At 44.6% G+C, this 57,671-nt stretch carries 52 protein-coding genes, 4 tRNA genes and 1 pseudogene (1 of these 57 running past the window's edge); 35 read left to right on the forward strand and 22 right to left on the reverse strand.

Features of this window, described 5'->3' with window-relative positions:
• Positions 1-128: 128 nt before the first annotated feature.
• Positions 129-326, forward strand: a pseudogene (locus tag AEA42_RS11485) (hypothetical protein); the annotation flags it as partial.
• An 893-nt stretch (positions 327-1,219) separates the two neighbouring features.
• Here the strand turns inward: AEA42_RS11485 and raiA (AEA42_RS11490) are convergent.
• On the reverse strand, positions 1,220-1,576 hold the full coding sequence (raiA, locus tag AEA42_RS11490; protein WP_037420938.1) for a ribosome-associated translation inhibitor RaiA: 357 nt from the start codon (positions 1,574-1,576) through the stop codon (positions 1,220-1,222).
• A gap of 297 nt (positions 1,577-1,873) precedes the next feature.
• Here raiA (AEA42_RS11490) and AEA42_RS11495 point away from each other — a divergent pair, with 297 nt between their 5' ends.
• On the forward strand, positions 1,874-2,563 hold the full coding sequence (locus tag AEA42_RS11495) for a cytochrome b/b6 domain-containing protein (protein WP_055647788.1): 690 nt from the start codon (positions 1,874-1,876) through the stop codon (positions 2,561-2,563).
• A gap of 61 nt (positions 2,564-2,624) precedes the next feature.
• On the opposite strand, the gene AEA42_RS11500 is transcribed toward AEA42_RS11495, so the two are convergent.
• A complete protein-coding gene (locus AEA42_RS11500) occupies positions 2,625-3,074 on the reverse strand; it encodes a cytochrome c (protein ID WP_055647789.1) in 450 nt (149 codons plus the stop codon).
• Between the two features lie 189 nt (positions 3,075-3,263).
• On the opposite strand from AEA42_RS11500, the gene trpR reads away from it, so the two are divergent.
• Positions 3,264-3,539 (forward strand): trp operon repressor, encoded by a 276-nt coding sequence (trpR, locus tag AEA42_RS11505; RefSeq protein ID WP_055647790.1) that lies wholly within the window; start codon positions 3,264-3,266, stop codon positions 3,537-3,539.
• A gap of 31 nt (positions 3,540-3,570) precedes the next feature.
• Here the strand turns inward: trpR and AEA42_RS11510 are convergent, their stop codons facing one another.
• Positions 3,571-3,948 carry a hypothetical protein gene (locus tag AEA42_RS11510; RefSeq protein ID WP_055647791.1) on the reverse strand — a complete coding sequence of 126 codons (378 nt, stop codon included), beginning with the start codon at positions 3,946-3,948 and terminating at the stop codon, positions 3,571-3,573.
• Between the two features lie 192 nt (positions 3,949-4,140).
• Complete coding sequence (slyD, locus tag AEA42_RS11515; RefSeq protein ID WP_037420923.1) at positions 4,141-4,803, reverse strand: peptidylprolyl isomerase; 663 nt, start codon at positions 4,801-4,803, stop codon at positions 4,141-4,143.
• A gap of 643 nt (positions 4,804-5,446) precedes the next feature.
• Here slyD and thrA point away from each other — a divergent pair.
• From thrA to AEA42_RS11540, 5 genes are all read left to right on the forward strand, one after another.
• Complete coding sequence (gene thrA, locus AEA42_RS11520; protein ID WP_055647792.1) at positions 5,447-7,915, forward strand: bifunctional aspartate kinase/homoserine dehydrogenase I; 2,469 nt, start codon at positions 5,447-5,449, stop codon at positions 7,913-7,915.
• On the forward strand, positions 7,912-8,850 hold the full coding sequence (gene thrB / locus AEA42_RS11525; protein WP_055647793.1) for a homoserine kinase: 939 nt from the start codon (positions 7,912-7,914) through the stop codon (positions 8,848-8,850). Before thrA ends, thrB begins: the two co-directional genes overlap by 4 nt.
• A gap of 66 nt (positions 8,851-8,916) precedes the next feature.
• Positions 8,917-10,200: a threonine synthase gene (gene thrC / locus AEA42_RS11530; RefSeq protein ID WP_055647794.1), complete on the forward strand. Its 1,284-nt coding sequence runs from the start codon at positions 8,917-8,919 to the stop codon at positions 10,198-10,200.
• 526 nt (positions 10,201-10,726) lie between these two features.
• Positions 10,727-11,611 (forward strand): transporter substrate-binding domain-containing protein, encoded by an 885-nt coding sequence (locus AEA42_RS11535; RefSeq protein WP_055647795.1) that lies wholly within the window; start codon positions 10,727-10,729, stop codon positions 11,609-11,611.
• 195 nt (positions 11,612-11,806) lie between these two features.
• Positions 11,807-15,091 carry a S41 family peptidase gene (locus tag AEA42_RS11540; protein ID WP_055647796.1) on the forward strand — a complete coding sequence of 1,095 codons (3,285 nt, stop codon included), beginning with the start codon at positions 11,807-11,809 and terminating at the stop codon, positions 15,089-15,091.
• A 205-nt stretch (positions 15,092-15,296) separates the two neighbouring features.
• Here the strand turns inward: AEA42_RS11540 and AEA42_RS11545 are convergent, their stop codons facing one another.
• The 4 genes from AEA42_RS11545 to AEA42_RS11560 all read right to left on the reverse strand — a co-directional run bounded on the left by AEA42_RS11545 (position 15,297) and on the right by AEA42_RS11560 (position 18,230).
• Entirely contained in the window at positions 15,297-15,734 is a 438-nt protein-coding gene (locus AEA42_RS11545) for an OsmC family protein (RefSeq protein ID WP_055647797.1), read from the reverse strand.
• A 99-nt stretch (positions 15,735-15,833) separates the two neighbouring features.
• Positions 15,834-16,184, reverse strand: a complete 351-nt coding sequence (locus tag AEA42_RS11550) for a DUF3325 domain-containing protein (RefSeq protein WP_037428781.1) — start codon at positions 16,182-16,184, stop codon at positions 15,834-15,836.
• Complete coding sequence (locus AEA42_RS11555) at positions 16,181-17,860, reverse strand: PepSY-associated TM helix domain-containing protein (RefSeq protein ID WP_055647798.1); 1,680 nt, start codon at positions 17,858-17,860, stop codon at positions 16,181-16,183. Before AEA42_RS11555 ends, AEA42_RS11550 begins: the two co-directional genes overlap by 4 nt.
• A 1-nt stretch (position 17,861) precedes the next feature.
• Positions 17,862-18,230, reverse strand: coding sequence for a DUF3649 domain-containing protein (locus AEA42_RS11560; protein ID WP_037420902.1), 369 nt, complete (start codon positions 18,228-18,230; stop codon positions 17,862-17,864).
• Between the two features lie 381 nt (positions 18,231-18,611).
• On the opposite strand from AEA42_RS11560, the gene AEA42_RS11565 reads away from it, so the two are divergent.
• Both AEA42_RS11565 and raiA (AEA42_RS11570) read left to right on the forward strand, forming a co-directional pair.
• Complete coding sequence (locus tag AEA42_RS11565) at positions 18,612-20,180, forward strand: PAS domain-containing methyl-accepting chemotaxis protein (protein ID WP_037420899.1); 1,569 nt, start codon at positions 18,612-18,614, stop codon at positions 20,178-20,180.
• A 228-nt stretch (positions 20,181-20,408) separates the two neighbouring features.
• On the forward strand, positions 20,409-20,765 hold the full coding sequence (raiA, locus tag AEA42_RS11570; RefSeq protein WP_023266557.1) for a ribosome-associated translation inhibitor RaiA: 357 nt from the start codon (positions 20,409-20,411) through the stop codon (positions 20,763-20,765).
• Between the two features lie 64 nt (positions 20,766-20,829).
• Here raiA (AEA42_RS11570) and AEA42_RS11575 read toward each other — a convergent pair whose 3' ends face one another.
• From AEA42_RS11575 to AEA42_RS11585, 3 genes are all read right to left on the reverse strand, one after another.
• Positions 20,830-21,525 (reverse strand): response regulator transcription factor, encoded by a 696-nt coding sequence (locus tag AEA42_RS11575; protein ID WP_055647799.1) that lies wholly within the window; start codon positions 21,523-21,525, stop codon positions 20,830-20,832.
• Positions 21,526-21,569: 44 nt separating this feature from the next.
• A complete protein-coding gene (locus AEA42_RS11580; protein ID WP_088586889.1) occupies positions 21,570-22,712 on the reverse strand; it encodes a histidine kinase in 1,143 nt (380 codons plus the stop codon).
• A 608-nt stretch (positions 22,713-23,320) separates the two neighbouring features.
• Positions 23,321-24,043 carry a YebC/PmpR family DNA-binding transcriptional regulator gene (locus AEA42_RS11585; RefSeq protein ID WP_055647800.1) on the reverse strand — a complete coding sequence of 241 codons (723 nt, stop codon included), beginning with the start codon at positions 24,041-24,043 and terminating at the stop codon, positions 23,321-23,323.
• Between the two features lie 383 nt (positions 24,044-24,426).
• Between AEA42_RS11585 and AEA42_RS11590 the strand changes: the two genes are divergently transcribed.
• A complete protein-coding gene (locus AEA42_RS11590; RefSeq protein WP_055647801.1) occupies positions 24,427-25,995 on the forward strand; it encodes a methyl-accepting chemotaxis protein in 1,569 nt (522 codons plus the stop codon).
• Positions 25,996-26,318: 323 nt separating this feature from the next.
• On the forward strand, positions 26,319-26,543 hold the full coding sequence (locus tag AEA42_RS11595; RefSeq protein WP_037420886.1) for a TIGR02922 family protein: 225 nt from the start codon (positions 26,319-26,321) through the stop codon (positions 26,541-26,543).
• 100 nt (positions 26,544-26,643) lie between these two features.
• Here AEA42_RS11595 and AEA42_RS11600 read toward each other — a convergent pair whose 3' ends face one another.
• Positions 26,644-27,225 carry a TetR/AcrR family transcriptional regulator gene (locus AEA42_RS11600; protein WP_055647802.1) on the reverse strand — a complete coding sequence of 194 codons (582 nt, stop codon included), beginning with the start codon at positions 27,223-27,225 and terminating at the stop codon, positions 26,644-26,646.
• A gap of 129 nt (positions 27,226-27,354) precedes the next feature.
• On the opposite strand from AEA42_RS11600, the gene AEA42_RS11605 reads away from it, so the two are divergent.
• Positions 27,355-28,422, forward strand: a complete 1,068-nt coding sequence (locus AEA42_RS11605) for an alkene reductase (protein ID WP_037428790.1) — start codon at positions 27,355-27,357, stop codon at positions 28,420-28,422.
• A 79-nt stretch (positions 28,423-28,501) separates the two neighbouring features.
• On the opposite strand, the gene AEA42_RS11610 is transcribed toward AEA42_RS11605, so the two are convergent.
• Positions 28,502-30,922, reverse strand: a complete 2,421-nt coding sequence (locus tag AEA42_RS11610) for an ATP-binding protein (RefSeq protein ID WP_055647803.1) — start codon at positions 30,920-30,922, stop codon at positions 28,502-28,504.
• A gap of 536 nt (positions 30,923-31,458) precedes the next feature.
• Between AEA42_RS11610 and AEA42_RS11615 the strand changes: the two genes are divergently transcribed.
• Both AEA42_RS11615 and AEA42_RS11620 read left to right on the forward strand, forming a co-directional pair.
• Positions 31,459-34,116: a bifunctional diguanylate cyclase/phosphodiesterase gene (locus tag AEA42_RS11615; protein WP_055647804.1), complete on the forward strand. Its 2,658-nt coding sequence runs from the start codon at positions 31,459-31,461 to the stop codon at positions 34,114-34,116.
• 107 nt (positions 34,117-34,223) lie between these two features.
• Positions 34,224-35,453, forward strand: a complete 1,230-nt coding sequence (locus AEA42_RS11620; RefSeq protein ID WP_055647805.1) for a DEAD/DEAH box helicase — start codon at positions 34,224-34,226, stop codon at positions 35,451-35,453.
• A 122-nt stretch (positions 35,454-35,575) separates the two neighbouring features.
• Here AEA42_RS11620 and AEA42_RS11625 read toward each other — a convergent pair whose 3' ends face one another.
• Positions 35,576-36,085 (reverse strand): hypothetical protein, encoded by a 510-nt coding sequence (locus AEA42_RS11625; protein ID WP_055647806.1) that lies wholly within the window; start codon positions 36,083-36,085, stop codon positions 35,576-35,578.
• A 201-nt stretch (positions 36,086-36,286) separates the two neighbouring features.
• Between AEA42_RS11625 and AEA42_RS11630 the strand changes: the two genes are divergently transcribed.
• The 12 genes from AEA42_RS11630 to AEA42_RS11685 all read left to right on the forward strand — a co-directional run bounded on the left by AEA42_RS11630 (position 36,287) and on the right by AEA42_RS11685 (position 46,516).
• A complete protein-coding gene (locus tag AEA42_RS11630) occupies positions 36,287-37,240 on the forward strand; it encodes a DUF523 and DUF1722 domain-containing protein (RefSeq protein WP_055647807.1) in 954 nt (317 codons plus the stop codon).
• Positions 37,241-37,360: 120 nt separating this feature from the next.
• Positions 37,361-38,398: a MerR family transcriptional regulator gene (locus tag AEA42_RS11635; RefSeq protein WP_055647808.1), complete on the forward strand. Its 1,038-nt coding sequence runs from the start codon at positions 37,361-37,363 to the stop codon at positions 38,396-38,398.
• Positions 38,388-39,926, forward strand: coding sequence for a deoxyribodipyrimidine photo-lyase (phrB, locus tag AEA42_RS11640; RefSeq protein ID WP_055647809.1), 1,539 nt, complete (start codon positions 38,388-38,390; stop codon positions 39,924-39,926). The genes AEA42_RS11635 and phrB overlap by 11 nt, the downstream gene beginning before the upstream one ends.
• A 44-nt stretch (positions 39,927-39,970) precedes the next feature.
• Positions 39,971-40,417 carry a nuclear transport factor 2 family protein gene (locus AEA42_RS11645; protein WP_037428819.1) on the forward strand — a complete coding sequence of 149 codons (447 nt, stop codon included), beginning with the start codon at positions 39,971-39,973 and terminating at the stop codon, positions 40,415-40,417.
• Positions 40,417-41,217, forward strand: a complete 801-nt coding sequence (locus tag AEA42_RS11650; RefSeq protein ID WP_055647810.1) for an SDR family NAD(P)-dependent oxidoreductase — start codon at positions 40,417-40,419, stop codon at positions 41,215-41,217. The genes AEA42_RS11645 and AEA42_RS11650 overlap by 1 nt, the downstream gene beginning before the upstream one ends.
• A complete protein-coding gene (locus tag AEA42_RS11655; RefSeq protein ID WP_055647811.1) occupies positions 41,214-42,464 on the forward strand; it encodes an FAD-dependent oxidoreductase in 1,251 nt (416 codons plus the stop codon). Before AEA42_RS11650 ends, AEA42_RS11655 begins: the two co-directional genes overlap by 4 nt.
• Positions 42,461-43,252 carry a DUF1365 domain-containing protein gene (locus tag AEA42_RS11660; RefSeq protein ID WP_037420853.1) on the forward strand — a complete coding sequence of 264 codons (792 nt, stop codon included), beginning with the start codon at positions 42,461-42,463 and terminating at the stop codon, positions 43,250-43,252. Before AEA42_RS11655 ends, AEA42_RS11660 begins: the two co-directional genes overlap by 4 nt.
• Position 43,253: 1 nt before the next feature.
• The gene (locus tag AEA42_RS11665) at positions 43,254-44,510 is read left to right on the forward strand and encodes a cyclopropane-fatty-acyl-phospholipid synthase family protein (protein ID WP_037420850.1); all 1,257 of its coding nucleotides are present in this window, start codon (positions 43,254-43,256) and stop codon (positions 44,508-44,510) included.
• 42 nt (positions 44,511-44,552) lie between these two features.
• Positions 44,553-45,104 (forward strand): DUF2878 domain-containing protein, encoded by a 552-nt coding sequence (locus tag AEA42_RS11670; protein WP_239000508.1) that lies wholly within the window; start codon positions 44,553-44,555, stop codon positions 45,102-45,104.
• A gap of 20 nt (positions 45,105-45,124) precedes the next feature.
• Positions 45,125-45,673, forward strand: a complete 549-nt coding sequence (locus AEA42_RS11675) for a chalcone isomerase family protein (protein WP_055647813.1) — start codon at positions 45,125-45,127, stop codon at positions 45,671-45,673.
• Positions 45,661-46,212 (forward strand): DUF3833 domain-containing protein, encoded by a 552-nt coding sequence (locus AEA42_RS11680; RefSeq protein ID WP_037420845.1) that lies wholly within the window; start codon positions 45,661-45,663, stop codon positions 46,210-46,212. Before AEA42_RS11675 ends, AEA42_RS11680 begins: the two co-directional genes overlap by 13 nt.
• A gap of 91 nt (positions 46,213-46,303) precedes the next feature.
• The gene (locus tag AEA42_RS11685) at positions 46,304-46,516 is read left to right on the forward strand and encodes a hypothetical protein (RefSeq protein ID WP_055647829.1); all 213 of its coding nucleotides are present in this window, start codon (positions 46,304-46,306) and stop codon (positions 46,514-46,516) included.
• A gap of 75 nt (positions 46,517-46,591) precedes the next feature.
• On the opposite strand, the gene AEA42_RS11690 is transcribed toward AEA42_RS11685, so the two are convergent.
• A complete protein-coding gene (locus AEA42_RS11690; protein ID WP_037420843.1) occupies positions 46,592-46,936 on the reverse strand; it encodes a DUF3634 family protein in 345 nt (114 codons plus the stop codon).
• A gap of 154 nt (positions 46,937-47,090) precedes the next feature.
• Between AEA42_RS11690 and AEA42_RS11695 the strand changes: the two genes are divergently transcribed.
• The gene (locus AEA42_RS11695) at positions 47,091-47,276 is read left to right on the forward strand and encodes a hypothetical protein (protein WP_037420841.1); all 186 of its coding nucleotides are present in this window, start codon (positions 47,091-47,093) and stop codon (positions 47,274-47,276) included.
• Positions 47,277-47,333: 57 nt separating this feature from the next.
• Here the strand turns inward: AEA42_RS11695 and AEA42_RS11700 are convergent.
• From AEA42_RS11700 to AEA42_RS11715, 4 genes are all read right to left on the reverse strand, one after another.
• Positions 47,334-47,409: transfer RNA gene (locus tag AEA42_RS11700), tRNA-Thr, on the reverse strand.
• Positions 47,410-47,430: 21 nt separating this feature from the next.
• Positions 47,431-47,506, reverse strand: a tRNA-Phe gene (locus tag AEA42_RS11705).
• A gap of 445 nt (positions 47,507-47,951) precedes the next feature.
• A tRNA-Thr gene (locus tag AEA42_RS11710) sits at positions 47,952-48,027 on the reverse strand.
• 21 nt (positions 48,028-48,048) lie between these two features.
• Positions 48,049-48,124: transfer RNA gene (locus AEA42_RS11715), tRNA-Phe, on the reverse strand.
• A 387-nt stretch (positions 48,125-48,511) separates the two neighbouring features.
• Between AEA42_RS11715 and AEA42_RS11720 the strand changes: the two genes are divergently transcribed.
• Positions 48,512-49,063, forward strand: coding sequence for a cytochrome b (locus tag AEA42_RS11720; RefSeq protein ID WP_055647814.1), 552 nt, complete (start codon positions 48,512-48,514; stop codon positions 49,061-49,063).
• Between the two features lie 4 nt (positions 49,064-49,067).
• Entirely contained in the window at positions 49,068-49,643 is a 576-nt protein-coding gene (locus tag AEA42_RS11725) for a YceI family protein (RefSeq protein ID WP_055647815.1), read from the forward strand.
• A gap of 72 nt (positions 49,644-49,715) precedes the next feature.
• On the opposite strand, the gene AEA42_RS11730 is transcribed toward AEA42_RS11725, so the two are convergent.
• Positions 49,716-49,994 (reverse strand): oxidative damage protection protein, encoded by a 279-nt coding sequence (locus tag AEA42_RS11730; protein WP_037420816.1) that lies wholly within the window; start codon positions 49,992-49,994, stop codon positions 49,716-49,718.
• A 9-nt stretch (positions 49,995-50,003) separates the two neighbouring features.
• Entirely contained in the window at positions 50,004-51,116 is a 1,113-nt protein-coding gene (mutY, locus tag AEA42_RS11735; RefSeq protein WP_055647816.1) for an A/G-specific adenine glycosylase, read from the reverse strand.
• Positions 51,117-51,295: 179 nt separating this feature from the next.
• On the opposite strand from mutY, the gene trmB reads away from it, so the two are divergent.
• From trmB to AEA42_RS11760, 5 genes are all read left to right on the forward strand, one after another.
• The gene (gene trmB, locus AEA42_RS11740) at positions 51,296-52,012 is read left to right on the forward strand and encodes a tRNA (guanosine(46)-N7)-methyltransferase TrmB (protein WP_055647817.1); all 717 of its coding nucleotides are present in this window, start codon (positions 51,296-51,298) and stop codon (positions 52,010-52,012) included.
• Between the two features lie 47 nt (positions 52,013-52,059).
• Positions 52,060-52,386, forward strand: a complete 327-nt coding sequence (locus AEA42_RS11745) for a YggL family protein (RefSeq protein WP_037420808.1) — start codon at positions 52,060-52,062, stop codon at positions 52,384-52,386.
• Positions 52,386-53,300 carry a glutaminase B gene (gene glsB / locus AEA42_RS11750; RefSeq protein ID WP_011621971.1) on the forward strand — a complete coding sequence of 305 codons (915 nt, stop codon included), beginning with the start codon at positions 52,386-52,388 and terminating at the stop codon, positions 53,298-53,300. The genes AEA42_RS11745 and glsB overlap by 1 nt, the downstream gene beginning before the upstream one ends.
• Before the next feature lie 178 nt (positions 53,301-53,478).
• Positions 53,479-54,300, forward strand: a complete 822-nt coding sequence (locus AEA42_RS11755) for a YggN family protein (RefSeq protein WP_055647818.1) — start codon at positions 53,479-53,481, stop codon at positions 54,298-54,300.
• Positions 54,301-54,704: 404 nt separating this feature from the next.
• A complete protein-coding gene (locus AEA42_RS11760; protein WP_011625622.1) occupies positions 54,705-55,646 on the forward strand; it encodes a LysR family transcriptional regulator in 942 nt (313 codons plus the stop codon).
• A gap of 626 nt (positions 55,647-56,272) precedes the next feature.
• Here AEA42_RS11760 and AEA42_RS11765 read toward each other — a convergent pair.
• Positions 56,273-57,671 carry the 3' portion of a DUF885 domain-containing protein gene (locus AEA42_RS11765; RefSeq protein ID WP_055647819.1) on the reverse strand. The gene runs 449 nt beyond the window's last position, so the window shows 1,399 of its 1,848 coding nt (coding positions 450-1,848); the start codon falls outside the window, past its right edge; its stop codon occupies positions 56,273-56,275.

Below are 57,671 nucleotides of genomic sequence, written 5' to 3' on the forward strand. Positions count from 1 at the left end.
TTGGAGGTACTCAGGCGGCCTGATTATCAAATCACGGAGAAAGAATTGCTGGCGGCCTGGGTATTATTCGCCAATCAGTTGCTCAAATATGGCTATGCTATGGCTGATTTATGAGGGGATCCTTCAGGGCTGTGCATCGCCAATTTAGAAAGCTCACCAAAACCAAAGGTGCTTTTCCTAATGAAAATAGCTTGTTGAAGCTACTTTACGCAGGCATATTAAACGCCTCAGATAAATGGACCATGCCAATCCACAATTGGAGCCTTTGTTTATCTCAGTTAGCGATTTATTTTGAAGGACGTTTAGATAGCGTGCTGGAAATTTAAAAATTAGCCTGACACAGAATTTTGAACGCCCTCGACGCTTTGTGAATAAACAAACAGATATTGCATTAGATTTGTTTATTCAGCATGTTAACTCACTTTTCAACTTACAACTTTAGCTTACATTTTCACTTACGATTACACTTTAGAACATAGATAAAGAAATCTGGCCGATATTAGTACTTAAAAAGGTACTGGGTATTTTGCTGTTAAGCAGCTCGCCTTGTTCCGTGTTATCTAAATTCTTTTTACTCACTATTTGTAATATGCCCAATTGCTCATATTACCGATAACGCTATTAACCTCCTCATATTGTTTGACTGTTAAGAAGCTAATTCACCTAAAGTGGCCTTTCATGGTACCTATGTGGCTCTATTGCTAACGTCCTCCTCTTGGTTGTTACATTTGTGCTTGAAGAGTGTGTAAGACTTAAACTGGCAATATGATGTAGTAGGTTACTCCTTAATGATCGACTCGTGAGTTAACACCCCTTAGTGTATTTGTCGTTAGTTTTTGGTCATCGGTTTGTACTTTTAGTAACCTCGCATCTCATTTGATAACCAGATGGGAAACGCATAAACATTACAGCTTGGCGTTACCGAATTTATGTGGCTGCTTTAATGCTTTATGTGACTACCTGTGTCACTGTTTTTGAGTGTGAGTTTTGTATGGCGGCGTACTCCTTCTTGTGGTGGTATTAAATGCTATTAAGCTGAAATTCACATCACTTCGATTCTGCTGTCACTTAGTAAAGTGTAGTAGTTCTTTAAAGGTTCACACTCTTTTTACTGGCCATTAGGATGGTCTATCAAACTTTTGCTAAAAAATGTGACCTATTAAACCTTATCTACTTTTATGCTCTCGAAGTGATGTGGTCTCGCACTACATTGAGTAACTTAAGCTGCATCTTCCTCCTCGTAATCATCCTCGACATTAATAGCCTCTTCGGGATGAGCAATGGATGTAAAACGTTGTGCTTCAGGTTTGTGGGTTAAACGATTGAGTTGCTTCTCTAATTTTTGACCCATAGCAGTGATAGCTGCATAAAGATTATCGTGTTTAGCTTGAGCAAAAAGTTCTCCATTTGGGATGCCAACCGACGCTTCAATTTTGAAACCAGGTTTCTCCTCGGTAATAATGACATGGGGATTAATCAACTGCACATCATGTCTAGAAAGTTTCTCCAAACGGCTTTCAATGCGTTCACGGATTGGGGCAGTTACTTCTAATTGCTTGCTCGTAATCTTTAGCATATGTCGAACCTTCTATTTATTTTCTTCAGTTTCAGATTACCAATCTACACCTTTAAAAACGAGATCTAAATCACATTTTTTGTCCGGTTAGATACTGTTCGTTGGATATTTGATCGCTTAGACAAATCTCGGTGATTCTTAGCCAAAAAGGCTTGTATTGGCTATCAGAACAGGCCATATTTGATGGGATAACTCTGCAGTCTTTCCTATCATTTACCTATCTTTACTTTAAGTTTTTCATTAGATCCCGATAAAATACCTTCACTTATTTCATTGTTTCGTCGAGTGGCAGGTATTATGGAAACCGAACATATCAAAGTTAAGGTCTGGGATTTACCCATACGCTTTTTTCACTGGGGCATGGTGGCCCTAATGGCCTTATTGTGGTGGAGCGCCGAAGTGGGCGAAATGCAATGGCACCAGATCTTTGCTTATAGTCTGTTGATCTTGATTGGCTTTCGTCTTTTGTGGGGCTTAATTGGCAGTGATACAGCCAGATTTAGCCACTTCGTGCACCACCCTAGGGTTGTGTTTGAGTATTTAAACGAAGTTCGATCAAAGGGCGTGTCTGTGGTATTAGGACATAATCCGATGGGCGGTTATATGGTGATTGTGTTGATTGCCATTATTAGCTTACAGCTAATTACTGGACTGTTTGCTACCGATGATGTGTTTACCGAAGGTCCGCTATACAGCTATGTGAGTGCTGATACGGGTTCGTTTCTCACTTGGTTACATAAGATGAATTTTAACCTGATCTTAGCCTTAACTGCCGTGCATGTGTTGGCAGTTATTGTGCACGCGCTTAAAGGTGACAAGTTAGTAGGTGCGATGGTTAGCGGTTACAAGCGTGTATCTAAGCTTGAGTACGCAAAGTTAGAGTCTCAGTTGGTTTTTAAATCACTGTGGCTGGCATTAATCCTGCTGTTAATCATCGCAGGCGTTGTATTTACTTATTTGATGTGGCCTGTAGTGCAAGTGCTTTAGCGGATGCTCAGGAGTAAAAAGCCTGTATATTGCAGGCTTTTTACAAGAGATTACGTGAACATTAATCTTTTTTGTAAACGTCATGGCAGCCTTTACAGCTCTTGCCAGTATCCATAAAGGCTTGCTTGATTTCAGCTTGGTCACCTTTCTGAGCAACAGTCGCTAAAATTGCAGCATTTTCTTGGAAGGTTTTCATCTTAGCCTCAAAGTCCGCCTTGTCTTGCCATACTTTGGCTAGGGCTTCGGTATCGCCTTTATCTGAACCTTCAATAAAACCTTCGAAAGGGATGTGTGAAAGCGCAGCGACATTTTTTGCGCGCATCGCAAAGGTTTCAGCATCGAAAGGCTTTTTACCTTTCATCATGGCGCCCATATCACCAAAGTTATAAGCAATTAAGCTGAATCCAGATTGGCGATATTGAATCGCATCTTTTGCATCTTCAAAATTGTGTGCTTGAGCAGTTGAAGCCAATAAGGTACCGGCAACGAGAGTTAGGAGTAATTTTTTCATCGTATTCTCACAAATTAGCGTCGAAGTGTGACATTGCTCTGCTATTGTACACAAATTAACTCAATGTACTAGAAGCAAATTTGTCAGTTTTTGTCTAGATAAGAGGGATAAACGTAACAAGTTATTTGCCGGTAGAGTAAATCTGCTAAACTGCCGTTGTAATGCTTAAACAATACTTATGGGGCGATTATGCGAGCCAATTGGGACTTAGTATTAGAAAAAATTTTGAGCCATGGGAATTATGAAGAGCTGTCGGTATTGTTTCATTTATTGCTGACCGAGGAAGAGCGCAGCGCTATTGCCGGTCGGCTAAAAGTCTTCCAGCTATTGCTAAATGGAGAAATGAGCCAGAGACAAATTGCTGCCGAGTATCAGGTGAGTATTGCGACTATTACCCGTTGTTCAAACTATTTAAAGAATATGGAACCCAGCCATAGGGATAAAATCCAACAGCTTATCAGTTAATTATTTGGGCTCCATTGGACTAGATATTTGATTAAAACCGGGGAGTTGTCGGTATTTTATGTCGGCGGTGGATGGAGCGTCTAACGAGAATATAAAAACTATAACTGAGTAACATAATGGCCAGCAAAGGATAAAGATTTTTAGGGAAAAATTTAAAAATAGCTAAGGCAGAAAAGAGATAAATAAAAGGCAATAAATCGTAAATTGTCTTAGGTAGATATCCAGATTTTCGGCGTTTTACAGGATCGGTTCGGCGATTTTGAGAACGTAAATTGTAAATTCTGGCGCCCAAAACAAACACAACAAGAGCAGCAATCAGCGCATAATCAGGTTCTAGCAGCATAAAGCTTAAACAGCCTAGTACCATATAGCCAAAGGGTAAAACTTCATATACTGGTTTTGCTAACATATGCACTCCGTTGCGTGATGTTTATATCGATTTGAAAATATTGTTTTTTCAGCTGAAAATGCTGTTTGATTTTAAACTTCCCTATTTACCTGCTGATTATAATCATTTGGCGATAAAAAAAGCACCTCCTTATTTAAGGAAGTGCTTTTTTATCAGCTCCTCTGGGAGGGCTATTAGGCTTGTGAACCTACATTAGCCGCGGCAGCCGCAGCCACCGTTGCCATCACATCCCGCTTTAGGTGTGTCACAAGCTTCGTGATCATGGTCATGGTGGTGATGCCCATGGTCATCAGAACCCCCGCAGCAGCCACCAACATCATGACCTGAGCCACCACAGCATCCGCCGCCATGGTCATGTTCATGGCTGTGTCCATGACTGCCACATCCGCCGTGTGCATGAATATGTCCATGGGCAATTTCTTCAGCTGTCGCTTCACGTACATCGATGACTTCAATGCTAAAGCTGAGTGCTTGGCCTGCTAATGGATGGTTGCCATCAACAATCACAACATCATCTTTAACTTCGATGACTTGAACTGGACGCTGGCCCATTTCAGTTTCTGCAATAAAGCGCATACCTGGCACGATGTCTTCGATATCACCAAATGCTTCTAATGGTACTGCCTGGCGAAGGCCATCATGGTACGGACCATAGGCCTCTTCGGCACTGATCGTCACGTCCAGTTTTTCGCCCTTAATTTTACCTTCTAATGCGGCTTCTAATCCTGGGATTAGGTTTTCTGTACCATGCAGATACAACATTGGTTCGGCATCAAAAGAGTCTTCTAAAAGTCTGCCTTCTTGATCTGATAAACGGTAATGAATGGTTACCGCGCTGTGTTGGGTGATCTTCATATCGCCTCCGGTTCGGAATGTGCGCGCATAATAACGCGCTTTTAGGGTGCTGGCGATAATTTGAAGTTGCTTATGTTAGATATCGCACAGCTTTTTGTGAGTTCGATTTACTGAGATTAATGACGATACAAAAGATGAATTGTGGTTTTTTATGAGTTGCCCTTTGTTATGTGTGGAAACAGACTGAAATGCTTTAATTTTCGAATGATGAAAAAATATCATTATAAATTATTTATTTTTTAATAGGTTAAATTGATTGTAATTGTCTAGCATTACGTTTACGTAAACAGTTTTGTATTGATGAAAACGTATTTTTAGCCTATGAAAACTTGATATTTATTAATCTTGAATCACTAATTTACTCAAGTGAAAGATTTGTGCATAAATAATCCAGTTTGGGGGTTGACAAGGTTAGGTGAAAAAGGCAATTCTGTTTAACATCACATTGACATAGATAAGTCTAAACGTATGCATAGCCTTGGTTTCGTAGTAATTACCATTATTACAACCACCACTACAACCAGAGTGGGGGCGGGCTGATACACCCTAAAGAATTTTAACGACGAGCCCGCTTCCCACAAAGAAGCGGGCTTTTTTGTTTTTAGCTTATGTTTCTTAGTCGGGCGCGGTACAGGAGATCAAGATGAAAGTGATGAAATTTGGTGGTACCTCGCTTGCAAATTGGCAGCGATTTTCAATGGCGGCGGATATTGTGGCCAAGGCAGCGAAAGCTGAGCCAGTCGCGACAGTGCTCTCTGCGCCTGCAACAGTGACAAACGCTCTGCTTGAAATGGTCGATGTGGCGGTGAAAGGGGAAGATTATTCACCAGTCATTCAACACGTTGAGCGGGTGTTTACCTCGCTCTATCAGGATGCGGTCAGTTCTGGACTCTCTAGTAGCCAGAGCGAAGTGCTGTTCGCCGGACTAAGCGCGCAGCTTGCACGTTGGCAGGACAGATTACGCGGTATTACGCTGTTGCAGGAATGCCCTGACGGGGTGCGCGCCGAGATCGTGGTTGCGGGTGAGCGTTTGTCTGCTGCGTTGATGGAGCAAGTCATGCTGGCAAAAGGCATTACTTCGGCGCAGCTAGACCCACGTGAACTATTTTTAGGCCGTGGTCGTCCGCTAGAATCCGTGGTCGATATTGCTGTCAGCAAACCGCGATTTAAAAATCTTGCCCTCGATGAGAAGCGGGTTTGGGTGATGCCCGGCTTTACCGCCGCCGATGAAGACGGCAAGGTTGTGACCTTAGGCCGTAACGGTTCTGATTACTCTGCTGCCGTGCTGGCCGCTTGTTTAGATGCTTCAAGCTGCGAGATTTGGACCGACGTTGACGGCGTATACAATACAGATCCTCGGGTTGTTACCGATGCTAAGTTGTTGTCACAGCTCAGTTATCAAGAGGCGATGGAGCTGTCTTACTTTGGGGCTAAGGTGCTGCATCCTAAAACCATTGCGCCTATCGCCCAGTTCCACATCCCCTGTTATATCAAAAACAGCTTTAATCCCGATGCGCCCGGCACTCTGGTATCGAATCAGGCCGATCAGAGCGGCTTGCAGGTTAAAGCCATTTCAAACCTCGATAATCAAACCATGTTTGATGTATCAGGCCCTGGTATGAAAGGCATGGTCGGTATGGCGAGCCGCACACTAGCAGCGATTTCCCGTAGCGGTGTTTCCGTGTCACTCATCACCCAGAGTTCTTGCGAATACAGCATCAGCTTTTGTGTGGCGACCAGTGAGTCCGCCAAGGTGAAATCGGCGCTTGAGCAAGAGTTTGAGTTAGAAATTAAAAGTGACTTGTTAGAACCGATTGCAATGCGCCATGACTTAGCCATTGTCTCGTTAATTGGCGATGGCATGCGTACCCATAAAGGTGTGGCGGCGCGGTTTTTCCAAGCATTAGCGCAGGCGAGTGTGAATATTATCGCGATTGCCCAAGGCTCTTCTGAACGTTCTATTTCAACTGTGATTGAGCAGCGAAAGACCAAACATGCGGTTGCCGCCTGTCATCAGGGCTTTTTCGATGTGCAGCAGTATCTAGATGTGTTTTTAGTGGGGTGTGGTAACGTTGGCGCAGGCTTACTCGAGCAGATCAAACAACAGGCGAGTGTGCTAAAAGAGCAGCACATTAGCATTCGTGTCTGCGGCATCGTGAATTCAAGCAAGATGTTACTCGATAGTGCGGGTATTGATTTAAACAATTGGCAAAACCTGCTTGCCGACAGTCAGCAGCCAAGCGATTTACCTGCGCTATTGGCGTGGGTGAAAGAACAACAATTATTAAACCCTGTGCTGGTGGATTGTACTTCAAGCGATCAAGTATCGAACCAGTATTTAGAGGTGATGAACGCGGGCATGCACGTGGTGACGCCGAATAAAAAGGCCAACACTCGTGATTACGCCTATTACCAAGCTTTGCGTCAAACAGCATTAAAACAACGTCGTCAGTTCCTGTATGAGACCAACGTGGGCGCCGGATTACCCGTTATCGATAACTTGAAGAAACTGTTATTTGCTGGCGATAAGTTACACAAGTTTAACGGTATTTTGTCAGGCTCCTTATCCTTTATCTTCGGTAAACTCGAGGAGTGTATGTCACTTTCTGAGGCGACTAAACTGGCGCGGGAAAAATGCTTTACTGAACCCGATCCTCGCGATGATTTAAGTGGCATGGATGTGGCGCGTAAGGTACTGATTTTGGCCCGTGAAGTGGGTTTGAAACTTGAGCTAAATGATATTGTTGTCGACTCAGTCTTACCCGCAGGTTTTGATGATTCAGGCGATGTGGAAAGTTTTATGGCGCGTTTACCCGAGGCTGATGCGGCGATTGCGGCGCGAGTGGCTGAGGCGAAAGCGCAGGGTAAAGTGCTGCGTTATGTGGGGCAGATTGAAGAAGGCGCGTGCTATGTGCGTATCACCGAAGTCGATGCTACCGATCCACTTTATAGCGTAAAAGGCGGTGAAAATGCCTTGGCATTCTACAGCCGTTATTATCAGCCGATTCCCTTTGTGCTACGTGGTTATGGTGCGGGCACAGAAGTGACTGCGGCAGGTGCCTTTGCCGATGTATTAAGAACCTTAAATTGGACTCGTGAGGTGAGTGTATGAGTTTGACCGTTTACGCTCCCGCCTCTATGGGTAATGTGGGTGTGGGCTTTGATTTATTGGGCGCAGCACTTGCGCCTATCGATGGCAGTTTACTCGGCGATAGAGTCAAGATTGCGGCGGCGGATGCGGGGGTGAGTCTCACTCAAGTGGGAGCTTGGGCGCATAAGTTACCCAGCAATCCCGAAGAGAATATCGTCCATCAATGCGCGGTGTTTTTCTTAAAAGCCCTTGGGAAAGAAAACCAAGGCGTGGCATTAACCCTAGAAAAAAACTTGCCCGTCGGCAGTGGCTTAGGCTCGAGCGCCAGTTCAGTGGTTGCAGCGCTTTACGCGCTTAACGAGCATTTTGAGCGTCCATACGATAAGCAAGCACTACTCGAACTCATGGGCGAATTTGAGGGCAAGATCAGCGGTAGCGTGCATTACGACAATGTCGCGCCCTGTTATTTGGGCGGTATGCAGCTAATGCTCAATGTGCCCGGCGCTATCTGCGAGCCGATCCCCAGTTTTAAACAATGGTATTGGGTGGTGGCGTATCCTGGGATTTCACTCTCTACGGCCATGATGCGTAAACTCATGCCAGAACAATACGATAAGTCAGTGGCCATCGATTTTGGGCGTTATTTGAGTGCCTTTGTGCACGCCTCTTATCAGCAAAACGCCAAGCTTGCGATTCAAGTATTAAAGGATGTATTGGCTGAACCTTACCGCGCAGCGGCGATTCCGGGTTATGACAATGCCAGAGCAGCGCTCGCCGAATTAGGCATGTTAACTACTGGCATCTCGGGCAGCGGGCCAACGCTGTTTTCTGTGACTGACGATCTCGCGATCGCTAACGCCGCTAAGGCGTGGTTAGAGGCTCATTATCTGACCGAAGCGGGGGGCTTTGCCCATGTTTGTCGCCTCGATGAGCAAGGCACGCGCCGAGTCGATTAATTTTCTTACTTTTAAAAGCATTAAGCCCAAGCCTTAAAGGTTTGGCACTGATAAGGTCGAGTGAGCATGGAACTATATAATTTAAAACACCCTTCGCAGAAAGTGAGCTTTAAAGAAGCGGTGCAATTAGGACTTGGTAAAGACAGAGGGTTGTTTTTTCCTACACAAATTCCAGTATTGCACGATATTGAGGCGCTGCTGGCGATGCCTTTTGTCGAGCGCAGTAAAAAAGTGCTCGGTGCTTGGCTCGCCTCTGAATTGGGTCAAGATAGGGTCGATCAACTGGTTGAGCGTGCCTTTAATTTCGATTTGCCCTTAGTGGCAGTCGATGACCAGCGCTCGTGCCTCGAACTTTTCCATGGGCCGACCTTAGCATTTAAGGATTTTGGCGCGCGCTTTATGGCGCAATGCATCAATGTTTTTGCTCAAGACTCGCGCTTAACCATTTTAACGGCGACATCAGGGGATACAGGGGCGGCAGTGGCCGATGCCTTTTATGGTCTAGATAAAGTCAATGTTGTGGTGCTTTATCCTAAGGGCAAAATCAGTGAGCTACAGGAAAAAATGTTCACTACTTTAGGCAAGAACATCCACACAGTCGCGGTTGAGTCAGATTTCGATGCCTGCCAGCACTTAGTCAAACAGGCATTTGAAGATAGCGATGTGCGTGATGGTTTGCATTTAAACTCAGCTAACTCTATCAACATCAGTCGCTTACTGGCACAGATTTGTTATTACTTCGAAGCGGTCGCCCAATCGAAACAGCGCCATGAGGCCGATCCTGTTATTGCCGTGCCCAGTGGTAATTTTGGTAATCTCACCGCGGGTTTGTTTGCTAAAGCCATGGGGTTACCCGTTAAACGTTTTATTGCTGCTACTAATGCGAATGACACAGTGCCACGCTATTTAGAGAGTGGCGATTGGCAGCCTAATCCCACTCAAGCCACTATGTCCAATGCGATGGATGTGAGTGAGCCAAGCAACTGGCCGCGCGTTGAAGCTATTTGCGAGAAACTCGGTTGGCCATTGGCTGACTTAGTGGGGATTCGCCTGTCAGAGGTGCAAACCTCGGAGGCGTTAGCAGATCTTTATGCTAAAGGTTATGTATCTGAGCCCCATGCAGCGATTGCGGCTAAAGCGTTAACCCTTAACTTAGTGCCTGATGAAGTAGGGATATTTTTAGGTACGGCCCATCCCGCTAAGTTTAAGGATGTGGTCGACAGGGAGCTTGCCCTTAACTTACCCCTTCCGCCTGAATTAAAAGTGGTAGAGCACAAAACAATATTATCGGCTGAATTACCAGCTGATTTTGCCCAGCTAAAAAACCATTTATTTGCGGTATTAAACTAGGGTGTGTTGACGTTTCGTGATTAAATTTTGTTCGTTCTGGCAAGCTCATGCTCACGAAGCGAGGAATGAAGTGTAGTTATTCTACTCAAATGACGAGTGACAAAGAGCAAGTGCTTGCCAGACGAACCCTTTGGGCAGCACTTGGCTGAAGTTTCTGCTGCGTTATCGTCCGTTTATGTAGAATGCTACACAGCACTGACTTTGCCTTGCATAAACATCAGCCAAATTGCTGCAAAAATAACCCTGAAACGTCAACACGCCCTAATCTTTTAAACGACGATAAACAGGAACTTGATGAAATACAAAGGGAGTCGTTTGACTCCTTTTGTATAGATGTTTTTATTATTGTTCACGCTAGTTCGACCAATGGACTGTACAGAGCAACTTGATGGCATCAAGTTGGGATGCCGACTAAGCTTAGATCGAGTCATAAATAAGCCGTAGTAGCTTACATAGCATTAAGCCGTAAAAACTGAGCATTAAGCCGTAAAATCATCGAAGAATAACTCGCGACGGGGCAACGATAATGCCAAAGTGCATTTTTCAGTTTAGCCATATCTTGCTGTTATATATTTTTATTTTCCCCGCTTGGAGTGTTCCATCCGAAGCGAATGCTTCCGCTTGTTCGAATCCCATTAAAGTCGGTTATAACGATTGGCCTCCCTATGCCTGGCAAGATATGCAGGGGGAGGCTCAAGGACTGGATGTTGAATTACTGCGCGCGTTTGCTGAGTTTTTGGGATGTGAGATTAACTTTATCAATGTCCCTGCGAAGCGTTCACATCAAATGCTGAAAAGTGGCTCACTAGATATAATGATGGGTGCTACAAAAACCGTCGAGCGTGAAGAATATTCATTTTTTTCAGATCCCTACCGTGATGAAGAAGTGCGCTTATTCGTATTAGATGAAAACAAAGACAATGTTAAGTTAGAACGATGGCAGGATATTTTTACTCAAAAGTTGCGGCTATTAGTGCCAATCAGTGGTTGGTATGGTGCCGATTATGAGAACACTCGAGAACGTTTAGCACTGGAAAACTTATTGATACTGAGTCCTGATGTCGACAAATCAGTGCAAATGCTCACTTATGACAGAGCGGATCTGATGATTGGGGATGCTATAGCGATGCCCTATATTGCAAGTCAACACCAAGGGATCAGGTTATCAGCACTTAAACCGATATTGGACCATAATCCGATACACTTAATGCTAAGTAAGCAGAGTATGTCTCCCCTGCAGTTAGCGCAATTTAATCGTGCCATTAAGGCGTTAACAATCAATGGTGAAATTGCGCGAATTGTCTATAAATGGCAGCAAATTTCGCTGGCACAGCAATCGAAAATCAGCAATCAACATGGTCCATTTTATCGCTTGTATGCTGGGTTATTAACGTTTGATATAGCAAGATAAGCGCTATTCTAATGAGTATGCAAAATGGTAAGTCTATGACACATTTGCTAAAACATCTCTTATTTTAAGTTACTGCTCTCTCTATCAATTTCTGCTAGCTTGTTGGGTTACTGGGTTAGACTTTGGGTCATTATTGGTGAATTTTGCCCACTTGAAAGTCCATTGCTAACAATAACAATAGGATAGAGATTACACATGAAACTTCGTCACTCCGTTGCCTGCTGCATGCTCGCCCTTGGCACTTTGTCTGCAGCGCAGGTATTTGCAGCACAATCGACTAGCAATCAAGGTTATTACCGCGCGCCAGCGTTGCATGACCAGACCTTAGTGTTTACCGCTGAAGGGGATCTGTGGACGCAAACCCTAGGCCAAAAGGCGGCGACGCGCTTGACTACCTTGCCAGCTGAAGAACTGGGCGCGGCAATGTCTGCCGATGGTAAATGGGTGGCCTATGTGGCCAATTATGAGGGCGCGAGTGAGGTTTATGTGATACCAGTGGCTGGTGGTGTGGCCAAACGCGTGAGTTTCGAAAACAGCCGAGTGCGCGTGCAAGGGTGGACCAGTAAAGGAGAGGTGCTTTATTCCACCGACACTGGCTTTGGCCCCGCGAATAATTGGATGCTGCGACTGGTGAACCCTGAAACCTTGGCGACGACCGACTTACCACTTGCCGATGCGGTGGAAGGGGTGATCGATGCCAATAATCAGTATGTCTATTTTACCCGTTTCGGCCTGCAGGTGACGGGCGATAATGCAAAAGTATATCGCGGCGGCGCTAAGGGCGAATTATGGCGCTTTAAACTGGGTGGTAAAGACGAGGCACAATTACTTAGCAAGCAGCACCAAGGCTCGGTCCGCCAACCTATGCTATGGCAAGACAGACTCTATTTTATTAGCGATAGCGATGGTAATGACAATCTCTGGTCAATGGCGCTTGATGGCAGTGATGCTAAACAGTTGACTCAGTATAAAGATTGGCAAATGCGCGCTGCCCGTATGGATCAAGGCAAAGTGGTGTTCCAGTTGGGCGCAGATATTCATGTTTTTGATATCGCCTCCGCTAAAGACTCATTATTAGATATTGAATTAACCTCCGATTTTGCCCAACGTCGCGAACATTGGGTAAAAGATCCGATGGATTATGCGACCTCCGCTAATCTTGCCCTTGCTGGCGATAAAGTGGTGATTACCGCCCGCAGTCATGTGGCGATTGCTGGGACTGATGGCTCGCGGTTAGTGCAAGTCGCGCTTCCTGGCACTTATCGGGTACGCAATGCCATTCTGAGTCAGGACGGCAAGTCGGTTTACGCCATCAGCGATATGAGCGGCCAACAGGAAATTTGGCAATTTCCTGCCGATGGCAGCAGTGGTGCTAAACAGCTTACTAAAGATGGTCATACTTTTAGAATGTCGCTGAGTCAGTCAAGCGATGGTCGTTATCTTGCCCATGACGATAACGACGGTAATGTGTGGCTATTGGATTTAAAGAAAAATACAAACCAAAAAATCATCAGCAACGGTGAGGGACTTGGTCCCTACGCTGATATTCGCTGGTCTAGTGACAGTCGTTTTATCGCGCTAACCAAAGCTGAAATCGGCAAGCAAAGGCCACAAATCGTACTCTATTCGGTGGATGAGAATAAGGCCCAAGCACTCACCAGTGACAAGTATGAATCCTATTCACCGACTTTTAGTAGTGATGGCCAGTGGTTATATTTCCTCTCCAATCGCCAGTTTACCGCAACGCCAAGTTCACCTTGGGGTGACCGCAATATGGGGCCAGTGTTTGATAAGCGCAGCCAGATTTTTGCGATCGCCTTAGTGAAGAATGCCAAGTTCCCCTTCAGTAAACCAACGGAATTAGTGGCAAAGGCGGCAGAAAAAGCTGACTCAAAAGATAAACCGACGCCTGTAAAAATTGATTGGGCGGGAATTAGTGAGCGTTTATGGCAAGTACCTGTTGATTCGGGTAATTACAGCCAGCTATCCGCCATTGATGGTCGTTTGTATGTACTCGACCAAGCGATTGGTGACGAAAGCCAACCTAATCTCATGACAGTTAAGTTCACTGAACAGCGCCCTAAAGTCGAAGTGTTTGCTGAAGATGTGGCTAACTACAGTGTCTCTGCTGATGGTCAAAAGTTGTTGCTGCGTAAACAAAGTGATGAAAAGTCGCTGATGATTGTTGATGTGGGCGATAAACTCGGCGATACCGACAATGCCAAGGTACAGACTGACCAATGGCAATTAGCGATTTCGCCAAGCTTAGAATGGCAACAAATGTTTGAAGATGCGTGGTTAATGCATAGAGATTCCTTCTTCGATAAAAAAATGCGCGGTCTCGATTGGCAGGCAACCAAGGCTAAGTACCAACCATTACTCGCACGTTTAACGGATCGTAATGAGCTAAACGATATCTTTATGCAGATGATGGGCGAGTTAGATTCGTTGCACTCGCAGGTGCGTGGTGGTGATTTGCCGAAGGACCCTGATGCAGCTAAGGGCGCGAGTTTAGGCGCTCGATTACAGCAAACTAGCGACGGGGTGAAAATTGCCCACATTTATCGAAATGATCCCGAACTGCCGAGCCAAGCATCACCTTTGAGCCGTATTGAAGTCGATGCGAAAGAAGGCGATGTGCTACTCGCCATCAATGGCACGCCGGTGGGCAATGTGGCTGATGTGACCCGCTTATTGCGTAATCAACAGGATAAGCAAGTGTTACTGGAGCTTAAACGTGGTAGCCAAAGCCATAAAACCGTGGTGATGCCTGTGAGCACTCTGGTCGATGGCCAATTACGTTATTTAGATTGGGTTAATCATAATGCTGAGGTCGTGACCAAGGCGAGCCAGGGCAAGATGGGTTATCTGCACTTATATGCCATGGGCGGCGGCGATATTGAGAGCTTCGCCCGTGAGTTTTACACCAATTATGATAAAGACGGTCTGATTATCGACGTTCGCCGTAACCGCGGTGGCAATATTGATAGTTGGATTATCGAAAAACTGTTACGCCGCGCCTGGGCATTTTGGCAGCCAACCCATGGCACGCCTAATACCAATATGCAGCAAACTTTCCGTGGGCATTTAGTGGTGTTAACCGACGAGCTGACTTACTCAGATGGTGAAACCTTCTCGGCGGGGATCAAGGCGCTGGGAATTGCTCCGCTCATCGGTAAGCAAACGGCGGGTGCTGGCGTGTGGTTATCGGGTCGTAACTCACTCACAGATAAAGGGATGGCGCGGGTCGCCGAATATCCGCAGTATGCGATGGATGGTCGCTGGGTACTCGAAGGTCATGGTGTAACACCGGATATCGAGGTGGATAACTTACCCTTTGCGACCTTTAACGGCCACGATGCACAGCTCGAAACCGCCATTAGCTATCTTAAGGATGAATTGATTAAGCAGCCTATTCCAGCATTGAAGGCGCAACCTATGCCAGCGAAAGGTATGGCGGAAGATATAAAGGCTAAGTAGTTGGCTTAACGTAAATTTTTAACCGAAATTTAAGCTAATTCAGCTAAGCTGAGTCTGTTCAATGTTAGGGCGTGGTCTTGTAGTTCCCAAGACCACGCCCATTTTTTTGCCTATAGATTTGGTGCTGGTTAACGGTTCATCGTTATTTTTGCGGCAAGGTAATTGGTCTATGGCAAGTCTATCTGCATGAACTTGCCTATAACCATCAAAACTTTATTTGAATATCCGTTGCTAAGCTATTAGCGATAAAGCAGTTTGCATGGGCTTTTTCGTGAATTTTCTCAAGTGTTTCCTGAGTGACTTCCACACCTTCAGCAAAAACGACCTTAGGATTTAAGATCATTTTAGTGACGGCAAGTTTACCAGCTTCATTTTTTCCTAGTTCCGCAGATGCTTCATCGACATAGGACACGACGGGGAGGCGTTTGAGGTGCGCAATAGCGAGGAAGGTCAGCATATGGCAGGAAGACAGCGCCGCGAGTAGGCTTTCCTCTGGATTGACAAAATGTGCATTGCCCTTGTATTCAGGGGCTGAGGATGCCTGAATCGTTTGACCGCTGCCAAAGGTAATACTGTGATCACGGCAAAATTCGCCTTCTTCTGCTGGCGAGGTTTGCCAATTCACTGTTAAGTTAAAGCCCATGTTTTTCTCCTTATTGCAGGACATCTGGGCACTATAGCTTAGCTAAAAAGACTTCTCCAGCATGGGGCGCACAGTTTAGTGCGCCATCTGTGAAACGGTTTAGATCCCACCACTTAACAGTAAGCTGCCAGTCAATACACTGCCAGTGACTATCCCTATGGGAAGGTGGCGTGGGCTATAGCTTAGGGTCAAAATCACTAACATGGCGGCTAGTGAGATGATCCCCATAAACAGAATACTGCCATAGGTCCAGCCTTGCCCGTGGGCGCAGGTGCTTAAGCTAATGATTAATAACAGCCAAGCAAACAGGGTTAACAGGCGGCTCTGCCATTGTGACGGTGGGCGTTTAAACACATCTTTAAAGTGGCCAAACTTAGCTAACGCAAACAGCGCAAGGGAGAGATAACTAAGCCCGAGAATGCCGAGCATAGGGATAAATTCTGGCATCATGACTTTGCTTCCTCCAAGGGCGATGAGGTAAGTTCGGTTGCGTAAGTGGTCTCAACGGGTTTTCGCATAGGTTTTTTATCTGAAATAGTATTTTTTCGATTCGGTTTTTGCAGTGTTTTTGCCACCACTGAGAGTTTGGTGCTGGCAAATAGCATTACTACACCGATTAAAACCGCTAACACATCAAAACCAACCAAAGCCCACTGTTGAGACTGGATATTATCAATAAAGTGGCTTGGCGATGTGAGTGCATTGAGTATGGGCAGCGCACAATAGAGTGTGCCAATCAGCACCAGAGCTATTTGCCAATCGCGTCTGCTGCGCCCGAAAAATGCCCACACGCCCATAGCACCTAAAGCAATAAAGAAGCTATGTACTTCCCAAGCAGAACGCGTTGCAAAATCGGCGGGTAATATGCGATTGGCATAGAAAAATGCAGCCGCACCCAAGGGCAAGCCTAAGATAAACATGAAGTTTAATCCCTCAACTAAGCGCAGGCCACGGCTCGGTTTCTCACCTTTATCGATTGTCTTTTGCTGTTTCTGGCGCAAACGAATTGCCCACATTAAGGTGCCAGTCGCTACCATGGCGCAGCCGAGTAAGCCGCAGAAGAAGAACAAAATACGCAGCAACGGCGCAGCAAAACGCGCGGTGTGCAGTGACATCATAGTGTCGTAGGTTGCCACCGTTCCTGACACTTCGTGTGGACTGGCGTATTTGAGTTCACCTGTCACGCCGTTAAACACGAGGAGTGTTGATTCATCGGTGACATCTTTGCCAGTATTTTGATAGAAGGTCACTTGGCTATTTTTATCTTGAGGATAGGAAACAATCACCTGCTTGATTGGCGCATTGCCCCATTCAGCCTGAACTTGGGGTAACAGTTGGCTTAAACGTACTTGCTCGGCATAAATGCCCGAGGCCTTCTCCGTTTGTCTTGCCGGATTGAGTTCTTTTAAAAAGGCTTGATTATCCTCAGGATAAGCTGTGCTTACCGTCCATGGGATATAGATCAGCATCAAGGTAATAAGGCCGGTATAGGTGATCATCAGATGATAAGGCAGCGCAATAACAGAACTGACATTATGTGCATCGAGCCAAGAGCGTGCGCCCTTGTTTTGACGAAAACTAAATAAATCCTTAAAGATACGCTTATGGATAACGATACCGCTGATAAGGGCAATCAGCATAAACATAGTGCAGACGCCCACAATGTAGCGCGCTGTAATGGCGGGCATATAGTGCAGGTCGAAATGTAAACGATAGAAGAAGTCACCCCCACGACTATCGCGGACGTCAGTGATGACGCCACTCCCATCAGCAAGTGCCGTATGTTGCTCGATTTTGCCGCGACGTTGCCCTTTTTCAGGCGGCAGTTGCCAAGCAAAGCTAAGCATAGGACTGCGCTGGGTCGGAAAGTTTATTAACCAGCGTTGTGTTTCCGCTGGCGAATGACTCTCGATATAGTGTTGGCCCTTATCAAGCTGGCTTATTAATTGATTTGCTTGATAGTCTTGAAATGTACCGCGGTGAAGTTCTGGCTCAGCCCATAGGCTGATTTCATGGCGGAAATAACTCAGGCTGCCTGCAAAGAAGATCAGCAATAATACCCAGCAAACGAGTAAACCCGCCCAAGTGTGTAGCCAAGATAAGGTTCTAAAAAAGGTTTCTTTCATCTTACTGTCCACACACCTTAAGCAGAGTAAAACACAGGAGGCTAAATAACATCAGATCCCGCCACGCATGCCAGGTTTTACGCACGCAAAAGGCATAAATAATGGCGATGGCATAAAACAAGAATGCCAGCATATTGGCCGTTAATGTGCTCTCAAATCGAGACATTGGCAGTATTTGAGTCAGTAAACAGGCCAGCGTTGCCGCTGCAATATAGCCAGCCAATAACGCAGCACTCGCGCGAACAAATACCTGCAAACCAAATTGAGTTTGCTCTTGTTTTAGCCACCGAATGGCGGCTTGAAAATAACCCGATACAGGACGTACAGCTATCGCTGAGAGGGGGGAATTTGATGTTGGGATATGTGACATAAGTGCTACTTATTTCAGTCAATATTAAACGGTTAATCCAAATGCCAATTCAGCCATAGCTGAATACAGCGGGCATTCTGATGAGCTATCAGGCTATTGTTTTGATGATTATAACGCAGTTGATTTAAATGATAAACAATATCATTTGCATTTATTGAGGCGGTGCACAAAATATCCTTAACGCATTTTGAGTGCTAGCTCGCGTTATGCGTAACCCTGTGCAATATGTCACAAATGTTTGGTTTTATTGATGAGATTGATCTTACTTGTTTAGCATTTGGTTAAATTTTCTGCTTTCAGTGTGAACTTAATCAAAGTAGGTGTTCTGTCATTTTGGCAAAATCCCCTGCAACTTTCACTTGGAGTCATTTTGATATCCCTATGCAAACACATTCAAAAAAAGGTGAAAAACACCTATCTGAAAACGCAATCCTACTCTCTACGACCGATTTGAAAGGAAACATTAAGTACGTTAATCAAACCTTTTCGCAGATAAGTGAATATAGCGTTACTGAGTTGCAAGGGAGTCCTCACAATATCGTTCGTCACGAGGATATGCCTGCCGCTGCGTTTAAAATGCTTTGGGATAGAATTAAAAGCGGCAAACCTTGGATGGGCATAGTCAAAAACAAGACCAAAACTGGCGGTTACTATTGGGTCAATGCCTATGTTGCACCTGTATATGAAGATGGCAAAATTCATGAATATCAATCAGTACGTCGCCAGGCGACACCTGAGCAAATCAGAGCAGCTGAAGATGTTTATCAAGGCATTAATCAAGGTAAACAACCTAAAGCATTAAAAAAAGATAGATTAGGATTTCGGGGGAAAATTCTATCCTCCATGTTTTTAGCTATTGCGGCGACGGCGTTTTTGGCATGTTACTCCCCTTTATTAGCCGCACTTGTGGGGGCTTTAGTTGCTTGGGTATTGTGGTACAAGCTTATGCAACCATTACAAGCATTAGTTAGCGTTGCTACTCATATTATTGATGATCCCGTCGCGATGGGGATTTATACCGGTAGACAGGATGAAATCGGGAAAATTGATCTGGCTCTGCGGTTTTTAATTACTGAAATCGGTGGGGTTGTTGGCCGGATGGCGGATTCTGCAAGTGAAATACAAGAGCAGAGCGTCAATCTCAAACAAACCATCACTAATACCTGGGAGCATGCCGATAGTCAGAGCGTGCAAACCACTCAGGCGGCAACGGCTATGGAACAAATGAGTGCCAGTTTTGCTGAGGTAACAGATAATATCCATCGCACGGCATCTGAAATGGTCTCCAGCCATGAGGCTGCACAGCGCGGCCATTCACGGCTTGAAACTGTTATCGAAGCTATCCATCAACTGAGTGTACAGGTGAGCCATTTTTCAGATGTCGTCCAAACCATAGAGCAGGATAGCCAAGCGATTTATCAAGTGTTAGAAGTTATTCGCTCTATTGCCGACCAAACTAATCTACTGGCGCTTAATGCGGCAATTGAAGCGGCACGGGCTGGGGAGACTGGCCGGGGATTTGCTGTCGTTGCCGATGAGGTGCGGCAATTGTCTAGCCGAACCAGTCAGTCAACTTCACAAATTGAGCAAATTGTGAGTCGCTTTAAAGACAGCACGCAAAAAGCGACATCGACGATGACGGCCGGACAGGAGCAGGTTAAGCGCTCAGTCTCTTTAGCGCAGGATGCCAGTGTGGCTTTTGGTGAGTTGTTATCCTCTATCGCTCGGATCAACTCTTTAAGTGATGACAATGCCGCAGCAATGACTCAACAGACATCTGTGGCGGCGGAAATTAGCCGTGCTATCCATGTGATCAGCGATTTGGCGCAGCAGAGTTTAGAGCAGACTCAAGATGCGGCGGCAAGGGGCGAGCAGGTTTCGCGCTTATCGACAAAAACTCATCACCTATCGCAGCAATTTTGGCAACAAAGCGTGCAGCGTAAGTATTAGCACTTGGCATTCAACTGGTTGGTTTATTTTTTGTCGGTTATAAATCAACCAGTTAATTTATTTTAACGTTTCCGTATTGTGCCATTTCTTTGATGAGCCTCACATTTAGCTGCTGCTAATACCTGTTTCATTCGAAATATTTGTCTAGGGGGCTTGTGTTTTATTTGCCATGCCCCAAGCTCTAATAGTGAAGCGAAAAAAAAGTAAAGACACTAAAAGGGACAACCTATGAAAATTAATCTTTCTGGTCACCATGTCGATGTTACTGATTCTGTCAAAGAACACGTTAACGAAAAGTTTTCAAAAATCGCCACTCATTTCCCCACTCTCATTGGGCTCGATATCATTATTGCTAAGGAGCATGGCGAGTTTCAGGTTGAAATTCGAACAAATTACGAAGGCAGTCGCATCTCCGCCTCAGGTACGGATGAAATCATGTACCCCGCGATTGCTGCAGCAGCTAAAAAATTGGATGCTGCACTAAAACACCGTAAAGGTCAGTTAAAGGCCGATTTACATGAAAAGCCGACCTGCACAACGCCACCTATTGCCCATGAAATTATCCAAGAGATGGATTTACGCTAGTTTTTTGCGGCAGTAATTACATTGAAAAGGGCCTTTAAGGCCCTTTTTCGTTGGTGTGTCCGTCCTAAATTAAGCCGATTTGTAAGCCTCTTAGTACTGCTTGAGTACGGTCTCGGCAATTGAGCTTAGCCAAAATGGTTGAAACGTGGTTTTTCACGGTTCCTTCGGCCAAAAATACTGCATAGGCGATTTCTTTATTGGAAAACCCTCCCGCCATATAGCGTAAAATCTCTTGCTCGCGAGCTGATAACAACGCTTGAGTTGCAATGTTGAGAGGCGCAGGAGATAGAGATGTAGGAGATCGGTGCTGCATCTGTTCAAGTACTGAAGGTTCTATCAGATACTCACCTTTGGCAACCGTTTCAATGGCATGCAGTAACTTATCCAGAGACACATCCTTCAATAAGAAGCCATTTGCGCCGGCATGTAAGCTATTTAAAAACAATTCGCTGTCATCAAAGGTGGTTAACATTATTACTGGTAAGGGATTTTGTACGGCGCGAAGCTGTTTTAGCAAACTAATACCATCGAGCACTGGCATGCGAATATCACTTAATAGCAAATCCACGGCTTCAGTTTCCAGCAGCCTAAGTGCTTCTTGACCATTCTCAGCCTGCCAAGTCACCTTGATATGCTGAGAAATGGCAATTAGGCTCGCGATCCCCTGACGAACTAACTGTTGGTCTTCCACTAATCCCACCTTGATAGTATGAGGTGCGGATGGGTTATCAGTTGTGATTGCCGATTGAAATTTTTCCATAAGTAGCGACTTATTCCTTGTAACCCGTTTTGTTGGGATGTCTTTTACATTGTTGTATTTTGTGGCAGCCGGATAATAAGGCTACAACCTTTAGCATCTTCATTGGGCTGCAAACACACCTTACCATTAAAGGCTGATAACCTTTCCTGCATGCTATTGAGCCCGATACCTGTTGAAGCGGTTTGGTTGATACCTTGACCATTATCGTTAAGTTGAATGATAAGTTCGGTTTGTTGCAGTTGCATCGACAGCGTGAACTGATTGGCCTTGCCATGGCGCACCCCATTACTGATCCCTTCCTGCAATACCAGTAATAAGGCTTGAGCCAGTTCAGTCGACTGTAGCGGCACTAATGATTTATACCGCAAGCTAACATTAGGTAAACGGCTTGCTATTGCATCAAGCGGAGGCTTTAAGTCGAGGCCAATATTAACCCGCTGCGCACGAACCACGGCGCGGATACTCTCTAATAATTCCTTGGCAAGTGATTTACTCTGATTGACTGTGGATTTGAGCTCCGTAGGTGCTTGATGACTTAATAGCTCAAGTTGCAATGATAACGCAGTGAGTTGGTGGCCGAGAATATCGTGCAAATCCCGTGAGATCCTCAACCTTTCTTGCTGCTCGCTGGTTTGACTCAGCAAGGCTCTCGTAGCGATAAGTTGTTGATTAAGATGTTCCTGTATCCGGCGAGACTCGCGCTCGGACAATCTCGCTTGACTACTGCTGTATGCAAATAGCTGGAATCCCATATAAATAAGGACATTAAAAATAATACTGTTTGAGGTGTGTAAGTGCAGAATGAAGTAATAGCTAAGATTGGCTAACAGGATTTGTCCTATCGCGGCATTGCGGCTAAAGAACTCGGGTAACAGTGACGCCCATATTACGAGCAAGATGGGTAACAAAGAATGCTCACTTAACAGCATTAAGCTGAGGGTACAGCAAACAAGTACTATGGTTAAAAGCCTATTTATCTTGAGACTTTTACGAGGATGTTCGAAGATTGTCAGCAATAAAAACAATAATATAAACAATGCATAAAGTGCTATATGGCAACTTTTGTTGAGCGTGGGTAGCTTGGCTTGAATATCTTGATTAAATCCCAGCCAAGCGACAAGTGCCCAAGTGAGGCTACCCGCACCAATTAGCATCGTTTCTGCTTTGGTTAATCGATTTCCTTGCACCTATTTGCTTCCTTCAATCACAATTTATCATCCATTCTAAGGCAAGTATTCCATAAGAGACTATGTCTATCACGCAGGCAAAGTCTTAATCCGCTAAGTTATTTGAATTATTTATTTAATTCAGTTTGTGAAGTTTTATCTGATATGTGGATTATTAACCACGCCTAATAACGCCAGCTATATGGTGATGTTATATATTTATTTTAAATCAATTGCTTAGTGAAGTGGCTCAATGTGATCAGCGTTTTTGATAAAACCAAGCTACGTTGTTTTTATTAAGCGGGAGTGGCGGTGTCGTTAGCCTATGAGGTAATGAGTTAGTGATAGTAGGAATGCAACCTTGGCATTGCGATACCAATTGCCGGATGCGGTAACGCTTTGTTACTCGCAGGTGTTAGTGGTCGGGGGTATTGTATGGATATGGCGCTGCTTTCGGCAGTGGCAACTATTTTCCATAATGATTATGGCCCATCGCGATGATGAGTCCCTCCATGAAGCGCGCTACGAGATCTCGCGCGTTTGGCCAAGTGTGCAGCGATTGAATTTCATGCATGATCGCAAATAAAAACGCAGCTCATTGGCTGCGTTTTTGTTAAGTAAGATTTTAATTAATCTTGAATTTCTGCATTGTGATAAACGTTTTGCACGTCATCACAATCTTCTAAAGCGGCGATAAATTTATCGAATACTGCCACATCTTCACCGGACACTGGGGTCATGGTTTGCGGCACGAAAGTGATGTTCTCAACTTCAAAGTTGATATCAGGCATTGCATCCGTCAGTGCAGTTTTAACTTTGAAAAACTCAGTGTGTGGCGCGATAACGCTGATCATGCCATTTTCTACTTCTACGTCGTTCACATCGACATCGGCCATCATTAGAATTTCGAGGATGGCATCTTCATCTTCACCGGGGAAAACGAACACGGCAGATTGGTCAAACATATGGCCTACTGTACCGGGTGTACCAAGTTTGGCATCGTTTTTTACGAAGGCTTGACGTACTTCAGTAAAAGTACGTTTTACGTTATCGGTTAAGCAGTCGACGATGACCATGCAGTTACCTGGGCCGAAACCTTCATAACGGGCAGTATCATAATCTTCACCGCCACCACCTTTGGCTTTATCAATAGCACGTTCAATAACGTGTGCTGGTACTTGATCTTTCTTCGCGCGTTCGATTAAACGACGGAGTGATAAGTTGCCGTCCGGCTCGACACCACCTTGTTTGGCGACTACGTAAATTTCTTTACCGTAGCGTGAGTAAAGGCGGGTTTTCTGGCCAGCTGTTTTCGCCATGGATTCTTTACGGTTTTGATATGCTCTGCCCATCTTGATCTCGTTAGCTCAAAAAAATTGCGCCGATAGTAGCAGTTTTCTTGCCGTATGTGCAGTCACTCTAGTTGGAATTCTTGTCAATAAAGCGATAAGCACCACATTTTGTCAGCTAAAAATGGCCAGAGGATTTTAGGAAGGATTTATTGGGTAATTCGGCGAAATCTATACTAATGTCTAATGCCATAAGCGCGTTAGAGCGCTGAAGATAGACTATAGGTTTTAGGATGAATAGTTCAATTTAGTCAGAAGGATAGACTCACTACGCAGTGTTTGAATTTGTCTATTCTGCTTACTGCGGCCAATCAAATAGCAATGGATAGCAAGTGAATACTCACTTCGCTCACTTTGCATGTGCGTTTTCTTGGTGAGATACAAATATGGAATTACAACATAAAATCGTCATTGCACTGAGTTTAGTCTTAGTTGTGTTTGGCAGCCTTTTACTTAATGCCATCTCCTTATCCGGTTTTACACATGCCTTGGTTTTAGGCGGGATAGTTTGTGTGTGGGTATTATGGATTGTTAAGCGTTTTTTGAGTATCAAGGCGCCAAATCCTGATGAAAATGCTCTTAGGCTCAATCGGTTAAGCTCTCCTGAACATGATATCAGCGTCCAAACCAGTAAGATTGCAATTGGTGCAGCTGAGGTCTCACATTTTATTGATTTATTGAATAAATCGATTGAGTCCAATGGTGAACATGCGAGTGCTATCGCGGTGGCTGCGGCGCAATTGAGTAATACAACTGCTTTGCTTGGGGATAATGCCAGCAGCATTTTAGTCCAAACCCAAGAGGCTGAGCGCTTGAGTGTGCAAGGCAGAACTCAAGCACAAAAGGGCGTATCTGCTATCGAATCATTAAATGCTGATATCAACACTGCCGCTCAGCAAGTGCAGGCCTTAAAGTCAAAAGCTGAACAAATTCAAAAAATCACCGAGGTCATTAATTCGGTTGCGGAACAAACAAACTTACTGGCATTAAATGCTGCTATTGAAGCGGCAAGAGCTGGAGAGCAAGGGCGAGGCTTTGCTGTGGTAGCTGATGAGGTTCGAAGCCTTGCCGGAAAAACGGCTGGAGCGACCCAAGATATCGGTAAGATGCTGCTCGAAATTCGTGCTGAAACAGACAAAAGTTCAGCGTTAATGGAACGAGTGGTTTTGCAAACTGCTGATGTTGTCGGTGCGATGGGGGAGTTGGATGGTCACTTTACTGATATCTCAACCTCTGTAACTCGTTCTGCGCATGCGCTTGGAGATATGGAAGAATCCCTTAAGCAATACAATCATACCACCAATGAGATTAGCAACTCGGTAGCGCAGATCCGTGACTCGCTGACTGCGACAGGAAGACAAAGCATGACGGTTTCTGAGCAGGCGTTTACCCTGTCATTAACGACAGAGGGTATATTTAAAGCATTGTCTCATTGGGATACTCAAACCTTTGATCAACAAGTGCTATTAGTCGCTAATGAAGCGGCAAAAGCTTGCGGAGAGAAACTTGCGCAAGGATTAGCTAATGGTAGTTTTACGGAAGCAGAGTTGTTTAGTCCCAAATATCAGCCAATTGCCAATACTCAGCCGCAGAAATATACCACAGCATTTGACCGTTTCACCGATCAACATTTTCCCGCGATTCAAGAACCGATTTTAGCTAAGCATAGTGAGATCATTTATGCTGGAGCCGTTGATAAAAAAGGTTATTTCCCAACCCATAATAAACGCTTTAGCCAAGCATTAACGGGCAAAGTTGAGGTTGATATGGTGCATAATCGCACTAAACGCTTATTTAATGACCCAACGGGCAACCGTTGTGGGACACATACGGATCCTGTTTTACTGCAAACCTATAAGCGAGATACCGGGGAGATTATGCATGACTTGTCAGTACCCATTTATGTTAATGGTAAACACTGGGGCGGTTTTCGAGTGGGGTTTAAAGCGAAGTAACTGTAGTTTAATATAGAATTAACGCTTTTATTTTGTAGATAAATATTCATCTGTCCTTGTTGCTTAAGTGTGATCGATTGCGCGGATTTGATTAACAAAATAGAAATAGATTGGCATCTATTTGCCGAAGTGCTTAAATGATGTGATATTCATGGCGCGATGATGTCTTTACCTTTTGTATAAAGTTATATCGCTTTGAGTTTTTAATTTGTTGATTTTAAATGGTAAAACAAGTTTTGGGTTTTGTTTTCATAAGAGATGAATGGAGACTCTTGCCACTTTGATCGATAGCAGTAGATACTGCTTAATGTGAGTTAAAAGTTATGCAAGCAACACAAGCGACTGTTACAGTTTTGTATTATGATGCGCCCGTTGGGTTAATTATGCACAATTCGGTGTTACAAGGTTTACCTGTTAGCGAGTCAGGTCGTGTGATGATTCCTGCAAGTTTTCGCAAAGGAAAATCCATTATTGCCGTATTAGAAGGTGAGTGTAAGATTTTGAACTCACTCGGTGAGCGTGTTTTTGCACAGGCAAATATAGGTTAAGAAAAAATATACTGGCAAAACATCATATTGAAAGGACGATAAGTTGATTTATCGTCCTTTTGCTTTATGCGTTCGGTTAAATAAGCGTCAGGTTCGGCTGTTATCTGCAAACATCATCAAACAGTTTATTGGCTAATTGCTGCAATATCTCCGCCTGCGGATGGGTGTGGGCGAAGGTTCGTAAGCCATAGATTCCCATCATTAAATATTGTGCTCTCTGCTCGCTATTGAGCTGCCCTTGTAACATTCCTTGAGAAGCTGCAAGTTCAAATTGTGCGGTGAGTGCGTTTTGCCATAGATGGAGATTCTGACTGATAATATGTTGAATCTCATCGTCTTGCTCGGCGATTTCATTTAACGCCTTGGTCAGTAAACAGGCTTGCTGGCTATCGCAGCTGATACATTCGACGACGACATTATCTAAGTAAGTTTTTAAATTTTTAAGCACTGGCTGGTTGTTGGAGAAGATAAGCTTGAATTGCTCGTTTCTATCCTGTTGATATTGCTCGATAGCGGCAATGAGTAATCCACGTTTATTACTAAAAGCACAGTAAATGGACCCAGGGTGTAATCCGGTGGCTTGGGTGAGATCTTGCATGCTGGTCTTGGTATATCCCTTACGCATAAAGGCCGCCATTGCCCCCCTGAGTACTTGCGCCCTATCAAACTCTGCGTTTCGCATTGCATTCTTACCTCTTACCGATACTTGCCGGAGATTCTAACTAATTTTGAACAAACATTCAAAAATGTTCTTGAATGATCATTCAAATAGTAATATCTTGAACGTACATTCAAGAATGGGGTTTAACCAATGACGATTGAAAATGCAGTGAACTCTGTAGGTAATCTATTCGACACCTATAAGCTTAATGACACGATAACCTTAAAAAACCGTATCTTGATGGCGCCATTAACGCGCTGTATGGCTGATGCCGACTTGGTTCCTACCGATGATATGGTGGCTTACTATGCACGCCGTGCTGAAGCCGGATTGATTATCTCTGAGGCCACGATTATTCGCCCTGATGCCCAAGGCTACCCAAACACTCCCGGTATTTTTACCCAAGGGCAAATTGCAGGTTGGCGCAAAGTGACTGATGCTGTGCATGCCAATGGCGGTAAGATTTTTGTGCAATTATGGCATACAGGCCGTGTTGCTCATCCACATTTCTTCGGTGGTGGTGATGTGCTGGCTCCTTCTGCCCAGAAAATTGAAGGCAGTGTGCCAAGAATGCGTGAATTGACCTATGTAACGCCAAAAGCTGCAACGGTTGAAGATATTCAGGGGCTGGTGCGTGATTATGCAAAAGCGGCTGAGAATGCGATTGAAGCCGGCTTTGATGGCGTTGAGATCCACGGTGCTAATGGTTACTTGATTGATGAATTCTTACACCATGATAGTAATCGTCGTACCGATGAATATGGTGGCACACCAGCCAATATGTCACGGTTTGCCTTAGAAGTGGTCGATGCAATTGCCGCGCGTATTGGTAAAGACAGAACGGGTTTACGTATTTCCCCTGGCGCCTATTTCAATATGGCAAGCGATAGCCGTGACCGTGCGGTTTTTGATTATTTACTTCCTGAGTTAGAAAAACGCGATCTGGCCTTTGTGCATATCGGTATTTTCGATGACAGTATGGAGTTTGATTACTTAGGCGGCTCTGCATCAAGTTATGTTCGTGCACACTATGGCAAAACGCTAGTGGGTGTGGGCAGTTATAGTGCACAGACGGCGAGCAAGGCCATTGCTGAGAATAAATTTGACTTAATTGCAATTGGTCGCCCCTTTATCGCTAACCCCGATTATGTTGCTAAAGTGCGTAAAGGCGAGGAGCTGGTGGCTTATAGTGATGAGATGTTAGCAACCTTGATTTAAGGTTTAGATTGCAACGCTGGTAAAAAAGGGTTAGCTAAGCTAACCCTTTTTGCTTTTTGTATCTGTTGTTCAATCGAGACTATGAATTCGTTTTGCTGAGTGCTCTCAAAGCATTAAGTTTGTGTTGGGCAATGCCGAACACGCAATCTGATGCATAGTGCTCTGTGTGTTTACTCTCATCGGTTTGCACTATCGCAGCGGCTTTACCTAATAGCAAAGTCATCGCTTGAGTAACATGGTTAATCGCCCAAATATGGAATTCACCACGTTCAACCGCTTCCACAATATCTTGGCGTAGCATTAAGTTTGCAATATTCGACTTGGGAATAATCACTCCTTGACTCGAGGTTCTACCCTTGATTTGACACACATCGAAAAAGCCTTCAATTTTCTCATTAACCCCGCCGATAGGTTGGGCTTCGCCAAACTGATTCATTGAGCCAGTAATGGCAATATCTTGTCTTAAGGGCAACTCACTGATGGCGGAGATAATAGCGCAGCATTCGGCCATTGACGCACTATCACCATCGACACCGCTGTAGGATTGCTCGAAGGTTAGGTAAGTGGTGAGAGGAATTTGCGCGGTTTTACCTAACACAGAGGCTAAATAGGCGGTAAGGATTAAAACGCCCTTAGAATGTATTCGCCCACCCAGTTTGACCCTATGTTCGATGTCCAGCACTTCTCCTTTACCATACGCGGTCGTGGCGGTGATGCGATTAGGCAGACCAAATTGATGATCTGAAGTAGAAACAACAGATAACGCATTGATTTGACCAACGACTTTATCGTGAGTATTAATTAGTGTGGTGCCATTAACGAAGCTTTCCATTATGTTGTCATGCAGGCGGGAGACGCGTTTCTCTTGATTTTTAAGTGCCTGTTCAACATGTTGCTTTTCTATTTGTGCACTTGCTACGGCTTTTGCGCAAAAGTTAGATTCCCGTAATAGGTTGGCAATATTGGCAGAGTGCAGTGAGAGCTTCTGTTGATCCTGTCCCTCACGTGAGCTGTATTCAATGATGCGTGCAATGGCGCTACGGTCGCAGTGCAGCATGTTGTTATCGTGGACAATACTGGAAATAAATCGGGCATAATGGGCTTCGGAGTCGTCGGTTCTATCCATGACATCTTCAAAGTCGGCAGTTACCCTAAATAGTTCACTGAAATCAGGATCATAATGCTGTAATAGTTGGTAGGTTTCATGGTCACCGAACAGGATAATTTTAACATCTAACGGGATCGGTTCCGGTGCTAATGAAATGGTGCCTGACAATGAGACTTCCCGCTCTAATGAACTCAGATCCAACTTGCGTGAACGCAATGCTCGCTTTAACCCATCCCAAACATAGGGGCGTTCAAGCACTTTGATCGCGTCCATTAACAGCACGCCACCGTTTGCCTTATGTAAACTTCCTGGGCGGATCAATGAAAAGTCGGTAAACACTGTGCCTCTGAAGGTGGCGTTTTCAACATAACCAAACAGGCTGTGGTAGCTTGGGCTTTCTTCGACCACGATGGGGAATTTCTGTTCGCCTTGGCATACAAGTACATTGACCTGGTAGCGGCGGGGCATTTTCTTTTCAAGTGAAGCGTAGGCAAGGGCGAGTTGTTCTTCGCTTTCTTCAAGGAAAATATCTAAATTACTTAGGATATCTGCCTGCATTCCGGTTAAAAATGCTCTGACATCTGGTTGATGTTTGTACTTATCCTTCAATGGCTTAAAAAAGTGGATCAACACATCCTTGGCAACTTGTTCATCATGTTCCTGCTGAGTATCACTAAATTCTTCTTCCCATTCAGTGTTTTGGCGAATAATGCTCCTTAGTTTTACTTCTAGCCCATTGATATTGCTTTCAAATTGACTACGCTCGGCTTCCGTGAGGGCGCTGAAGCTGGCTTCATCATGGGGTTCATCACCATTGAGGGCGATCATTTGATAATCTCCCTGCATGGTTAAGCTCAGACTAATATTTTTTTGTTTGGCCTCTTCGCTGAGCTCTGTGAGTGCGGCTTCTTGCTTTTGTATCAGTTGGCTTTTAAGTTTTTCAGCTCTGGCATAATACATTTCATTATCAAAGGCTAAGGGTAATGCTCTTACCAGTTTGAGCATGAGTTTCTCGATGGATTTCTTAAACTCTTGCCCCGTGCCAGCGGTGAGTTTTAGCACTTTAGGGCTGCGGGTATCGTCAAAGTTGACCACATAGCACCAGTCAAATAACGCGGGTTTTATGGGATCGTGGCGATTGAGATAGCGCAGCATCATGGTTCGTTTACCGAGACCATTTTGGCCGATCGCATAGATGTTATAGCCCTTTTCTTTTATCCCCATGGCAAATTCTACCGCCTGTTGGGCACGTTCTTGGCCAACAATATCATCGAGTGGCGTGAGCTGGGCTGTAGATTGGCACTCAGTATTAAGCTGTTTAAGTTCTGACTTTCGGTAAAGCTGCTGGCTCGTTAACGGGATGGCGGGTGTGGCTGTAGGCACGGTAGGCATAAAAATCCTTGTTTTTCTTTCTGATTATTTCCATTGTAGACAATAGGATAATGTTATTGTCAATGAAAAGACGGTAATTTCTACTTAAACAATCCTTATGCGAGGGGGCTATACCTTGGGATTCGGCCCTGTTTGTAGGCGTGAATTTTTGCTTGCGAAACGAAGATGAAGATGTTTGATTTTTATTCAAATGTTTTATTGCTAAGCTTTTACTGACGTACTCATTTTTGAGTAGCTTTGAGTCTAACCTTTATCGACAGTGAGTCTGTTGGCGATAATGGTGTTTAAATTTCGTTATCTGAAACAAACTAATCTGCTAATAACTCAAATAATTATGTATTAGTGAATGACGATGATTGAGTGTCTGCGGTAATATCTGTCAATTGAGGGTGGGATTGTACTGGTTTTGTACTTCAGCCTAGGCTCAGATTTTATTAAGACAGTGGGTGGGTATTGTTGTCGGTGTAGTGTTTTTTAGGGGGGCGCTTGTTGTCCTTATTTAACATGGAATTGTAGAGGCTATAGTTAGCAAGCTTATGATTGATTTTGCAATTTCACAAAAGCAGTTAACAGATTGGGCAAACGACTTACAGTTAGTCGCCAATATCACTCAGTCGCATGCGGTGATTTTAACTGCGAATGTAGCGGGTGAATATCGTCAGTTAATTCAGTCTGAACGGTGCCAACTTGTTGATATAGAAGCTCTTGTTCGGCATTTTAATCATAAAGCTCATTTAAACCTCTATCAACATGCGACACCTAAAGTTAATACCCCATCCACTCGCTCCGCTTCCCATTATCCCTTCAACGAATCAAGTACCTTTAGCCATCATCAGGTTAATATTCCGTTGGATGTACGTCATGCTGCTGCATTCAAGCAAGCCTTGATCCCGGATGTAAAATCAACGCCAAAATGGCGTGATACCGGACTTGGAAGCTTAATTTATTTGCCTATCATCTGGAATTCTGGAGCGCATTTCGGGGTATTTTGTTTATATCATCATACTCCTTTACTGTTAGATGATAAGGCACTGCAACTCGCTTCCCTAACGGTTAATAGCCTACAGCTTAATTTGAGTGAGTTGCACAGGGCCCAACGACTGAAAATGGCCGCCTTGCGCGGTGATGCGAAGTCGATGGATGTTATTGACTTGCAGACCTTTATCGATAGTTTTGAAGAGCATATTTGGGTCAAAAATACCGACGGTGTTTACACCATTTGCAACCAAAGTGTTGAAAATGCGTGGGAGCTACCCCGCAGTGACATTATTGGCAAGACGGACGAAGAGCTATTTGGCAAAGCGATTGCGGATATTTTTCTCAATGGTGACAAACTTGCTATTGAGACTGGGGTGCCAATTATTGTTGCCGAATGTTTAGATGGTGAGAATCAAAATAAACACTTATGGCTAGAGACCCTTAAAATCCCCGCCTTAACGCCCGAGGGTGAACTGGCGGGCGTGATAGGCATGACCCGTAATATCTCTAAACATAAAGAAGTGGAAGAACAACTTACCCTCGCTACCAATGTCTTTAAACACTCCCTTGAAGGTGTAGTCGTGACTGATAGGCACGGTAATATTACCGATGTTAATGGTGCCTTTTACGAGATTACAGGTTACTCGCGGGAAGAGTTACTTGGGCAAAATCCACGCTTATTTAATTCCGGCCGTCACGATAAAGCTTTTTTTGAAACCATGTGGAATCATTTACTCGATGCTGGTAAGTGGAATGGTGAAATTTGGAATCGACGTAAAGATGGCACTATTTTTCCGCAAAATATCACTATTAGCGCCATCTACGATGAGGTTGGGGAGATCCGCTATTTTGTCGCAGTCTTTGCCGATATCTCCGCTCAAAAACAGAGTGAAGCGCAACTTGCTCATTTAGCTTATTTTGACCCACTGACTCATTTGCCGAATCGCATGAAGCTGATGATGCAGCTTAAGCAAGAACTCAGACATGCGAAACGACTCAATGCCCAACTAGCGACAGTCTTTATTGATGTGGATTTGTTTAAACACATTAATGACAGTTTTGGTCATAGTATTGGCGATGAAATGCTGGTGGAACTGGCTAAACGTCTTCGCAGCCAATTACAGGAGCAAGATGTGTTGTCACGTATTGGTGGCGATGAGTTTGTGGCGCTGATTTCCGGCATTCAAGGCCATGAGGATGCTACAGCGGCAATTAACCAATTGCGCCAAGTATTTGATCTGCCTTTTGTGGTAAGCACCGGGGATCATTTACGCCTTACCGCCAGTATGGGGATTTCCCTTTACCCAAGTGATGGTAGTAATGCTGATACGCTGCTACGCAATGCCGATGCCGCCATGTATCGCGCTAAGAGTGAGGGGCGAAATAATTATGCCTTTTACACCGAATCATTGACCAAAGAATCGATCGAGCATTTACAGTTGCAGAGTGCGCTTTATGGTGCACTTGAGCAAAATTCTCTGTATTTGATGTATCAACCCAAATTAAATTTGGTGACCCGCAAAACCGTTGGAGTTGAGGCGCTATTGCGTTGGAACGATCCGATTTTAGGACAAATTTCCCCAGGGATGTTTATTCCCGTCGCCGAGAAAATTGGCTTAATTTACGATATTGGTTTGTGGGTGCTTGAAACGGCTTGCCAGCAAGGTGTGCGTTGGTTGGCTGACGGTAAACAGTTTGGCCGCATTGCGGTTAACGTCGCAGGACAGCAGTTACAACGTGGCTCCTTTGTGGAGGACGTGAAACGTATCCTAACGCAAACAGGCTTACCTGCAACTTGCCTTGAGCTTGAAGTGACAGAAAGTGTGATGATGAATAATCCGGATGTCGCGATTCGTGATTTAAAATTGTTAGGTGATTTGGGCATTGAGCTCTCGGTCGATGATTTTGGTACGGGTTATTCATCACTAAATTATTTGAAAAAACTTCCAATTCATAAGCTTAAAATCGACCAGTCTTTCGTACGGGACATTCCCTTCGATACCAACAATACCGCGATAGCTAAAGCTGTGATTGCCCTTGGTCATGCCTTAAAATTAGATATTGTTGCTGAAGGGGTAGAAACCATCGAGCAAGCCGAGTTTTTAACTCAAAATTTTTGCGACCAAGCACAGGGATATCTCTTTAGCCGCCCACAATTACCAGCGGATGTTGAGGCTTTTTTTACCGAAGCGGAATTGTTTACCAAACCTAAGTAGTGGTGTGGCTGTGACCGATAAGCATGATATTAAAGGTGCGATCGTAAACTGGTCGCAGTCCGTCCGGTCTGCTAACATTGCGGCATGATTGTTTTTGGTGATGTTTCATGTCTTTTAGCGCGCTTTCCTTAAATACCCAATTAGTTAACACCTTAGCTGAACTTGGTTATCAACAACCCACGCCTATTCAAGTTGAAGCCATTCCCGCCATTTTAGCAAAACAGGATGTGATGGCGGGGGCTCAAACGGGAACGGGGAAAACCGCAGCCTTTGCATTACCCATTCTGCAACACTTAATCGCTGATAACGAAAACCTTAAGGCGCCAAAAGAAATCCGCGCCTTAGTTTTAGTGCCAACGAGGGAGTTGGCACTACAAGTTCAGCAAAGCTTTGTAAAATATGCGAAAGGCACAGATATTCGTGTGGGTATTGCCTACGGCGGAGTGAGTATCGAGGCGCAGCAAGCGGTGTTTAACGCCGGGATTGATGTGTTGATTGCAACCCCAGGCCGCTTGCTTGATCATTTACGTCAAGGTGCACTCAATCTTAGCCAATTGAACACACTGGTATTTGATGAAGCCGACCGGATGCTTGATATGGGATTTATGGATGAAATCAAAGCCGTGCTTAAGCAAGTGCCCGCTCACCGACAAACTCTGCTATTTTCCGCCACTTTGGATGATTCGATTTTTAGTTTCAGCAAAAACCTTCTGCGTAATCCCAAGCTGATTGAAGTGGCTAAACGTAATACGACCGCGGCCCAGATAGAGCAGCGAGTCTATGCCATTGATAGCGATCGTAAAACTGAGTTTGTCAGCCATTTAGTCCGTAGCAAAAATTGGCAGCAAGTGTTGATATTTAGTCGCACTAAACAGGGAGTCGATAAGCTGACCACTCAGCTCAATCAACTCGGGGTGGCAACGCAAGCTTTCCATGGCGACTTGTCCCAAGGTGCGCGGGAAAAGGTATTGCAGGAGTTTAAACAAGGACAAGTGCAAGTCTTAGTTGCCACCGATGTGGCTGCAAGAGGGCTTGATATTGCTGAACTACAGTATGTGATTAATTTCGAATTGCCGTTTATTGCTGAAGATTACATTCACCGTATCGGTCGTACTGGTCGCGCTGGCAGTGCCGGGGTGGCTATTACGCTTTTTAGCCAAGAGGATGCGCTACTGCTAGAAAAAGTCGAAGCCTTGCTCGATAAGCGTTTGCCACAACAATGGTATCCTGGCTTTGAACCCGATTTTAACAAAATGGTCTCCGAGCCAAGGCGCAATAGCAAAGCTGCTCAAAAACAACGGGCTAAAAAACGCGCCTTAGGTGGTAAAAAGCGCTAATTAAGGCGACAAGGTTGTTTCTGATAGCGAGCCGCCCTTTGATAGGGCGGATAATCATTTCACCAATGGCTTTGCATGATGATTAAGTTGGGCTTGTTGTGCTCGCCATACCGCTCGCGTTATTAACTAAAATACACTTCAGCCTGGTTATTGCGTTGTCGTTCTTCATTTTTCTCAGTAGCTTCTTTAATTAGCTCCACTTTTTGAGCTTGAAGTAATTCAATTTTTTTTGCTTTTTCCTCTTCGGATAAGCTGTCATCACCGGCTATTTTTGCTATCTCCGCATCTAGCTGTTTAAGCTTATCCCTATCAATGCCTGTGCGTTTATCGAGAATCGCCTGCATTGCGTCTTCTAATCTATTATGCGGCTTTTCAGTCTCTGCCGTACCGGCAATATGTTGCACATTAGCGGTGTAATGTTGTTTGGCATCAGGCGCAAGCTGACTATAGGTATCACTGGTTTCAGCATCTCGAGTCACGCCGCTAGATAGGGTGACTGTATCTTGCGGGGCTGTCATTTGAGCTCTCGGATTTTCCGCAGGGCTTGATACACCTTGCGTTTGCTGAGTTTGCAACGATTTTACTTGGTTCAACGCGATGGCCGCATAGCTATTGGGATTGATGACAGTCATTTCCTTATTTTTCCTCGTTGATTTTCACTTTCAGATGCCGCGCCAATAGGGCAAATAAATTAAGCAATATCAAGGCCAAACTCTGGCGACTTTCGTTGGATTTTTAGTAGAAAAATATTTTTATAAAAAATTGTACAAAAACTTGATCCTTGTACAAGAGTGGTCCGTAATAGTATCTAAATTGATACAAGGAATCTCATTATGTACAAGTTTAATCCGCAACGTATTCAAATAGGGATCAGTGCGTGCCTGTTAGGGGAGAAGGTACGTTTTGACGGTGGTCATAAAAATTCCTCCTATTGTAATCAAGAAATTGCCCCATTTTTTGATTTTGTTCCTATCTGCCCAGAAATGGCGATTGGCCTAGGCGCACCTCGTAAAAGTATTCGTTTAGTACGCGATGGTGAACAAATACGGGTACAGAGCGCGGATGGAAGTTTAGATGTCACCGAAAAACTCAATGATTTCAGTGAGCGCAAAGTAGAAGAGTTAGATTTTTTAGGCGGTTATCTACTCTGTGCTAAATCCCCAACCTGCGGTATGGAACGTGTGACAGAGTACAAGATTGGCACCAATAACGGCTCTAAATCCGGTATTGGCGTATTTGCCCGCAAATTAATGGAGCGTTATCCCCATTTACCGGTTGAAGAAGAAGGGCGTTTGCACGATATGGTGCTGCGGGAAAACTTTTTTACTCGGGTCTACGCCTATCACGACTGGCATACAATGCGTCACGAGGGGCTGACTAAGCATAAGTTAGTGAAGTTTCACTCCCGTTATAAGTACTTATTAATGGCCCACAGTCCTAAATGGTATCGCGAGCTTGGACCGATTGTGGCCAATATTGAGGATATTGAAGCGACCGCTGACCGCTATTTTACAGGCTTTATGACCGCCTTAAAAATCAATGCGACCCGTAGAAATCATACCAGCACCTTGCAGCATATTCAGGGCTATTTTAAAAAGCACTTAACTAAGGAGCAAAAACAAGAACTATCTGAAATGATTATGAAATATCGTCAAGGACTCTTGCCTCTGTTAGTGCCTATCACCTTGATTAACCACTACTTAAGACAATTCCCAACGCCATATATTGAAGATCAAGTGTACTTAAATCCCCATCCGGAGGAGTTAAAACTGCGTTATGCCTACTAGGGTTTTGCTGATAGGTGCGTTTGAGCAAAATGGCTTAACAGATACAAACCACGATTGGCGAAATGGTTTAGCACAACATGCTTGGGCCAACCAATCTGATTCATGAGTTAAGAGACAAAAATGGAAGATCATAATTTAGAGCTTGCTGCTGATAATCCCAGCAGTAGCGAATTACTGCCGATCGGTGAGGTGTCGCGGCTTACTGGCGTTAATGCGGTGACATTAAGGGCATGGCAGCGGCGTTTTGGGCTTGTTATCCCTGAGCGTACTCCCAAGGGGCACAGGCTGTATACTGCCGAAAATATTCAACAAATCCATGAGATTAATGCATGGTTAGCAAAAGGCGTTGCCATCAGTAAGGTAAAGCCATTATTGATAAGTTCGGCTAAAGCAATAGATGTCGCAAGTGTGCAATTTCAATCGTCTGATTTTTGGCATGAGCAGATTTTGGCGTTAAATACTGCATTTTTTGAGTTAGATCAGCTCAAGTTTCACCAAATCTTAGATGAAGCCTTGGGCTTATATCCATTTCAATTGGTTAAACAAAAACTGCTACAAGCTTGGTTTGCACAATTAATGCCTTTATTGGAGCCGCGTTTAGATGTGGAGCTGCTACTTGCTTGGTTAGACAGTGAGTTAGCTAGCCGTATCGGTGGGCGTTTAAGCGTAGCGGGGCTAGCAAGCTCGCCCCAGATTGCGTTAGTGCGTTTGCCTTATGTTACATCGCAAAAAAATACAGAGCCTACGCTTGCGCCCAGTTCAAGCCTTACTAACCGTTTGTATTGCCTTGCACTATTACTGGAACTTGCCGATTTAAGAGTCTCAGTGGTCAACTTAGGCGTGCAACATATCAGCAGTCTTGGGCTAATCAATAACAGGCTTAAGGTTGATGCGTTAGTGTTATTGCCAGAGGCGAATCACTCACTATCAAAGCAGACAGAGCTGCAAATGTTGCTGGAGACTAAGTCACTCACTTGCTATCTCGTTGGCCCTTTCGCGCCGACACTAACCACTTTATCGGACTATATCGCCCCTAGTGTTACCGAGATCATTCTGCAAATAACGGCCGCAAAGCAGCAACATAAAAAACAGTATCGTAGACAGAAAAACCAGGCTAATGCTGCACTGATTGAAGGAGAGAGCGCCGATGAGCATTAATCAATGCGGTTTGGAGAAACAGGCGTTAATGTGGTTTCGCCAAGATCTGCGCCTTACCGATAATCAGGCGTTTACGGCCGCCTGTGATTGGGTAAGGCAACATCATGCCGCCAAGCTTAAAGCGATTTACATTGCCACCCCAAGTCAATGGCGTCGCCATGATATCGCGCCAATTCAACTCGACTTTATTCAGCGGCATGTGAATCTACTGGCCCAAGGACTGGCGAGTTTAGGAGTTGAATTTGAACTCATTCAACTTGATAGCTTTAAAGATATTCCCGCATTTTTAACGGGTTATTGTGAAGAGCATCGTATTGGACGGGTATTTGCAGGACGAGAACCTGAGATCAATGAGCAAAAGCGCGATCAAGCTTGTATTGAAGCGGGGATTCCTTTGGTGCTTAGTGATGAACATTGCTTATTACCACCGGGAACTGTGTTTAATTTAAGCGGTGACATGTATCGGGTGTTTACTCCTTTTAGCCGCAAGTGGCGAGAGGTTGCCGCAAAGCAGCCGATTGTGCCGCTGGGTGTGCCAGCACCGCTTGCTCCTATCTTATCGGAGCCTAAGACATTATTTTTTAAAAATATCGGCTTTGCTGATTCTCCGACTAACAAGGGCACTACGCCATCAGAAACAGATTTAAATCAAACCATATCAACCCCGCTTATCTCGAGTGAACAGTGGGCGGCAGGTGAGGGGCAAGCCAAGCGGCTGCTTAATCAGTTTATTCAGCAAAAAGTGCAAGACTATAAGCAAGATAGAGATTTCCCCGCCATTGATGGCACCAGTGTTATCTCCCCTTATCTGGCGATTGGTGTACTCAGTCCAAGGCAATGTGTCGCGGCGCTTTTACAACGTTTCCCTGAGGTAATGGTTGATGACACTAGCCCCGGGCGAACATGGCTAAATGAGCTGATTTGGCGGGAGTTCTACCGTCATTTGCTGGTGGCTTTTCCTGATTTATCCAAGGGACACAATTTTAATCGCCAAGCCGATCATGTGTCGTGGCGCAACAATCACGATGAGTTTTTAGCTTGGTGCGAGGGCAAAACCGGCTATCCGATAGTTGATGCAGCTATGCGCCAACTTAATCAAACCGGCTGGATGCACAATCGCCTGCGTATGGTGGTGGCGAGCTTTTTAACCAAACATCTGCTCATTGATTGGCGTTGGGGCGAGCGGTATTTCCGCCAGCATCTTATCGACGGCGATCTGGCGGCTAACAACGGCGGTTGGCAGTGGTCGGCAGGATGCGGTTGTGATGCGCAGCCGTATTTTCGGATTTTTAATCCTATGAGCCAGAGCGAAAAGTTTGATCCAGATGGCCGCTTTATTCGTAAGTACTTACCAGAACTCGCATCTTGGGGCGTTAAGCGATTGCATCAACCGAATCAGCAAAAAATGCCTTCGTTGTTTGAAGCACCGTTATTTGCATCGCAAGCGGATTATCCCTATGCGATTGTTGATCACAATGCGGCAAGAGCAAGAGCGCTGACGGTACTGGGTGTGCTGAAAAAGGCTTAGACCACAAGTTCAACCTTAATACTTATCCCTTAGGGAGTGTCTGGATGATAAACCAAGCGAAGATTGAGCATAGCGGATTAGTAGATGATTTTATCAGCCTCTATCAAGCGTTAAATAAGGATAATCTGCATCTACTTGCAGAGGTCTATGATGACAATATTTGTTTTATCGATCCTATGCATCAAGTGAATGGCTTAAACGCGTTGACACAGTATTTTGCCAAGCTTTATCAAAATATCGGCTATATTCATTTTGAAATCAAAGAAGTATTACAGGATGACACTCAAGCATCGCTGTTTTGGCAAATGCAATATCGTCATCCTAAGCTCAATAAAGGAGAGATAGTTCGGGTTGATGGGATGAGCCAGCTTAAGTTTCATCAGCGCATTTATTTTCATCGGGACTATTTCGACCTCGGGCAAATGCTGTATGAACATTTGCCTTGTATGGGCGGACTTATTCGCTTGCTTAAAGATAGGGCGGCTAAGTAATGACCTCTTTGCTCACCAAAAAAATCAATACAGTGCTGATAACTGGGGCAAGTTCAGGTATCGGTTTGCAGTTAGCAAAGGATTATCTGGCCTTGGGTTGGCATGTGATTGCCTGTGGCCGCGACGCCTCAAAACTTGATTTGTTGGCGCAGAAGGAACTGATAGGCGCCACTTGCTTGAGTTTTGATATTAGCGATCGTGTTCAAGTCCAGCAGGCTGCTACTGAGCTAGGCGATATGCTCTCGAGCAGTGAATGTCTATTGGATATCGTGATCCTCAACGCCGGTAGTTGTGAGTATATCGACGATGCAAAACATTTTGATGATCAGCTCTTTGAGCGAGTCATTCACACTAACTTGATTTCGATGGGCTACTGTTTAGGGGCATTTTTGCCTCTAATGCCAAAAGGATCGAAATTAGCCTTGATGAGTTCCAGCGCGATTTATTTACCCTTTCCCCGTGCCGAGGCTTACGGCGCATCTAAAGCGGGCGTTAAGTACTTGGCTGCGAGTCTGTCACTCGATGTTGCGCAAGATGATATTAGTGTCAGCGTGATTTGCCCTGGATTTGTAGCAACCCCCTTAACTGCCAAAAATGACTTTGCCATGCCAATGCAAATTGATGTGCATGAAGCTTCGTTGGCGATTCGTGTTGGTATCGAACGCGGCGACGCAGAGATCCATTTTCCAAAACGATTTACTTATTTGTTGAAATTGATGTCATTTTTACCAGCATTTGTATGGCAAAAAATGATCCAAAGAGATAGCCAAGCAAAAGCGCTAAAGGACACCGGAAGATGAAAAATATTGCCATTGTAGGTACTGGGATTTCAGGGCTGACCTGCGCTCATCTATTGAGCCAGTCACACAAAGTGACTGTATTTGAGGCTAATGATTATATCGGTGGCCACACTGCCACTGTGGATGTGGATTATCAAGGTAAAACCTATGCGATAGATACTGGGTTTATCGTATTTAACGATAGAACTTATCCCCGTTTTGAGCGGTTGTTAGCCCGCCTTAATGTCAGTATTTTGCCGACAGAGATGAGTTTTAGCGTGCACAATGCGCTCACTGGGCTTGAATACAATGGCCATCATTTTGCGAGTTTGTTTGCCCAAAAGCGTAACCTCCTGAATCCGCGCTTTTGGGCCTTTTTAAATGAAATTGTTCGATTTAATAAAAGCTGTAAAGCCATTTATCAGCAGGACCAATACCCTGATGCTAATTTAGGGGATTTCCTCGACAGAGAGCGCTTTTCAGCTTTTTTTGCTGAGCATTATATTTTGCCAATGGGCGCGGCGATTTGGTCATCGAGCATTGAAGATATGCGGGCTTTTTCGCTGCGCTTTTTTATCCGTTTCTTCGAGCATCATGGACTGTTAAATGTGACGGACAGACCACAATGGTATGTGCTTAAGGGCGGTTCACGCAGTTATATTCCTGAATTAATTGCACCATTTAAAGATAATCTGCATTTAAACAGCCCAGTTAGTGCCATCGAACGCCATGATGATTGCGTCAAGCTTCAGGTTAATGGCGAGTGGCATGTGTTCGATGAAGTGATTCTAGCTTGCCATAGCGACCAAGCGCTTGGGATGCTAACCGATGCTACCTCCGCTGAAAAAGCCATTTTGGGCGACTTACAGTATCAAAATAATGAAGTGGTGCTGCACACGGATACCCGTATTCTACCTAAGCGTAAAGCGGCTTGGGCAAGTTGGAATTATCGCTTAGATGGCGATAAAAAACGTCCTGCATCAGTGACATATAATATGAATATCCTGCAGCGCCTACCTAGCGACGCGCCAACCTTTTGCGTAACGCTTAATCAGAGTGAGCTCATTGATGAGTCGAAAATTCTGCGTCGTTTCAACTATGCTCATCCAGTCTTTAACGAACGTAGTTTACAGGCACAGGCAAGGCGGGAGGAGATTTCTGGCAAAAACCGCACCCATTTTGCAGGGGCCTATTGGCACAATGGTTTCCATGAAGATGGTGTACGAAGTGCGTTAGATGTTTGCGACCATTTTGGGATTAGCCTATGAGTGAGCTCAATAGTGGTATTTACTACGGCACTGTGACGCATAGTCGCTTTACCCCAATAAAACATCACTTTAGCTACAAAATGGCGTTGCTGGCGATTGATTTGGATGAAGTTGATTCTATCAGTCGTATGGGGCGGATATTTGCTAGTCAGCGCCGCGCCTTGCTGAGATTTAATCCTGCGGACTATCTCACTACGTTTACCTCAAAGGACAATCTTAACCGCAAACTCGATATAGAGGAGCCGAGTGCTTCAGCCCTCAAGATCCGAGTGCTTCAGCAAGTGGCAGAATTGGGCGGAGAAGAGCGATGTAATCGAGTGCTATTTGTTGGGCAAATTCGGCATTTTGGCGTGTATTTTAGCCCGGTAAATTTCTATTTTTGTTATCAAAATCAACAGCCTTTATACATGCTTGCCGAAGTGAGTAACACCCCGTGGGATCAGCGCCACTGCTATTTAGTGGATTTATCGGCTCCTGAAACAACGGATAAAGTGTTCCATGTTTCACCTTTTATGAATCTTGATATGCGCTACCAGTGGCATGTTGCCCCCCCCACTGAACGCTTAAATATTGGTATAGAAAATCTGCCGAATCATTCAGGCAAGCGTTTATTTAATGCAACGCTTTCGATGACTCGCCAAGACATTAATGCCACATCACTTAGGACGCTGTTGTTTCGCTTCCCTTTTATGACGTTGAAAATTTTCGGTGGGATTTACTGGCAGGCGCTAAAGCTGTTCTACAAACGAGTGCCTTTTGTGCCACATCCTGCTCAAATGGAGAAATAATATGGAAAACACTGCATCGCAATCTTCAGTTGTTACGGCAAAATTGCCTGACAGTCTTGCCCGTAAGCTACTGCTCAAGGCCTTAGAAAATCTCCCTAACGGATGTTTAACCTTAGTCGAGGGGGATAAAAGCTATCGTTTTGGTGAGCACCACAGTGAGTTACATGCAACGCTAGTCGTGAAGCATCCGAGCTTTTATCGTCAAGTGATGTTTTCAGGCTCGATCGGTGCAGGTGAGGGCTATATTCAAGGCCATTGGACCAGCCCTGACTTAACCAAAGTCGTGCAACTTTTTGCTCGAAATCTGCCGTTACTTGACCAGATTGAAGCTAAATTTAGTTGGCTTACTGGCTCGATTAATCGCTTTAAGCACTTGCTTAATCGTAATTCTCAACAGGGCTCTAAGCGTAATATTCTTGCCCATTACGATTTGGGCAATGCGTTGTATGAGCAGTTTTTAGACCGTGAAATGCTGTATTCCAGTGCCTTGTATCCCCATAGCGAGGCAAGCCTTGCTGATGCGCAGCTACACAAGCTCAAAACCATTTGCGAACGGCTCGATTTAAAGCCGGGGCAAACCCTATTAGAAATCGGTACTGGTTGGGGCGCTTTGGCGATTTACGCAGCTAAACATTATGGCGTGCACGTTACGACCACTACCATCTCCGATGCCCAATATGCCTATGCTAAAGCGCGGGTCGAACGTGAAGGGCTAAGCGATAGTGTGACGTTGCTGACCGAGGATTATCGAAATCTTAGCGGTCAATACGATAGATTGGTGTCTATCGAGATGATTGAAGCCGTAGGTCATGAATATTTGCCTGGATTCTTTAAAAAGCTGGAATCATTGCTCAAACCCGAAGGGCGGATGTTATTACAGGCAATCACTATTTCAGATCAGCGTTACGATAGTTATCGTAAAAGCGTTGATTTTATTCAGCGATATATTTTCCCTGGCGGCTGTTTGCCTTCGGTTCATCAAATGGTTGGCCATTTGGCGAAGCGCACCGATATGCAGGTCTGGTCGATTGATGACATGGGCTTAGATTACGCCAAAACCTTAAAGGATTGGCACGACAACTTTGATCGTTCCGTTGCCCAAATCCAAGCCCTTGGTTATGGTGAAGATTTTATTCGCATGTGGAAGTTTTACCTCAGTTACTGCGAAGGCGGATTTTTAGAGCGCACCACAAGCACTGTGCATTTAGTGGCTGTACGCCCCGGGTATCGTTTACCTAATACGATTAACCGTAGTTAACGTCGCGCAGAGATGCTCTCTATGGTCAGATACATTCAAAATATGTCTAAGCTTCAAGGAGTTATTATCTACAACGCCTTGAGCTTTCAGTGTGTTTGGTGGAGTAGCATCTTATGGGGTAATCGAGTGTTGTTACTCAATATCTCATTGTTATTGATTCATTTTATACTGTTGGCTTTGGTTGAAAACCGACAAGCTGTGTTTCGGGACTTCAGTACCATGATTAAGGTGGGGTTGCTGGGTATTGCGATTGATACCTTGCTCACTTTGTTCGGGGTATTTGAGTTTACCGTTTTACCTTGGTGGCTCGCTTGTCTATGGCTGCATTTTGCCTTGAGCCTGCACCATAGCCTCGTTTTTATGCGTGCTTTACCTATTATTTTGCAGGTTATATTGGGTGGTGTTTTTGGCAGTCTTAGCTACATTGCGGGCGCGCAATTTAATGCGGTGACGCTTCCTTTTGGCGAAAGTATTTCCATGATTATCCTTGCTGTTGTTTGGACTATCTTATTGCCGCTGTTTATCAAAATATCCCGTAGTTATAGGCAGATAAGGCGTTATGGGCTAGAACATCGTCGCTTGTGTGATCGTTAATTTTCAAGTGGAGGAATCGGATGTCTATGCTATCGACTAAAACGTATCTTAGCGCCATCTTTGGGTTGTTACTCCTTTTTCCTGGATATGCAAATTCAACCGCTACGGTCGATAACTCGGTGACCCAGGATCTTGTTGAGGTTGGGCGCGGCGAAATGGATTGGTTGTGGTTCAACTTATATAAAGCTCGTCTGATGACTCCAACCGGTCAGTATCAGCAGGGGGAGTATCCGCAACTGTTAGATATTGAATATTATCGTGATATTGATGCTGCAGATTTACTGGAAGCCACAGCCGACCAATGGCGACATCTAGGTTACGCCGATACTGATATTGGTCACTGGCTTAATTTACTAAAGGGCATTTGGCCTGATGTCACGCCAGGTGATCATTTAAGTTTTAAGATTATCGATGCAAACCAGAGTCAATTTTATTTTAATCAACAACCCCTCGGGCTTATCCAAGAACCACAATTTGCACAGGCTTTTTTAGCGATTTGGTTATCGACTAAAACCAGTCGTCCAAGTTTACGAGCGCAATTACTAGGAGAAAAATCATGCGATTGTTAAAGCTAAATTGGACTAAAAATGTCATCTTAAGTTTATTGATGCTCAGCCTGTTATCTAGTTGTTCCTCGGTTGAAGTAGCTGATTATCAAGGTACAAATCCACCATTAGTATTGGAAAAATTCTTTAATGGCCCGCTTAAGGCATCGGGCATCGTTGAGGATTTTAGTGGCAAAGTGATCCGTAAATTTAATGTCACGATGGAGGCGAGTTGGCAAGGGAACGAAGGCGTTATCGATGAATGGTTTGTCTATGATGACGGTGAAACCCAAACCCGTATCTGGCGTATAACCTCCCTAGGTGATGGACAGTATACCGGCACGGCAGGCGATATTATTGGTACTGCAGTAGGTGAGGCGAGGGGAAGCGCGCTGCGCTGGCGCTACGATATGTTATTGCCTGTTGATGGTGATGAATACCAAGTGCATTTTGATGATTGGATGTTTTTAGTTAATGACAATACCATCATCAATAAAAGCGACATTATTAAGTGGGGGGTTACCGTTGCTAAGGTGACTTTAGTGATCCAAAAGCTAGATTAAGCGGCTTGCGGCCATGGTTAACGGTATGGCTTGGCTAATAATCGCTCTCTGACTGCTCTAGACTGGCTCAAAGCAATCTATCGTGAATCATATAATGAAAAAGTATTGGATGTTACTGGCTGTGTTAGCAAGTATTTCATTAACAGCTTGTTCTAACATTGATTTTCGTTTCGAAGACACTTCAGAGAAACAAGCAGATCCTCATCAATCGAGTGGCGATCCTATGGTGCAAGATAATGAGCGCCGTGTTCGTGATGCGCGCGAAGATGGAAAGCTAGAGCCAAAGGATCCGATTAAATTCTAAGATTGATCAATCTCAATAGAGTTTGAGTGGATTGTGCAGCCCTTACTTTGACATAAGGGCTGATGATTCGGAAAATTAACCCGCTTGACGACTATTATCCACTGTCTTCTTATCGTAATACTCAAAGGGAAATTGATTACGGATCCTTTGTTGTAGATTGTCATTTACATTGGCAGATATATGTAGTCGGACGTCGGTATTTTTCTCGGCTCTGATAGTACAAGTGAGTTTATCTGCTTTAGCAAGATGTCGACATTCCTTCTCGAAACGCTCGGGGATTTTGCCTTTGTGGTGAGTCATACGGCCGTCTTTAAAGTGCATTTCGAAAATAGTCGATCCCTTCTTACCACCAAATATCAGCTTATAAACCAGAAACAAACCAATTGCGATAAAAATAAGTTTAAAAATCGTAGCTGTCATGATGTCTCCTATCTTATGTTTATAGAATAAAGATACTCTGGAGTAGCAATGTTTAACAGTGCGCTAACACGCAATTTTAATTTGGCAACGTTAGGTTTATGACCTAGTGTTAATCAATTAAGGAAATATCATCCCCTTCGTTAAGGAAAACGCTATGTACCTATCAAATGCAGACCGTTGGTCGTTATTGTGTAAAATGCAAATTGAAGTGATCGACAAATTATCTTCGCACTTTCCTGAGCGAAAAGAGCCGCTAAGCGAGTTAACTCATGGTTGGCGACACTTGCAGCATCAAGTCCAAACTGGAGATAGGCCGATAGTGCATGAGCTGATAAAGTAAATTGCTAAAATTACAGATACAAAAAAGCCACTCAAAGAGTGGCTTTTTTGTTTTTTATGGTGCCGGCACCAAGAGTCGAACTCGGGACCTACTGATTACAAGTCAGTTGCTCTACCAACTGAGCTATGCCGGCTTAACTTTTACTGCTGAATAATGGTGCCCGAACCCGGAATCGAACCAGGGACACGAGGATTTTCAATCCTCTGCTCTACCGACTGAGCTATTCGGGCAACTAAACTAAGCGTTAGTTGTCTACTTCAAACAGTGCTTAACACCCCATTCGTTCGAAGTGCGCGTATCATATAGTGCACGCTTTCAGTGTGCAAGCCCTTTTAATTCGACTGACCAAGTATTAAACAAAATGCGCAATATTTATCGCTTTACTTGAATGTGAAAGGCTTACTTAGCCTAACTATCAATGGCTTAATACAATTAAATAGTGGGAGGCGCGAATAACACCTTAGTCTCTGCCTCCGAACTTTGAAAATTGGCAAAGTTTAAGTGTAAAGCCGTAAATCAATATTTGTTTGAATGGTGTCAGGAGCAAAAGTCGAGCTTGGAAACCGCTGCAATTATCGAGAGCAGGTTGGTTGTGACTTAGAGTGGAGTTATATGATTTGACTGAAATCCCAGATACAAAAAAGCCACTCATTGAGTGGCTTTTTTGTTTTTTTATGGTGCCGGCACCAAGAGTCGAACTCGGGACCTACTGATTACAAGTCAGTTGCTCTACCAACTGAGCTATGCCGGCTAAACTTTTACTGCTGAATAATGGTGCCCGAACCCGGAATCGAACCAGGGACACGAGGATTTTCAATCCTCTGCTCTACCGACTGAGCTATTCGGGCAACTAAACTAAGCGTTAGTTGACTACTTAAAACTGACAACTCAATGCTGTCTCATTCGAAGTGCGGCTATATTAGCGAGGGTATTTAGCCGCTGCAAGTGCTTTTTCCTGATAAATGATGTGTTCGACTGTTTAATGTGCACTTTGGCTGTTTTTTATCTATAAACCTATCAAAATCGGTTCAGTTTAATATCACTAAGTTGTATTTCCACTCGAATATATTGCCTTTACTAACCTTGCTATCAGCTTCAAAACGTTAAAATGACAAACATTCTAAATTTTAGAAAGATATAAGCTATTTTTACTGATTTTAGTTTTTAATTTTAGTTCTATGATAATGACTATTATTTAATTATGTGGCAGAAGTATAAAGGTTCGGAGTGGCAGTATGTTTAGAAATACTAAGTTAAGTTATGGACTTATTGCTATTGCAAGCCATTGGTTGAGCGCTGTAGCCGTGATTGGATTATTTGCCATGGGGGGTTGGATGGTTGAGTTGACCTACTACAGCCCATGGTACAAAACGGCTCCACATTGGCATAAAAGCGTCGGGATTTTGCTGCTGGCGGTAACGTTATTTCGTTTAGTTTGGCGTTTGATTAATCCAAAGCCTGCACCAGAGCAAAATCATCAGCCATGGGAAAAGGTTACTGCCCAGATTGCCCATGGCGCGATTTACCTCTTATTACTGCTGATTATGGCCGCAGGCATTTTGATTTCAACGGCAGAGGGGCGAGGAATTATGGTGTTTGACTGGTTTGAGTTACCTGGTCTGACGCCGCTGATTGAAAATCAGGCTGATATAGCGGGGGATATTCATCAATATGCCGCCTATAGCTTGATTGCTTTGGTTGTACTGCATGCCTTAGGTGCTCTAAAGCACCATTTTATCGATAAAGATTCAACATTACTCAAGATGATTAAATTTAACCGAGGATAATATAATGAAAAAACAACTATTAGCGGCTTTGATTGGCGGGTCTTTACTGGCACCTATGGCTGCATCTGCTGCCGATTATGTGATTGATCGTGAAGGTGCCCATGCCTCTATTACCTTTAAAGTGAGTCACTTAGGTTATAGCTATGTGGTTGGCCGTTTTAATGATTTCAGCGGTGATTTCAGCTACGACGCTAAAAATCCAGCTGCAGCCAAAGTGAATGTAAAAGTGAACACCTTAAGTGTGGATTCAAACCATGCTGAGCGTGATAAACACATCCGTAGCGCTGACTTTTTAAATGCTGCTAAATTTGCCGAAGCGACTTTCGTTTCTACTTCGGTTGAAGATAAAGGTAATGGCGATATGGTTATCAAGGGTAACTTCACGCTAAACGGTGTGACTAAACCACTTGCGATTCAAGCGCATGCTGTGGGTGAAGGTCAAGATCCTTGGGGCGGATATCGTGCCGGCTTTACCGGTACTACCACCTTTGCGATGAAAGATTATGGCATCAAGATGGACTTAGGTCCGGCATCTGCCAATGTTGAATTAGATTTAGTGGTAGAAGGTGTGCGTAAGTAAGCACGCCATTTCTCCTGTAACAAAAAAGCGCTCTTAGGCGCTTTTTTGCTATTTATGGATAGGCACTTAGGCTTATTCTTGATCTTTTTCAGGCACAAAGCCTTCAATTTCAACGTCTTTACCTTCGAACAGGAAGGATGTCATTTGCTCTTCTAAAAACTTACGATCATCAACATTCATCATGTTGAGTTTCTTTTCGTTAATCAGCATGGTCTGTTTTTTCTGCCATAGGCCCCAAGCTTCTTTACTGATGTTATCAAAAATGCGTTTACCTAAATCACCTGGATACAGTTGAAAGTCTAGGCCGTCGGCTTCTTTATTTAAATATACGCAATTGACTGTACGCGCCATGATTATTCCTTACTGCTTACTGACTGTAGCGGTTATGAGTGACTCCAAATTGGCTAGCACACGCTCGGTTGCGGCGGCGAGCCCCACTTTGGAAGGTTGATTTATGTTATACCAGAGAGACTGATTTTGTTCCATGACTGCGCCCACGATCTGTTTACCCGCGGTTTGCTTGTTGTAGCCATTCGCGTGACTATCTAAATTCAGTAGCATGGGCTGAATATCTAAATGGAAATGGCTAAAGGTATGCCTAAAACCAATTAATGGTTCGAGTTGAGCGGCTTTATAACCTTGGGCTTCAAGCTCTGCATTGAGTGCGGCTTGAGTATTAAACTCGGGGAAGCACCAGAGTCCGCCCCAAATGCCAGCAGGAGGGCGCTTAGCCAAGAATACTTGATTATCTTTGAGCAAAACCAACATCCAAGCAGATTTCTCTGGGATAGTTTTCTTCGGTTTTTTACCTGGGAAATCGGTTTGCCTACCCATAAGTTGGGCCTTGCAATCGATAGCCACAGGGCAAGCGGCGCAATTTGGTTTGCTGCGAGTACAAATACTGGCACCAATATCCATCATGGCTTGGTTATATTTTTGAATATCCTGCTCTGGCGTTAACTGTTCAGTTAATTGCCAGAGTTGCTCCTCCACTGGTTTTTGTCCAGGCCAGCCCGCAATCGCGCCATGTCTTGCTAGGACGCGCTTAACATTGCCATCGAGGATCGGATGCTGCTGCCCAAGTGATAGGGATAGCACAGCACCCGCTGTCGAGCGGCCAATACCTGGCAGTGCTAGCACTTTCTCAAAATTCGTCGGGAATTGTCCTTGATATTCATCGCGGATCATCTTAGCGGCTTTATGCAGATTGCGAGCTCTGGCGTAATAACCAAGGCCAGTCCAATGGTGCAATACTTCATCATCCGGGGCGTTAGCGAGGGCTAATACATCGGGGAAACGCGTCATAAAACGCTGGTAATAGGGAATAACAGTCGCCACCTGAGTTTGTTGCAGCATAATCTCTGAAACCCATACACTATATGGGGTTTTATCTTGCTGCCAAGGGAGGGTTTTACGACCGTGGGTGTCGTACCAATTAACGATACGTGTTGCAAAGGAGGCTGTAGATTTCATCGGCGCAGTGTAGCGGGAGATAGGGCGGCAAACAAGTCACTCTCACAGGAAAAACAGTGCTAGATTCGCTCCGGCGAAGAATCTTGTTATACTTCGCCTCCATTAGTGCTTGCACTGTAAGTTGAACTTTGGATAATGCCCTTCTTTTTAGAGGGTGTTGTCCACGAGACGAGGCAAAAATGAGCGAAGTCACTACCGCTGAATTTAATGAAGAAGGCAAGTATCTGCGTAAGATCAGAAGCTTTGTCCTAAGAGAAGGGCGTTTGACTAAAGGTCAAGCGCAAGCCATTGAGACTCAGTGGCCAACAATGGGCTTAGATTACAGCCCAACACCATTGGATTTAGCCGAAGTTTTTGGCCGCGAAGCTGACACTGTACTGGAGATTGGTTTCGGTATGGGCGCTTCTTTAGTGCAAATGGCGCAAGAAGCACCAGAGCTGAACTTTATCGGTATTGAAGTCCATAAGCCTGGTGTTGGCTCATGCTTAAGTGATGCCGCTGTCGCGGGCGTGACCAATCTTCGTGTGTATCACCATGATGCGATGGAAGTATTAGAACATGCGATTGCCGATGGTAGCCTGACGCGTGTGCAGTTGTTCTTCCCCGATCCTTGGCATAAAAAGCGCCACCACAAACGCCGTATCGTACAAGCTGAATTTGCCGAATTGATCCGCCGTAAACTGAAGATTGGCGGCGTATTCCATATGGCAACCGACTGGGAAAACTACAGCGAACATATGCTGGAAGTGATGAATGTGGCGAGCGGTTACAAGAATCAATCTGCCGATGGTACTGTTGTACCGCGTCCGGATCATCGGCCACTCACGAAATTTGAAGCCCGCGGTCATCGCCTTGGCCATGGCGTATGGGATCTGATGTTCGAGCGTATCGCTTAATATCGTTATCTTTTTATTGGTTTTTTAACACAACGGGGAAAATCACTATGGCAACGAATCGTAGCCGTCGTTTACGTAAGAAAATGCGCGTCGATGAATTCCAAGAGTTAGGTTTTGACATCACTTGGACGTTCGATGCATCAGTCTCTGAAGCTGAAATTGATGCAACTGTCGATAAGTTTATTGATGAGGTGATTGAAGCCCGTAAGCTAGGCTTCCATGGCGGTGGTCATATCGAATGGGAAGGTATTATTGCGACCCAAACTATCGGCAAGTGCACCGAGGAAGATATCGCTGCTGTTAAGGCATTCTGGGCGGGTCAAAAAGTGACTCAACTCGAAGTTAGCGAACTGTACGATATCTGGTGGAGTTAATGCCAGAACAGGCGTTATTAGAGGAAGTGGTCGACAAAGTTCGACCCTTGCTCGGCCAAGGAAAGGTTGCTAATTATATTCCTGCGCTCGCCAATGTTGATGCTGGCAAATTGGGCATTGCCGTGACCACTATTGACGGTGAAACCATAGGCGCAGGCGATTACCTTGAGCCATTTTCAATTCAAAGTATTTCTAAAGTTTTCAGCTTAACCTTAGCGCTAACTTTATATGAAGAAACAGAAATTTGGAGCCGCGTCGGCAAAGAACCCTCGGGACACTCCTTCAATTCATTAGTCCAAGTCGAACTCGAGCGGGGTAAACCTCGCAATCCCTTTATTAATGCTGGCGCATTAGTCATCGCTGACTTATTACAGAGCCGTTTAGGGGCACCTAAGCATCGGATGTTGGAATTGGTCAGGGCGCTGAGTCAAAACGATAAAGTTTGTTTCGATAAGCAAGTGGCGGATTCTGAATATCAGCACAGTGCTCGCAATGCGGCCATCGCCTATCTGATGAAATCCTTCGGCAATTTTCAAGGTGATGTCGATACAGTGCTGCGCACTTATTTTCATTACTGCGCCTTAAAAATGAACTGCGCCGATCTATCGCGGGCGATGCTGTATTTAGCTAATCGCGGTAAAACCTTAGATGGCACTGAGCTTATTTCGCAAGTGCAGACTCGGCAGTTAAATGCCCTGTTAGCAACCTCTGGCTTGTACGATGGCGCTGGTGAGTTTGCCTATCGTGTCGGAATGCCTGGCAAAAGTGGTGTCGGTGGCGGCATTATTGCGGTGATCCCTGGGGAGCTCTCGGTCTGCGTTTGGTCACCCGAATTAGATAACCAAGGTAACTCCCTTGCGGGGACGGCGATGCTTGAGCATCTCAGCCAGCGTCTCGGACGTTCAATCTTCTGATTTACCTCTTTTATTAGCCCCCTTAGGCTAAATATTGGTGAAAATCACTAATCATCTATCGGTGCTAATTTTTATAACTCCATACTAATCATATTGTTAAAAAGTTGGCACATCTTCTGCTATTTGTCTTTTAGCATGTTAGCTTAGTCGAATTACTCAGATTAAAGGATGAACCACAATGAAAATAAATACGCTATTAACTGGAGTGGCATTATCGGGCGTTATTTTAGGTGCTTCTGGCTTGCAATCAGCACAAGCGAAAACCGAGCCGCAAATTGATGAGCGCTGTGAGGTTTCCCTTAATTATGATGTGAGAGTCGAACCTAAAAAATTAGTGATGAGCGAGAAGGGCGCCGAGAAGTATCGTATCGAGGTTGACAAGTTATACGTTGAAGGCAAGCAGGTAACCTTAACTGATAAGCAGAAGAAGCTAGTTAGCCAATATGCCGATGAGGTGTTAACTCAGGTACCTGAGGTGATTGAATTAGTCAATGAAGCGGTTGCACTGGCCTCTCAAGCTGTGAGTATGGCGTTAACGCCATTGATGGGCGATGCCGCTGGCGCTAAGTTTGATGAAATGATGGCAGGTGTGCAGAAGCGTGTCGATGCCGTAGCCTACAAGCAGGGCGATAGTTTTTACCTTGGTGCGACCGAAGAGTCGATGCAAAACACTTTTAACGATGAGTTTGAACAGGAAATAGAGCAAATCGTGCAAAACTCCATTGGCACCCTGATAATGAATATCGGTGGCCAAATTCTTGCCGGCGATGGTGAGTCCTTCGATGCTAAGATGGAGGCATTTTCACAAAAAATGGATAGATTAGGCGATGATATTGAGCAGCAAATTGAATCCCAATCCAAGGGGATTGAAGCGAAAGCCGACCGTTTATGTGACCGTTTTGAAAACCTGCTAGTGCTTGAAAATCAACTGCGTAAAGAAGTGCCTGAGTTAGCACCTTACGTGTTGACGCAAAACACTCACCACGAATTGCGTGAGTAGATATCGCAGAAGATATCTAAGGGAATAAACAGGTTTTTATGCTAGAACGTTTGCCTAGCTGGCAAAATGAATAAAGCAGTATAAATGATCAATGCCTCAGCACCTTTGTGTTTGGGGCTTTTTATTGGGGAATTGTTACCAAGCACCTTGATATTAATCCCAATGCTTGCGGCTATTTAGTGTGGAATGTTACATTCTTCAGACTAATGTTTGGTATACTCTTAAAATATAATGAAAAGCTGGCAACTCAGTCAGATAAAACACTCTACTTTAGCTGACTTTTTCGGTTTAAATCTCTACAACGAACCCATTTGCTGTGAGATATTAAGGCGTTATGGAATGCTGCATTCCTGCGTTATTCCGAAAGTTTAAATCACTGTCGAAACTGCTTAAGGCGACTTTCCATGTTAGAACTGTTAGAACCTATTGCGATTTTTACTCATGTGGCCAGAGCCGGAAGTTTCAGTGCGGCCGCAAGAAGGCTTGGGATCTCTAAATCTAAGGTTAGTACGCAGGTAGCCGATCTCGAGCATAGACTCGGTGTTCAACTGATCCAGCGTACTACTCGCAGCTTAAGTTTGACTGAAGCTGGGCATTTGTTATATCTGCAAGGTGAAGAGTTACTCCGCGATGCTGAGCAGGCGATTGCTAGCGTGCATAATTTAAACGATGCGACCCGCGGCGTGTTAAAGGTGGGTATTTCTCAGTCCTTTGGCGCTATGCATATCATTCCCGCACTGCCATCCTTTATGGCAAAACACCCTGAGCTCGAACTGCAAGTCAGTTTGCTTGATCATAAGGTGGATGTGGTCAGTGAAGGTTTAGACTTACTGTTAACTATGTCTGAGCAGCTTCCCCTTGGTATGGTGGCGCGACCTTTGATGAAGTGTCAGTTCCTACTCGTTGCCTCACCCGATTATATTGCTAAGCATGGCGAACCTTCGCGTCCAGAGCAATTAGTCGACCATAACTGCTTAGTGTATCAAGGTGAGTGGCATGAGCACAGCATGTGGCAGTTTAAAAAGGGCGATGATTACTGTGAGATAGGTGTCTCTGGTAACTTTAGGGTAGATAACGCTCCAGCTTTAAAATCAGCTGCGATCAGTGGCTTAGGGGTTGTATATCTTGCTAGTTACTTGATGGAAGATGAGATCGCTAAAGGTACCTTGGTGCCACTATTGAGAGATTGGCAATTGACTCATCATTTACCGCTACAGGCGGTGTATCCACGTCGTAAGCATTTAGCGCCTAAGGTGAGTGCTTTCATTGAGTTTATTAAAGACCATATTGGTAATCCGCCTTATTGGGATATCCCTTATGCTGAACTTTTCAGTGAGCGTCAGTAATTTTGGAAACATTGTTCTTAAAATGCGTTTAATGCGTTTTGGAAACGTTTGATGATATTTTAAGTTAAATGAAATCAGTTGCTTATATGTTTTTTTGTCTTGCATTTTAGTTTGGTTTTTTAGCATTGTCTAAAACAAGTTTTTGAAGCTTGTATTGAGGTCTGTTCTTAAATGAATACAATGATTGCCAGATGATTCGGAATGACCTGAGTCCTATGCTTTTATTGGAAATGACCCCTTTCGATATGAGTGTACAGGTCTGCAATATTGCGGTTTCGAATCACCGCCAGCAGAAGTTTGCGAACTAAAACAATGTTGGCTTTTAAACCATCATCCTAGTTTTTGGTTTACCTCAGCTTATTAGGCTGAGGTAATTTTTTTCTGATGGTTTAATCGTGGGAAATGAGTTTTGTCTCTCTGTACCCTAAAGTCACACCGAGTGTTAAGTATTGAGCTTAATTCATCAAATATAGTGATCCACAGTGAGATAGGGTTTTATGACCAAGCTGGTGATAAATCCAATAAAAAAGCCACTTGATAGTGGCTTTTTTATTGGCTGCGATTTAATCACTTCATTCGCAACGGTGTTCAAGGGAGACTAGCGTGAGCCTCCCAAGGTTTGAAGCTTAGGTTTTGTTAACACTGGCAATCCATTGATCGACTTGCTCTTCCAGCACATCCAAAGGCAGCGCGCCATTTGCCAAGACTAAAGTATGGAAATCCCGGATATCAAACTTATCACCCAGTTGTTTTTCCGTCTTGTGTCTCAGTTCGAGTAACTTAATCATCCCAACTTTATAGGCTGTGGCTTGCGATGGCATAACGATATGACGCTCCACCATTTTCTTCGCATCGGATTTTGCGTTAGGGGTATTATCGACGTAATAAGCAATCCCTTGTTCGCGGGTCCATTGCTTGGCGTGAATCCCGGTATCGACCACTAAACGGCAAGCTCGCCATAACTCCATCGCCAGTCGACCAAAATCGGAGTATGGATCGGCATATAAGCCCATTTCTTTCGGGAAAGACTCACTGTAGAGCCCCCAACCTTCGATATAGGCGGTATAGCCACCGAACTTACGGAACTTAGGAATATCCTTCAGCTCCTGCGAAATGGCGATTTGCATATGGTGGCCTGGGATCCCTTCGTGGTAAGCCAGTGCTTCCATTTGGTATTTGGGCATGGCCTTCATATCGTAGAGATTAGCGTAGTAGCTGCCAGGGCGAGAGCCATCGGGCGCCGGTTGTTCATAAAAGGCTTTACCCGCAGATTTCTCCCTAAAGGCTTCAACCTGTTTGACTATCATGGCTGCCTTTGGCTTGACCTTAAAGACTTCATCCAAGCGTGAGCGCATATTATCGATAAGCTTGGTAGCATCGGCTAAATATGCCGCCTTGCCTTCGGCGGTATTTGGATAATAGAACTGTGGATCATCGCGCATAAAGGTGAAGAATTCTTGCAAGGTGCCGTTAAAATTCACCTTTTTCATAATGGCGCGCATTTCATTATGGATGCGTTCCACTTCGGCAAGACCGAGCTGATGGATTTCATCCGCCGTCATGTGGGTAGTCGTCGTGCGTGCAAGGGCATTGTTATAAAACGCCTCGCCGTCGGGGAGTTTCCAAACCCCATCGCGGGTATCGGCCTTGGCTTCTAAGGTTTTGATATAGGCGATAAGCGTCTTGTATGCAGGCTCAACTTGCGAGACTAGTGCTTTTTCAGCTTCGGCAATCAGTTGGGCTTTTTCTGCCTCGGAGATGCTGAGTGCATTCACTTTTTTGCGAAAATCCGCCAACAGTGCACTGTCTTCGCCTTTATCGAAGGGGGCGCCTTTAATGATGTTTTGGCTGTCAGATATCACGTAACCGAACACAAATTTAGGCGCAATAATGCCTTTATCAGCGCGCACTTCTAGCGCCTGTTGCAGTTGGCTTAGGCGTTTGGGCACGCTATTTAAGCGGCTGATATAGGCCTTAGCATCGCTGACATCGGTGATCTGGTGTTGATTAATCAGGAAGGAGGCG

Origin of the sequence: Shewanella sp. Sh95, from assembly GCF_001308045.1 — a bacterium.
GTDB classification, from domain to species: domain Bacteria; phylum Pseudomonadota; class Gammaproteobacteria; order Enterobacterales; family Shewanellaceae; genus Shewanella; species Shewanella xiamenensis.

Excerpts from the sequence above, each read along its gene's own strand:
- AEA42_RS11670 (WP_239000508.1), top strand. The coding sequence starts at position 44,553 with ATGTCTAAGCTTCAAGGAGTTATTATCTACAACGCCTTGAGCTTTCAG.
- raiA (WP_023266557.1), top strand. The coding sequence starts at position 20,409 with ATGAAAATTAATCTTTCTGGTCACCATGTCGATGTTACTGATTCTGTC.
- raiA (WP_037420938.1), bottom strand. The coding sequence starts at position 1,576 with ATGCTAAAGATTACGAGCAAGCAATTAGAAGTAACTGCCCCAATCCGT.
- AEA42_RS11645 (WP_037428819.1), top strand. The coding sequence starts at position 39,971 with ATGATAAACCAAGCGAAGATTGAGCATAGCGGATTAGTAGATGATTTT.
- AEA42_RS11755 (WP_055647818.1), top strand. The coding sequence starts at position 53,479 with ATGAAAATAAATACGCTATTAACTGGAGTGGCATTATCGGGCGTTATT.
- AEA42_RS11665 (WP_037420850.1), top strand. The coding sequence starts at position 43,254 with ATGGAAAACACTGCATCGCAATCTTCAGTTGTTACGGCAAAATTGCCT.
- mutY (WP_055647816.1), bottom strand. The coding sequence starts at position 51,116 with ATGAAATCTACAGCCTCCTTTGCAACACGTATCGTTAATTGGTACGAC.
- AEA42_RS11555 (WP_055647798.1), bottom strand. The coding sequence starts at position 17,860 with ATGAAAGAAACCTTTTTTAGAACCTTATCTTGGCTACACACTTGGGCG.
- thrC (WP_055647794.1), top strand. The coding sequence starts at position 8,917 with ATGGAACTATATAATTTAAAACACCCTTCGCAGAAAGTGAGCTTTAAA.
- AEA42_RS11615 (WP_055647804.1), top strand. The coding sequence starts at position 31,459 with ATGATTGATTTTGCAATTTCACAAAAGCAGTTAACAGATTGGGCAAAC.
- glsB (WP_011621971.1), top strand. The coding sequence starts at position 52,386 with ATGCCAGAACAGGCGTTATTAGAGGAAGTGGTCGACAAAGTTCGACCC.
- AEA42_RS11595 (WP_037420886.1), top strand. The coding sequence starts at position 26,319 with ATGCAAGCAACACAAGCGACTGTTACAGTTTTGTATTATGATGCGCCC.
- slyD (WP_037420923.1), bottom strand. The coding sequence starts at position 4,803 with ATGAAGATCACCCAACACAGCGCGGTAACCATTCATTACCGTTTATCA.
- AEA42_RS11625 (WP_055647806.1), bottom strand. The coding sequence starts at position 36,085 with ATGACTGTCATCAATCCCAATAGCTATGCGGCCATCGCGTTGAACCAA.
- AEA42_RS11635 (WP_055647808.1), top strand. The coding sequence starts at position 37,361 with ATGGAAGATCATAATTTAGAGCTTGCTGCTGATAATCCCAGCAGTAGC.
- AEA42_RS11630 (WP_055647807.1), top strand. The coding sequence starts at position 36,287 with ATGTACAAGTTTAATCCGCAACGTATTCAAATAGGGATCAGTGCGTGC.
- trpR (WP_055647790.1), top strand. The coding sequence starts at position 3,264 with ATGCGAGCCAATTGGGACTTAGTATTAGAAAAAATTTTGAGCCATGGG.
- trmB (WP_055647817.1), top strand. The coding sequence starts at position 51,296 with ATGAGCGAAGTCACTACCGCTGAATTTAATGAAGAAGGCAAGTATCTG.
- AEA42_RS11760 (WP_011625622.1), top strand. The coding sequence starts at position 54,705 with ATGTTAGAACTGTTAGAACCTATTGCGATTTTTACTCATGTGGCCAGA.
- AEA42_RS11655 (WP_055647811.1), top strand. The coding sequence starts at position 41,214 with ATGAAAAATATTGCCATTGTAGGTACTGGGATTTCAGGGCTGACCTGC.
- AEA42_RS11620 (WP_055647805.1), top strand. The coding sequence starts at position 34,224 with ATGTCTTTTAGCGCGCTTTCCTTAAATACCCAATTAGTTAACACCTTA.
- AEA42_RS11725 (WP_055647815.1), top strand. The coding sequence starts at position 49,068 with ATGAAAAAACAACTATTAGCGGCTTTGATTGGCGGGTCTTTACTGGCA.
- thrB (WP_055647793.1), top strand. The coding sequence starts at position 7,912 with ATGAGTTTGACCGTTTACGCTCCCGCCTCTATGGGTAATGTGGGTGTG.
- AEA42_RS11730 (WP_037420816.1), bottom strand. The coding sequence starts at position 49,994 with ATGGCGCGTACAGTCAATTGCGTATATTTAAATAAAGAAGCCGACGGC.
- AEA42_RS11560 (WP_037420902.1), bottom strand. The coding sequence starts at position 18,230 with ATGTCACATATCCCAACATCAAATTCCCCCCTCTCAGCGATAGCTGTA.
- AEA42_RS11585 (WP_055647800.1), bottom strand. The coding sequence starts at position 24,043 with ATGGGCAGAGCATATCAAAACCGTAAAGAATCCATGGCGAAAACAGCT.
- AEA42_RS11495 (WP_055647788.1), top strand. The coding sequence starts at position 1,874 with ATGGAAACCGAACATATCAAAGTTAAGGTCTGGGATTTACCCATACGC.
- AEA42_RS11745 (WP_037420808.1), top strand. The coding sequence starts at position 52,060 with ATGGCAACGAATCGTAGCCGTCGTTTACGTAAGAAAATGCGCGTCGAT.
- AEA42_RS11695 (WP_037420841.1), top strand. The coding sequence starts at position 47,091 with ATGTACCTATCAAATGCAGACCGTTGGTCGTTATTGTGTAAAATGCAA.
- AEA42_RS11690 (WP_037420843.1), bottom strand. The coding sequence starts at position 46,936 with ATGACAGCTACGATTTTTAAACTTATTTTTATCGCAATTGGTTTGTTT.
- AEA42_RS11675 (WP_055647813.1), top strand. The coding sequence starts at position 45,125 with ATGTCTATGCTATCGACTAAAACGTATCTTAGCGCCATCTTTGGGTTG.
- AEA42_RS11605 (WP_037428790.1), top strand. The coding sequence starts at position 27,355 with ATGACGATTGAAAATGCAGTGAACTCTGTAGGTAATCTATTCGACACC.
- AEA42_RS11660 (WP_037420853.1), top strand. The coding sequence starts at position 42,461 with ATGAGTGAGCTCAATAGTGGTATTTACTACGGCACTGTGACGCATAGT.
- AEA42_RS11600 (WP_055647802.1), bottom strand. The coding sequence starts at position 27,225 with ATGCGAAACGCAGAGTTTGATAGGGCGCAAGTACTCAGGGGGGCAATG.
- AEA42_RS11545 (WP_055647797.1), bottom strand. The coding sequence starts at position 15,734 with ATGGGCTTTAACTTAACAGTGAATTGGCAAACCTCGCCAGCAGAAGAA.
- AEA42_RS11565 (WP_037420899.1), top strand. The coding sequence starts at position 18,612 with ATGCAAACACATTCAAAAAAAGGTGAAAAACACCTATCTGAAAACGCA.
- AEA42_RS11535 (WP_055647795.1), top strand. The coding sequence starts at position 10,727 with ATGCCAAAGTGCATTTTTCAGTTTAGCCATATCTTGCTGTTATATATT.
- AEA42_RS11540 (WP_055647796.1), top strand. The coding sequence starts at position 11,807 with ATGAAACTTCGTCACTCCGTTGCCTGCTGCATGCTCGCCCTTGGCACT.
- thrA (WP_055647792.1), top strand. The coding sequence starts at position 5,447 with ATGAAAGTGATGAAATTTGGTGGTACCTCGCTTGCAAATTGGCAGCGA.
- AEA42_RS11575 (WP_055647799.1), bottom strand. The coding sequence starts at position 21,525 with ATGGAAAAATTTCAATCGGCAATCACAACTGATAACCCATCCGCACCT.
- AEA42_RS11590 (WP_055647801.1), top strand. The coding sequence starts at position 24,427 with ATGGAATTACAACATAAAATCGTCATTGCACTGAGTTTAGTCTTAGTT.
- AEA42_RS11720 (WP_055647814.1), top strand. The coding sequence starts at position 48,512 with ATGTTTAGAAATACTAAGTTAAGTTATGGACTTATTGCTATTGCAAGC.
- AEA42_RS11650 (WP_055647810.1), top strand. The coding sequence starts at position 40,417 with ATGACCTCTTTGCTCACCAAAAAAATCAATACAGTGCTGATAACTGGG.
- AEA42_RS11550 (WP_037428781.1), bottom strand. The coding sequence starts at position 16,184 with ATGATGCCAGAATTTATCCCTATGCTCGGCATTCTCGGGCTTAGTTAT.
- AEA42_RS11500 (WP_055647789.1), bottom strand. The coding sequence starts at position 3,074 with ATGAAAAAATTACTCCTAACTCTCGTTGCCGGTACCTTATTGGCTTCA.
- AEA42_RS11510 (WP_055647791.1), bottom strand. The coding sequence starts at position 3,948 with ATGTTAGCAAAACCAGTATATGAAGTTTTACCCTTTGGCTATATGGTA.
- phrB (WP_055647809.1), top strand. The coding sequence starts at position 38,388 with ATGAGCATTAATCAATGCGGTTTGGAGAAACAGGCGTTAATGTGGTTT.
- AEA42_RS11610 (WP_055647803.1), bottom strand. The coding sequence starts at position 30,922 with ATGCCTACCGTGCCTACAGCCACACCCGCCATCCCGTTAACGAGCCAG.
- AEA42_RS11680 (WP_037420845.1), top strand. The coding sequence starts at position 45,661 with ATGCGATTGTTAAAGCTAAATTGGACTAAAAATGTCATCTTAAGTTTA.